Below are 55,002 nucleotides of genomic sequence, written 5' to 3'. Positions count from 1 at the left end.
CAATGCGGGCAGGCCGGCGCCATCCGGCACGCTCTCCGACGTCAACTGCGAACCGGTCAAAGACTTCCGGAAATCCCAGTGGATCCGGGCCCGCGCCGGCGAGGAAGATGCTCATGGACTTCAAGATACCCGCACCGGCAGGGCGACCTCGGCTGCTGTGGCCAAGGCCCGGATGGGCGCCGAACAAAACCCATTGACGCGCGGCCGTATTGCGGCTAACGTACAACCAAATGGTTGTAGATAAGCTGAGTGGCACAGAAGTGGACCGCCTCTTCCAGGCGTTTGCCGATTCCACCCGGCGGGACATCGTCCGCCGGGTCACAGCCCGCGAATACTCCGTCTCCGGCCTGGCAGCCCTCTACGCCATGAGTTTCGCGGCCGTCCAGAAGCATGTGGCCGTGCTGGAGCGCGCATCCTTGGTCACCAAGGAAAAACGCGGAAGGGAGCAGATCGTGCGGGGCAATCACGAAGGACTGGAAAAAGCCCGGCGGCTGCTTGACGAATATGAACACATCTGGCGGCAGCGCGCCGCCAGGATGGCAGACATTCTCGCTGAAGGTTAGGAAGGCATGGCCATGACAGTCATCAGTACGGATAAGAACCCCGAGGCCCTGAGCCTTACCCTGGTTGCCGAGTTCGACGCCGGCGTGGAACGCGTCTGGCAGCTCTTCGAGGACCCGCGGCAGCTGGAGCGCTGGTGGGGCCCGCCCACCTATCCCGCGACCTTCTACACCCATGACTTCGTGCCGGGCGGCAAGGCCAAGTACTACATGACAGGGCCGGCAGGGGATAAGGCGCACGGCTGGTGGGAGTTCACCAGCATCGAGGCACCCCGCCAGCTCGAGTTCAACGACGGTTTTGCGGACGACGACGGCAACCCCACGGGCGAGCTGGGCGTCTCCCACGCAACCGTGAGCCTCGAGCCACTGGGCGAGCGGACCCGCATGACCATCCTGTCCGCCTTCGAGTCTGAGGAACAGCTGGAGCAGGTCATGGCGATGGGCATGGAAGAGGGCCTCAAGGAGGCCGTCGGCCAGATCGACGGGATCCTGGCCGAGCACGCCAACGCCTGAGTGACCGTCACCAACCTTCGCTACGGCCCAAGGTGGGCGCACGACGGCGGGACCTCCCGCCGTCGTCCGCCCACCTTGGGCGTTGAACAGGCCAGCCCACCGCTGAAATACTGGAAGGCAGACAGCCAGAGGGAAGGCGGTGGCAGCGATGAGCGGCGGGGCAGGGGACTTCCGGAAGCGCCTGGAGCGGGCGGCGGAGGTCCGTTCATACCGCGGCGCCGGCATCAGTGCCGAGGAGGAAGCCGCCCTGGATGCCCTCGACGCCCAGGAGCGGGAGAAGCGCCGGAAAGTCAGCGACGCTGCCCGCGCCGAATACCTGGTCCGGGACGCCATGGCGCAGGGCAAGTTCGACAACCTCAAATATGCGGGCAAACCGATTCCCGGCCTCGGCGAATCCTACGACCCCGACTGGTGGGTCAAGGGGCTGATCCAGCGGGAAAACATCAGCGGCCTGGGCCCTGCTGCCATCCTGCTCCGCACCGAGGACGCTGAACTCGATGCCAAGCTGGACGACCAGTACACCGAGCAGCAGGTCCGGGACCTCCTGCAGGATTTCAACCGGCGCGTGATCGATGCCCGTCGCCAACTGCAGGGCGGCCCGCCGGTGATCACCAAGACCCGCGATGTGGAGGAGGAAGTGGAGAGCTGGCACCGCCGGCGCGCCGCGCGGGTTGCTGAGGATCCTGCCGCTGCCCAGCCGGAGCCCCCCCGTTCATGGTGGAAGCGCCTGTGGAAGGGGGCGGGCTAGCAGCAGCCGAAAGTTGCGTTCCACATAGGGCAGGTAACAGGGCTACGGTTTGTAATTGGGGTTGGGGCCAATCATCGAAGCGGGAGGCGGTGCGAACGGGGCAGCGGGATAAAGCGGCGCCACCTTGAGCATGTAGTTGGCCCACTGCGGCCCGGCGATCATGTACCCGTCAAGGCGTGGATAGAAGGTGCCGTTGATTGTCACGTTCTGTCCTGCCCGCTTTTGGCCTTCCAGCGCATCGCCAAAGAAGGACGCCGTAACCAGTCCGGTGGTGTAGCCCACCACCCAGGTGGAACCGTTGTTGTTCGAGGTACCGGTCTTGGCCGCGGTGGGAACCTTGTCATGCACTTTCGGGTTGATCCAGACGCCGGAGCCCTTCTTCAGGACATCCTGCAGCACCGAGTTGACGCCGCGGGCCACGTCCGGTTTGACGGCGTCGTGGCAATCGGGGGCCTGGGCAGGAAGTTTCGCCCCCGCGGCATCCTTGATCTCAACCAAAGCGATGGGTGCGCAGTAGCGGCCGTCCGTGGCGAAAGTGGCAAAGGCGTCGGCAAGGGTAAGGGGGGCAATGCCGGTTCCGCCCAGCAGGTTGCCGAGCTGGTGCATGTTGACAGGGCTGCTGTCGAGGCCGCTGTGCAGCCCGACGGCATCCACCATCTTTTGGATGCCGCAGAAATCCAACTGCGCGGCCGAGGCGAAGGTGGCGGTGTTGATCGAGTTATACAGGCCGTAGTTGACGGGCATGCGCCGGTAGAAGCCCTCTTCCGCGTTCTGCAGGTCGTCAGCAGCACCAAGGGCAGGGTTTGCCTGCGCTGTGCTGTAGGCCCCCAGCACCTTGCCGCAGCTGTCCTTCCAAGCAAAGCCCAGGGGATAGACCCGGCGCGAGGCGTCCACCTCGGCGGTGATCGACTTGCCCTCGTTCAGCCATTCGGCGAAAGTGAAGGGCTTCATGGTGGACCCGGGCTGGAACCCGCCGGCGCCGTTCAGGTCATTGCCCTGCGCGTCCTTCGCATCCACGTTGAAGTTCAGGTTGGTATCAAACTTGCCGGGTTGCGGAAGAAATACCGTGTTTTGGGCCATCGCCAGGATTTTGCCGCTGCCGGGCTGAATGGTCACCAGCGAAGCTGCCCACCGGTCGGGATTTGCGCCTGCTGTCCCGTCCACCTGGGCCTGCGCGGCGGCCTGCAACCTGCTGTCCAGGGTGGTGACGATAGTGAGGCCGCCCCTGTACAGCCTCCGCTCACGTTCAGCTTCCGTCGGGCCGTAGGCGGGATTGTTGAGGATGAGGTGGGAGATGTAATCGCAGAAGTAGGCTGCCATGGCCGCATTGGCGCAGCCCTGCTGCTGGGGCGTGACCTTCAATTCAATGGGCGTTGCCACGGCCTCATCGTGCTGGGCCTGGGTGATCTTGTGCAGGCGCAGCATTTCGGACAGGACCTGGTTGCGGCGCACGATCGACTTGTCCGGATTGGTGGCCGGGTTGTACAGGGTGGGGCTGTTGACCAGCCCGGCCAGCAAGGCTGCCTGGGGAAGGGTGAGGTCTTTCGCGCTGGTGCTGAAGAAGTAGCGGGCCGCGGCTTCAATTCCGTAGGCATTGCTGCTGAAAAACACGATGTTGAGGTAACCCTCGAGAATCTGGTCCTTGCTGTACTTCTTCTCCAGGGTGACGGCGAGCTTCATCTCCCGTAGTTTGTCGCCGAGGGTCTTCTGCCCGTTCAGGACCACCTCGTCGGGCCTGTCCTGCGAGAGCTGTGCCTCGTTCAGGACATTGGTGACGTACTGCTGGGTGATCGTCGATGCGCCCTGCTCGCCGCCCTTGGTCAGGTTGGACACCAGCGCCCGCAGTATCCCCTGCGGGTCCACGCCCGCGTGGTCGTAAAACCTGCTGTCCTCGATGGCAACAATGCCGTCCTTGATGTAGGGCGACATCTGGTCCAGCGGCACGCGCATACGGTTTTCCGCGTAAAACGTTGCGATCGGCTGCCCGTCGGAGGTCAGGACTTTCGTAGCCTGCGACGGCGGCTGCACCGTCAGCTCCGCGGGCAGGCTTTCGAAGAAGCCAATAGAGGAGCTGACACCCATCCCCGCGGCTGCCACCGCCGGGACTACCAGGCTGGCCGCCAGCACACCGCACATGACACTCGCAGCAAGGAACCCCAGGATCCTTCCCAGGGCCGCGCCAAAGCCGCGCCTGCGCTTACGCCTTTTCACCATTCCTCAGCCCTCGTCCTCGAAGGTGGGAACAGAATACGCTCCTGCCAATGTGCGAAACAGGGGTGAAAGGTCAGGATTTGGTCACGCGAAACCATTGACCGGGCGATAGTTAACGACATATCGTTAACTATCGCTGATGACACAGCGGCCACTCACGAATGAAAGGACGATGCCACCATGAAAGGCATTTTCGACGATAAACATCCCGGCCCCGAGTTTGGCAAAGGCCGCTTCGAGCGGGGGAGGGGCCGCAGGGGCCCGCACGGGCACAGGGGTCCCGGCTTCGGTCCCGGTTTCGGTCCGGGTTTTGGACCTGGTTTTGGGCCTGGATTTGGGCCCGGTTTTGGGCCCGGTTTCGGGCGGGGCGGCCGGCGTGCGAGCCGGGGGGATGTCCGCGCAGCCATCCTCTCGCTGCTGGCGGAGGCGCCATCCAATGGTTACGGACTGATCAAGACCATAGCCGCAAAGACCGACGGAATGTGGCGGCCCAGCCCCGGATCCATCTACCCCACGCTCCAGCAGTTGGTGGACGAGGGTCTCATCGAGGCGCTCAGTGAAGGGCGCGGGACCGAGTTCGCGCTCACGGACGCTGGCAAGGCCTACGTGGCGGAGCACGCTGAGGAGATGGAGAATGCCTGGAACGCCGAGCCGGACAGTGCGGACAGGGACTTCCACCAAAGCATCGGCAAGCTCCTGGGCGCCATCCACCAGTTCCGTACTGGTGTGACGCAGGAACAGCGTGCTGCTGCCGTTGAGAAGATGGACGAAACGCGCCGCGCGCTTTACAAGATCCTTGCGGACTAGAAACTACGCGAAGGAGTCTTCCCTGGTGTGCCGCTCCGCGGGAGCCGCAGCGGTGGGGATGTGGGCCGCCGCCTGGCGCAGTGGATTGAAGCCCGCTCCGATCTCACCGAAAGCGTAGGCGGTCTCGGCGTGCTCGGAAAGGTCCACCCCGGCGGTCTCGGCCTCGTGGCTGACGCGGAAACCCACCGCCTGGTTGATGGCCCGGGCAATGACCGCCGTACCAATTCCGGACAGCAGCAGGGTGATGACGACGGCGGCTGTCTGGGCGATGAGCTGCTGGACACCGCCGCCGTAGAGGAGGCCGCCGCCCTGGCCGTTCACGGGGAGGGCGATGAAGCCCAGCGACAGGGTGCCGATGAGGCCGGCGCCCAGGTGGACGCCCACCACGTCCAGGGAGTCGTCGAGGCCGAACCGGTACTTGAGGTCCACGAATACGCAGCATGCTGCTCCCGCCACCAGGCCCAGGCCGATTGCCGCCAACGGGCTGACGTTGGCGCAGGAAGGGGTGATGGCCACCAGGCCGGCGACGACACCGGAGGCGGCACCCAGGGAGGTGGGGTGCCCGTGGCGGATCTTTTCCGTAATGAGCCAGGTGAGCATGGCTGCGGCGGGGGCCACCAGGGTGTTGATCCAGATCAGGCCGGCCTGTTCAACGCTGGTTGCGGCGCCGCCATTGAAGCCAAACCAACCAAACCACAGGATGGCCGCACCCAGCATGATGAAGGGCAGGTTGTGGGGGCGGTGGTTGGGGTCCTTTGCGAAGCCGTGGCGCTGCCCCACGATAATGGCCAGCACCAGCGCCGCGGTTCCTGAACTGATTTCCACCACCGCGCCGCCGGCGAAGTCGATGACCTGGCCGAAGATTGCGGTGACGGCTCCGCCGGCACTCATCAGGCCGCCACCCCAGACCATGTAGGCGAGGGGGCAGTAGATCAGCGTGATCCACACGGGCACGAACACCGCCCATGCACTGAACTTGGCGCGGTCTGCGATGGCGCCGCTGATCAGGGCCACGGTGATGATGGCGAACGTGGCGCTGTAGCCGGCCTTAAGGAGGTCGGGCGAACCCATCAGGTTCTGCAGGCCGAAGCTGGTGAAGGGATTTCCGAAGAGCCCCAGGACGCCGTCTCCGGTGGTCATCGAGTATCCCCAGAGAACCCACACCACGCCCACGATCCCTGCCGAGATGAAGCTCATCATGATCATGTTCAGCGCGGCCTTGGCACGGGTCATGCCGCCGTAGAAGAGCCCAAGCCCGGGGGTCATCAGCAGTACCATGGCGGCCGAAATCATCAGCCAGACGTGTTGGGCAGTGATTTCCACCGGTGGGTCCCTTCGCAACGTGATCTTGGTCCAGGGCCCGTTTTGGCCCCGGGGCATTTCCCCCGGGATCCATTTTTGGCGTCGCGTGTTTCAGCCAATGCCGCTTAAAGTTGCGGCCACGTTACACAAATCGCTCCCGCGTGAAGTTCACGTATCCACCATGTTTCGGGAATGTAAACGGCTCCTCGGGCCGAGTCTGCCCGCGCCCGCTCTTTCCCCGGTTCTTCCCCGCCAGCCCAGGCCACCCGGCCCGTCCACGGTGAGGAACGCCGTCGTACGCTGCTATGCCCTGTGTTTCAGGGCCATGAACGGCGCCTCACCGGGTTAGAACCTGCGGGCGTTGGCCAGGACCGGCAGTTTGGCCCGAACCTCATCAACAGTGGCGGGATCGATATCGACGACGGCGAGTTCGGGTTTTCCGTCAAGGGTCACCACCGGTTTTCCCAGGGGCGACACAACAGCGCTGTGGCCGATGCCGGTGGGAGCTGCGCCCGCAGGCCCGGCTCCAGTGGTTTCGGGGTCACCCTGGCCGCAGGCCACCACGAACGTGGTGCTGTCCAGCGCCCGGGCGCGCACCAAAAGGTCCCACTGTTCCGCTTTGCCCTCGCCCGCGCCCCAGGAAGCGCACACAATGTTCACCTGCGCACCTGCATTGGCATTCGCCGTGAACAGGCCCGGAAAGCGCACGTCGTAGCAGGTGGCAAGGCCGAACTCTGTCCCGTCCAGCTCAAAGGTCACCGGCGCTTCCCCTGCATCCACCGTCTTGGATTCGGTGAAGCCGAAGGCGTCAAAAAGGTGCACCTTGTCATAGGAAGCCTCCACTCCGGGGCCGGTGACCAGCAGCGTATTGCGGACGCGGCCGTCCTTCCCGGGAGTGAACATGCCGGCCACGATCGTGATGTCCAGGTCCTTGGCAATCCTGCGGACCTCGCTGGCCCAGGGGCCGTCAGTCGGCTCGGCAACGTCCTTTAGCGAGTGGCCAAAGGCGCGCATCGTCGCCTCGGGAAAGACCACCAACCGGGCGCCGGCATCTTTGGCCTGGCCGGCGTAGTCCCGGACCAGTTCGAGGTTGGCTGCGGTGTCGGCGCCGCTGATGATTTGCGCTACTGCGATCCGCATTACTGCCGGTAGCCCTCAACCTCGCTGATGGGGCGGGGCTCGGCGTCATTCGGGTTTTCGCCCGAGTCCTGCTTGGCCCGGCGCTGCCGCAGCAGGTCCCAGCACTGGTCCAGGCTTTCTTCCACGTACCTAAGCCGCGCCTGGTCCGGCGCCTGCCCATCCCCGGACCCCTCGCGCAGCGAGTGCTCCTCCTCCACCAGGGCCTGGATGTTCTTCAAAATATCCTGATCATTCATTGCTTCCCCTTACTCCGGTCCGGTCTCCTTCAGCGTACGGATCAGGTGCTGAAGCCACCAGTCCCCGCGCTGTACCATCAACTTCATGCCCACTGCGCTCGATATGGCAGGTCCCATCCTGGAAGTGCTCACCTGGTTGTGCCTGCCCGCCGGACTGGGACTGCTCTTCTACACCGGCTTCCTCCGTCGCTTCGTGCATCCCTGGGAGGTGGCCGAGGCCGTCGTGTATTCCGATTCCACCGGGGTGGGTTTCCGTTGGTTCGACCGTAAGCACCAGGTGCACAACGCCCCGATGTCCCCTTACGACATCAGGGACATGGCCGCGGGGGACACCTTGCCCATCTACTACCACCCCAAGCGTCCAACGCAGTGGCAGACCACCACGCCGGAGGAAGCCGGCAGGACGGCCTCGGTCCTGGGCCGGTGCCTGACCGCAATCGGCTCGGTGGCGCTCCTTGCCGGCTTCGTCCTGCCGATGTTCTAGCTGACGAGCACCACCACAATGCCCAGGCCGCCAAGGACGACTCCGGCGGCAGCTGTCCAGAGCACGGCAGCCAGGTCGGCTTCGATGCTTTCGCCTGCCAGGCCGTGCGACCTGGCCTGGTACCGGCGGCGCTGCGTGAGGTAAATAGCGAGGGCGGCGCCGCCGGAAATCACTGGCAGCATCAGGATGGGTGCCCCGTAGGTGGGAAGCCAGCGGAGGAAGAAGGCGCTCGCCGTCACCAGTGCCAGCATGGTCCGGCCCCACGCGAGGGCTGTCCGTTCCGGCTGGAGCCCGGGGTCGCCGTGCGGGTGGTGTGCTCTGGATGCCAAAAAATCAGCGCCAAAGGATAAAGACCAGTACGACGGCGGCAGCCAGCGCGCCTGCCCCGGCCAACAGGGGCACGAAGAGCGGCAGGGGCAGCGGTGCCTTGGTCCGCATGCTCCGCTCCACCCGAAGCCACCGCACCGCGGCGCCACCACTGAGCATCATGCCCAGCAGAAGCAGGAGGACGGCCAGGCCTTTCCGGACAGGCTCGATGAAAAGGCCTGACGTGAACGCCTCGACGGCGATCCCACCTGCCAGCAGCGCGAGCGACGTACGGATCCAGGCCAGGAAGGTGCGCTCGTTGGCAAGCGTGAAGCGCGGGTCAGGTTCCTCGCCTCCGGGCAGCAGCCTTTCGGCAATTTTTCCGCGCGTTGGCCGGAACGCCGGCCCGGGCGGCTGCTCACTGTTGGTCACCGGGCCAGTTTAGCCGCGGCTTATCCGCCGCTCCGCGGGGATTAGCCGCGGCTTATCCGCCGCTCCGCGGGGCAAACATGATCACGGCAACTCCCAGCAGGCAGACCAGGGATCCCGCGACGTCCCACCGGTCCGGACGGAAACCGTCGAAGGCCATGCCCCATGCCAGGGAACCGGCCACAAACACTCCGCCGTACGCCGCCAGGATCCGGCCGAAGTGCGCGTCCGGCTGCAGCGTGGCCACGAAGCCGTAAGCGCCGAGCGCAATGACGCCAAGTCCGGCCCACCACCAGTCTTTGCCTTCGCGGACGGCTTGCCACACAAGCCAGGCACCACCGATTTCTGCGGCAGCGGCCAGCACGAACAGCACAATGGTCTTGAAAATACCGACGGTTTCTTCCGGAATGTCCACGCAGCCATCATCCCAGCCGGGAATGCGGCCGCTGACCGCACAGTTGGGGAAGGTATGGAGCGCATAGGATTCCTTTCATTCGGCCACTGGGGCCCCGGCCAGGGCTCCCAAACCAGGACAGCGGCGGACGCCCTGCTGCAGGGGATCGAACTGGCAGTTGCCGCCGAAGAACTCGGCGTGGACGGCGCATTCTTCCGGGTCCACCACTTCGCCAGGCAGCAGGCGTCACCCTTTCCCCTCCTGTCAGCCATCGCCGCCCGCACCAGCCGCATCGAAATAGGCACCGGCGTGATCGACATGCGCTACGAAAATCCCCTGTACATGGCGGAGGAGGCCGCGGCGGCAGACCTGATCAGCGGCGGGAGGCTGCAGTTGGGGATCAGCCGTGGTTCACCCGAACCTGCCAGGGAAGGCGCGTCAGCGTTCGGCTACCGGCCACAGCCGGGGGAGACGGACGCGGACATGGCCCGGCGCCACACGGCCGTCTTCCGCAAGGCCATCACGGGGGCCGGCACGGCCCAGGCCGATCCCAGGTACGCCGGTGGTGCCACCGGCCTGCTCCCCATCCAGCCCCAGTCCCCGGGCCTGTCGGAACGGATCTGGTGGGGTGCCGGCAGCAGGAAGACGGCCGTGTGGGCGGCGGAACTGGGCATGAACCTGATGAGCTCCACGCTGCTCACCGAGGACACCGGCGTTCCCTTCCATGAACTCCAGGCAGAACAGATCCAGCTGTTCAGGGACGCGTGGGCGGCAGCAGGACACCCCCACACCCCGCGAGTCTCGGTCAGCCGCAGCGTTCTTCCCATCGTGGATGAGGAGGACAACTACTACTTTGCCGGCAGCGCCCTCCGGGACAGCCGCGACCAGGTGGGGGTCATCGACGGCCTGACAGCGCGGTTCGGCAAGAGCTACGTGGGCGCGCCCGACCTCCTGGCGGAGCAGCTCGCAGCCGATACGGCGGTGCAGGCTGCCGACACCCTGCTGCTGACGGTTCCCAACCAGCTGGGTGTGGAGTTCAACGCAAAGCTGCTGGGCAACATCATGGAGCACGTCGCCCCAGCCCTGGGCTGGAGCCGCCGATAGGGTGCGGGAACTATTTGTGAGACCGAACCGTTACTCTTAGAGTACGGCGTGGGGGCTTCGCGCCCCTTACTAGTGTGTGACTGCGGAACGGTCATATGACGGAGAGAGAGATATATGGCTCACACCGCCTTAGGCTTAAACGCATGATCCGGCTACGTCAGCTGGCCCAGGCGGCCTCAGTGCTTACCACCCCTTTGGCGCCGGAAGACATTCTGGCCCTGTTCAACCCTGTCTACTCAGCGCGCCAGCTCCGCGGCGTGGTCACCCGCGTAGTGCAGGAGACGGCCCAATCGGCCACGATCTTCTTCCGCCCCGGCCGTGGCTGGAAGGCGCACATGGCAGGACAGTGGGCCCGCATCGGCGTGGAACTCGACGGCGTTCGCCACTGGCGTTCCTACTCGCTCAGTGCCCCCGCCGGCAAGGATCCCGCCATCACCGTCACTGACGTCGGCGCAGTCTCCGGCACCCTGGTGCGCACCACCAAACCCGGCGATGTCCTGTTCCTGGCACCCCCGCAGGGCGATTTCGTGCTCCCCGAGCACCCCCGCCCTCTCCTGATGGTCACCGCGGGCAGCGGCATCACTCCGGTGATGTCCATGATCCGTACGCTGGTGCCGCGGCGTCCGGATGCCGACGTCGTACTGGTCCACTCCGCCCGCACCCCGGGTGACAGCCTGTTCCGCGAAGAGCTGGCCGAACTCGCCGACCAGTTCCCCAACTTCCGGCTGGCGCATTGGTACACAGGCGAGCAAGGCCGCATGGACTTCTCCAGCACCAAGGAGCTGGACGAGATCTGCCCCGACTGGAAGGAACGGGCAGCCTACGCCTGCGGCCCCGACAGTTTCCTGGACGACGCCGAAGCCCTCTGGAAGCGCGCCGCGCTGACCACCCGGGCGCCGGGGACCGACGTCGCCGTTGCCGGAGAAGCCGGCAACCTCATGATCGAACGCTTCAACACCACCTTCAACGCCGGTGTTGGACACGACGGCGGCCTGGTCACCTTTGAGGCCTCCGACCGGGAGGTGGAAGCCGACGGCGACACCCCCATCCTGGATATCGGCGAGGACGCAGGGGTGCTGATGCCCAGCGGCTGCCGGATGGGCATCTGCCACAGCTGCCTCACACCGCTCCTGGCCGGGCAGGTCCGCGACCTGCGGACCGGGGAAATCCATGGCGAACCAGGCCAACTGATCCAAACGTGTGTCTCGGCAGCCGCCGGGCCCGTCAACCTCGAACTCTGAGGAGCAGCACCGTATGTCTGTCATCTCACCCACAAAGACCAATGCCGCCGGAGGAGCCAGCGCGGGCACCTCACGGACGCGCCCCGGCAAGCTTGCCGAATCCGGCAGCCCCACGGTCCGGCCGCCTGCCGCCGCGCACCTGAGCGATGAACAGGTGGCGGAGCTGGGCCGAGAACTCGACGCCATCCGGGACGAGGTCCTGGGCAAGCGCGGAGCCGAGGACGCCGCCTACATCCGGCGGATGATCAAGATCCAGCGCGGCCTGGAGCTCTCCGGCCGTGCGGCCCTCCTGGTCAGCAAGAACAAAGCCGCCTGGGTCACGGGCACCACGCTGCTGAGCCTGGCCAAGATCCTGGAAAACATGGAGCTGGGCCACAACATCCTGCACGGCCAGTGGGACTGGATGCGGGACCCGGATATCCACTCCACCACGTGGGAATGGGACTTCGTCACTCCCTCACGGTCCTGGCAGCACACGCATAACGACCTGCACCACCGCTGGACCAACGTGGTGGGCAAGGACAACGACGTTGGATACAACCTCCTCCGGATGGACGAGAACCAGCCGTGGAAGCCCATTAACCTGGCCAACCCGCTGTTCAACGCCATCCTCGCGCCCGTCTTCGAGTGGGGCATCGCCATCTATGACCTCGAGCTGACCGAGTACAAGGAAGGCACCAAGTCCAAGGAGGCCCTGCTCAAGGACCTCAAGGCGCTGGGCAAGAAGGTTGTCACGCAGTTCACCAAGGACTACGCGGCCACCCCCGCCGTCGCCATGCTGACCGGGTCCGGCAAGCAGGCCCTGTTCGGAACGATTACGGCCAACGCCATCCGCAATGTCTGGGCTCACGCGGTCATTTTCTGCGGCCACTTCCCGGAAGGAACCGACACCTTCACGGAAGAGATGGTTGATGGCGAAACCCGCGGGGACTGGTACGTGCGGCAGATGATCGGCTCGGCCAACATCTCGGGGTCCAAGTTCATGCACCTCATGACCGGCAACCTCTCGCACCAGATCGAGCACCACCTCTTCCCCGACCTGCCCTCCAACCGGTACGCCGAGGTGGCACCCAAGGTCCGCGAGATCTGCCAGCGCTACGGCCTGAAGTACACCACGGGCCCGCTGCTGAAGCAGGTGGGTTCGTCCTGGGCCAAGGTCTTCAAGCTGGCACTGCCCGGCAAGGCTGCCCGGGCCTAAAAGCCGGAAGGCAAAACTGCAGGAGTGACCCGGCCGGCGCTGCCCGGCCGGGTCACTTCGTGCATCCGCTCCCTTTAGGACTGGGGTGCGGGCGCCAGGAGCATGTGGTCCAGCTTGGGCAGCGCATGCCGGAGACGGTGTTCGGCGTTTTCGAGGATCTCTTCCGCCCGCGACAATTCCATGTCCGCCAGATCAATCCGTGCCGAACCCTGCAGGCGGTGCCCGGACCACCGCAGCTGCAGGTGCCGGACCGCAAGGACGCCCGGCGTCTCCGCCAGGGCGGCCTCGGCCCGTGCCACCAGTTCCGGTTCGATGCCGTCCATGAGCCGCCGCCCAATGCTGCGGACCGTCCCCCACAGCAGCACCATGATGGCCGCGGAGATGATCAACCCGACGATCGGGTCCGCCAGCGGAAACCCGAGCATGACGCCCACGGCGCCGATCACTACGGCGAGCGAGGTGAAGCCGTCCGTCCGGGCATGCACGCGGTCTGCCACGAGCGCCGCAGAACCGATCCTGCGGCCAACCCGGATCCGGTAGATTGCCACGGCTTCGTTTCCGGCGAAGCCGATCAGGCCCGCGGCCATGACCCAGCCCAGGTTCTGCAGCGGCTGAGGATGGATCAGCCGGTCCACGGACTGCCAGCCTGCGACCACCGCGGAGAGGGCCACCACCGCCACGATGAACAAGCCGGCCAAGTCCTCGGCCCGGCCGTAGCCATACGTGTAGCGCCGGGTGGCCGCCCTGCGTCCCAGGATGAAGGCAACCCACAGGGGCACTGCGGTCAGGGCGTCCGAAAAGTTGTGGATGGTGTCCGCCAGGAGGGCTACCGAACTGCTGAAGAGGACCACCAGGAACTGAAGCACTGTAGTGGCCAGCAGGACGAACATGCTGATCTTCAGCGCCCGGATGCCCTCGGCGCTGGCCTCCATGGCGTCGTCGATGGAATCAGCGGCGTCGTGCGTATGCGGGACGAAGAGCTCCATGAGCCAGCCCTTGAACCCGGAATGGTGATGGTGGCCGTGGCCATGCCCGTGTTCATGACTGTGCACATGCCCATGGTCATGACTGTGCGCGTCCCCGTGGGGATGGCTGTGCGTATGCGTTGATCCGTGGTGCGGCCCGGTCATGACGCGCTCCTCTGTGCCGGGCGGGCGGGGATGTGCTGGTGCGCTGCACGGTGGTGGGCCGGCTCCCCGCCGAGTGCGTGCTCCGCCTGGAAGATGGCGTCCGCCACCAACTGCCGGGCATGTTCGTTTTCGAGGCGGTAGAGCACCCGGGTACCGTCCTGCCGCGTGGACACCATCCGGGCAAGCCGCATCTTGGCCAAGTGCTGGGACACGGCGGCGGGGGACTTGCCCACCACGTCCGCCAGGGCGCCCACCGCCATTTCGCCGTCCCGGAGCGCCAAAATGATCCGCACCCTGGTGGCATCTGCCAGCATGGCAAAGACCTCCACGGCCAGCTCCACGTACTGGCTGTCAGCTCCCAGCGAGCAAGCATTACTATCTGCATTCATGCGCATATAATCTCATAAGAGAGGAAACGCCGAACTATGGCGACAGGGGCCAGTATCACATAATTGAACGAACAGCCGCCGCGGCCTTTGGAGGAATTATGCGGATCCTGGGAGCACTCATTGTCATCTGGCTGATCATCGGCGGTGTGGCTGCCTGGCAGCGCGGTTATTTTGGCGGGGCTCCGGGAAACTGTGCAGAGGCAGGGACGGTGGCCATCACCATCGCCGCCGGTCCCTTAAATTACATGGGAGTCAACCCGAAAGTCTCCTGCGAGCTCCCCCAGCCGTCCCAGTAACGGCCACGAACTGGACATCACTTCCAGAGGCAGCCGCACGAGCAGGAACGGCCCCTAGAGTAGGGAGTGCGCGGGCCGGCGCGTCGTCCGCCCGCTCCGATCAGCCTCGAAAGGAATTTGCCTCCATGGCTTTCATCACCGTAGGTACCGAGAACAGCACCGACATCGCGCTCTACTACGAGGACCACGGCTCCGGCCAGCCCGTCGTGCTGATCCATGGGTACCCGCTGGACGGATCATCCTGGGAAAAGCAGACCACCGCCCTCCTTGATGCCGGATACCGCGTCATCACTTATGACCGCCGGGGCTTCGGCAAATCCAGCAAACCCGCCGAGGGCTACGACTACGACACCTTCGCCGCAGACCTCAACACCCTGCTCACTACCCTGGACCTGAACGATGTGGTGCTGGTGGGCTTCTCCATGGGCACCGGCGAAGTGGGCCGCTACCTTGGCACCTACGGCTCAGCCCGGGTGGCCCGCGCCGCGTTCCTGGGTTCCCTGGAGCCGTTCCTGCTCAAGACCGATGACAACGCCGACGGCGTCCCGCAGGACGTGTTCGACGGGCTCAAGGAAGCCGTCACGACCGACCCCTACGCGTTCCTGAGCGACTTCTTCAAGAACTTCTATAACTCAGATACCTTCCTGGGCACCCCGCGCCTCAGCCAGCAGGCCGTCAACGCCAGCTGGAACGTGGCCGCCGGAGCGGGGGCCGCCGCCTTGGTTGCCGCCCAGCAGACCTGGCTTACGGACTTCCGCCAGGACATCCCCAAGATCGATGTTCCGGCCCTGATCCTGCACGGCACCGCTGACAACATCCTGCCCATCGATTCCACCGGCAGGCTGTTCGCCAAGGCCCTGCCGGCCGCTGAGTACGTGGAAATCGAGGGCGCCCCGCACGGCCTGCTGTGGACCCATGGCGCCGAGGTCAACGAAGCCCTGCTGGGTTTCCTTTCGAAGTAGGACCGGCACAACGTCCGACGGCGGCAGGAGGCCGCCGTCGGACGGCCGCACCAGTTTGTATGACTAGCCGTCGTAGTGTGTCCTGGCCGGCCCCTGGCCCAGGGCGTTGACGACGGCGGCGGCCACGTCATGCAGCTTGGTGTTGCGTGTGCTGGAAGCCGTCTTCAGGATCTCGAACGCGTCCTGCTGGCTGCACCGGTTCTGCGCCATGATGATGCCGACGGCCATGTCAATCACCGTGCGGGACTCCAGGGTGGCCCGAAGGTTCGCGGCCGTTTCGCTGTAGTGCGCAAACCGCACCGCAAGGCGGAGCGCCAGCGAGGTCTGGCTGACGAAATCTTCGGCGAACTTCAGCACCCGGCCTTCGAACCGGTGCGGGCGGCGGGAGTACAGCAGCAGCGACGCCTTTGTTTCCCCCTCAAGCCGGAACGGAACCGCCGCAACGGAGCAGATCCCTTCTGCAATCGCGGCGGCAGCGTACTCCGGCCAGCGGCCATCCGCGCTGAGGTCCGGAGCGTGGACAATCTCCTGGGCAGTGGAAGCCGTCAGCCCCGGGGTCTCGGCGAACAGGTGCTCAAGCCGTCCGATGAACTTTGCGTCATGGCTGCTGCTGGCCACCGTGGCGGCCTTCCGCTGCCGGAGGAGCGTGATGGCGCACAGTATTTCGTCGCCCGGTTCCGAGAGGTTGCGTGCGGAGACTTGTGCCAGTTCATTAAGGAAGTCCTCAACGTCGGAGCTGTTGAGGACTAGTTCATGCAGGTGCTCGGTAATCGATGTATCAGTTTTTGCTGTTGACTCGCTGGCCACGGTTTTCTGGTGCCATTCGTTCAGGTCAAAACGAGCCGGCAACACGCGAACGCCCCGCAACTGGGTGGGGGAGCCGGTGATGGTCGCTGGATCGACGAACTTTCCAACGGCCTGCTGCTAAACCGATAACCAGAAGTATATACATTCCCGGGCCGCCCACAGCGTCATATCCACCGCCGTGGAACGGGGTGAAGGCTGGCGCAGGGCAGGCATGACCGGCACAATGAAGCAGGCGCCGGTGCGGTGCGGGCCGGGCCTGGGACCAGTGGCTGCCCAGCGGCGGAGGGACAGGAACATGACCAGGCTGCTCATTATTGGCCCGCCGGGGTCAGGCAAGGGGACCCAGGCCGCACACCTGGCGCGGCATTTCCGGGTCCCGGCCGTTTCCACCGGGGACATATTCCGCAGCAACGTCAGCGAACGGACCGAACTGGGGAACCAGGCAGCCAGGTACCTCGATGGCGGCCATTTCGTACCCGACCACCTCACCAACGCGCTGGTCAAGGACCGCCTCCTCGAAGGGGATGCGATGAACGGGTTCCTGCTGGATGGCTATCCGCGGACAGCGCAGCAGGCAACGGAACTCGACCGGATGCTCGCGGCGCAGGGGCACGTCCTGGACGCCGTCATCGAGCTGCAGGCTCCCGATTCGGAACTGGAGCAGCGGATGCACCGCCGCGCCCTGGAACAGGGGCGCACGGATGACACCATTGATGTTTTTCGGCGCCGGCTGGAGCTCTACCACCGGCAGACGCATGAAGTAATCTCGGTGTACGCGGGCCGGGGCATTCTTGTGTCCGTCGACGGCAGCGGGGATCCGGGCGGGATTACCGCACTGGCGATCGCCGCCGTCGAAAAGTTCCTTGCAGCCCCGCGGCCCCGTCTTGACCGACACACCGCACGGTGAACGCACTCGAGCAGAAGGAAACAGTGATGAGAATTGCCGTTACAGGCGGAAGCGGAAAACTGGGGCGGCACGTGGTGCGCCGGTTGACCGACGACGGCCATCAGGTCCTCACCCTGGACCGGGCCGGCGCCCGCAGCCCGGAACTGCTGGTGGTGGACCTGCGCAACTACGGCCAGGTGGTGGACGCGCTGCTGGGCGTTGATGACCGGCACAACGGGTTCGACGCCGTGGTGCACCTGGGTGCCATTCCCGCCCCGGGCATCCTTCCGGACGCAGCCACCTTCGAGAACAACATGCTGTCCACCTACAACGTCTTCCAGGCGGCGCGGCGCGCCGGCATAAAGAAGGTGGTGTACGCCTCCAGCGAGACCGTGCTGGGACTGCCGTTCGACATCGACCCGCCCTACATTCCCGTGGACGAGGAATACCCGCCGCGGCCCGAAAGCACCTACTCCCTGGTGAAGCGCCTTGAGGAGCAGATGGCGGTGGAGATGACACGGTGGGACCCGGAACTGAGCATCACGGGCCTGCGGTTCTCCAACGTCATGGACGAGGCCGACTACGCAAAATTCCCGTCCTTCGACCCGGACGCGACGCTGCGGAAATGGAACCTGTGGGGCTACATCGACGGCAGGGACGGCGCACAGGCCGTGGTGCGGGCGCTGGAGAACGCCAAGCCCGGGTTCGAGGCCTTCATTATCGCCAACGCGGACACGGTCATGAGCCGGTCGAGCGCCAGCCTGGCGGCCGAGGTCTTTCCCGGTGTCAAGGTCACCAAGGAACTGGGTGAGCACGAAACGATGCTGTCCATCGACAAGGCGCGCCGCCTGCTCGGTTTCGAGCCCGAGCACAGTTGGCGGAACCACGTCACGGCCGCCTCCGGCACCGGAGCAAGCAAGGAATAGTTGCCGGTCCGCAGGAACCGCCAAAGGTTGGCGAAGGATCATCCAAGGAGCCGGAAGCCGTGCGCTTCCGGCTCCTATCCTGTTGGTACAGCCAACCCAAACCCGCCTCCTGAAGGACCCCAAAATCCGTACCCGATTCTTCGTGTTGCCCGCCCTCACGGCGCTGCTCTCCGCCGTCGTCCTCTCCACGGCGTCCCTGCCGGCGGCCGCTGCTCCTGCCCCCGTAGCCCCGGGCCCCGCCGGCGGAGCCGGCAACGCGGCCGGCCGGTACCTCGTCCAGTACGCCGCCACCGCCGACGTCGCAGCCGAGGTGTCCGGACTGCGTGGCCAGGGCCTCGCCGTCGGCCGCACCTTTGAGCACGCCATCCGCGGCGCCGTCGTCACCGCCAACCCGGCCCAGGCGGCAGCCCTCGCCAAGTCCGGCAAGGTGCTGTCCGTGGAGCCCGACGCCCCCGTCAGGATTTCCGGAACCGAACAGCCCGCCCCCTGGGGCCTGGACCGCGCCGACCAGCGATCCCTTCCCCTCTCCGGTTCCTACTCCTGGACCGCCGCCGGCGCCGGCGTGACCGCTTACGTGGTGGACACGGGCATCCTCGCCTCGCACACCGATTTCGGCGGCCGGGTGGGGGCAGGCTGGACCGCCGTCGCGGACGGCAACGGCACCACCGACTGCAACGGCCACGGCACCCATGTGGCCGGAACCGTGGCGGGCGCCACATACGGCGTGGCCAAGAGTGCCACCCTGGTGCCCGTCCGTGTGCTCGATTGCGCGGGGTCCGGCTATAACTCGGACGTGGTGGCCGGCCTTGACTGGATCGCGGCGAACCACGCCGCGGGAACGCCCGCCGTGGCCAACCTCAGCCTCGGCGGAGCGGCCAGCACCACGGTGGACGCCGCCATCCAGGCGGTCCTGAACGACGGCGTCACCGCCGTGGTTGCTGCCGGAAACTCCGCCGTGGACGCCTGCACCGCTTCGCCCGCCCGCGTCCCAGGGGCCGTCACGGTGGCAGCCAGCGACTCCGGCGACAAGCAGGCATCGTTCTCCAACTTCGGGACCTGCGTGGACCTTTATGCTCCCGGCGTGGGCATCACCTCGGACTACTACACCTCCACCACCGCCACGGCATCCATGTCCGGAACCTCCATGGCCGCGCCGCACACCGCCGGAGCAGCCGCGGTTCTGCTGTCGCAGAACCCTGCCCTCACGCCGGCCGACGTGGCTGCCGCACTGGTGTCCAACGCCACTCCTGGAGTAATTGCCGGGGCCTCCACGGGAACCCCGAACCGGCTGCTGTACACGGGTGCCCCTGCGCCCGCACCCGCTCCTGCTCCTGCACCCACTGTCACGTCCGTTTCGCCGGCCGCCAAGGCGACGGCAGTCGCATCAGGGGCGAACGTCACGGCCACCTTCAGTGCTTCGGTACAGGGCGTGTCCGCCGGAACCTTCATGCTCCGGAACGCGGCGGGCAGCAGCATCGCCGCCACCGTCACGTACAACACCGCCACCATGACCGCCACCCTCGACCCCGCAGCAAACCTTGCCGCCGACACCAGCTACACGGCCACCCTGACAGGCGGATCCTCGGCCATCCACGACACCGCGGGCACCCCGCTGGCCTCCACCAGCTGGACGTTCACAACGGGCCCCGTACCCACCGTCACCAGCTACTCGCCAGGCAGCAACGCCCTCCTGGTCCGCAGGAGCAGCAACATCAGCGCCACCTTCAGCGAGGCAGTCCAGGGCGTCGGCACCACCACGTTCACCCTGAAAAACTCCGCCACCGGCGCAGCGGTGGCAGCAACGGCCTACCGCAACGGCACTACCAACCAGTGGATCCTCGACCCCCAGGAGCCCCTGGCCGCCAAGACCCGCTACACCGTGACCATGACCGGCGGGGCCGGCGGCATCCGGGACCTGGCCGGCAACCCCCTCGCAGGCAGGAGCTGGCAGTTCACCACCGGCTCGCTTTGAGCGCATGATGGAGTCAATGGCCCGTCCCCGGGATAATCTTCACCCTAGGCATTCATCACGGCACGCGTCTTCCGCGGCGCAGGGACGGGCAGCACACATTGGCACAGAAATCAGCAGGTTCCGAAGTTTCTGAACGAAGCGCCGGCAGGTGGCACGCCTTCCACGAGAAGTTCGTGGTGGAGGAACGCTACCTGGACCCTGCCGACCGGCGCAGTCTTTACCGGGCGTCGATGATCCTGGCGGTGGTGGGGCTGGCACTCTTCATTGCCACCCTGATCAGCGTCGTGCAGGCCGACGGACTCTCCGCTGCCGACACTCCCGTCCATGACTGGCTGTTGACCACCCGTTCAGCCGCCGTCACTGCCATCATGATCTTCCTGGCGGTGTTCTTCGGCCCCATTGCACTGCCCATCATCGTGCTGGTGGTGATCGTTGTTTGGGGATTCGCGGCCAAGCACGCCTGGCGCCCCATCCTGCTCGCGTCCGCGATGCTGACCGGCGTGATCATTTCGCAGATCATCCTCCACATCGTCCAGCGCTCCCGGCCGCCTGTGGATCAGATGCTGTTCGGCGCGGACCAGACTTTCTCGTTCCCGTCCGGGCACGTCCTGGGAGCCTGCGACTTCCTGCTGGTGGGCACCTACCTGATCTTCTCCCGGCGCCGGAACCCGCGGGCAGCAGTGTTCGGATTCATCGGGGCCGGAATCGGGATCATCCTTGCTATCGTCAGCAGGTTGTACCTCGGCTATCACTGGACCACCGATGCACTCGCGTCGTTCTCCTTGTCGCTGCTGATCCTGGGTGGGGTCATCGCGCTTGATACCTGGCGGACGGCCAGGATCCCGGGGGAACCAATCACGGGAGAGCTGTCAAAAGCGGAATCCCCCCGGGAATAGGCCTTTCCGGGTGCGGGCCGGGAAGACCAGCTCGCCAAACTAAAAGGGCTGGCTCACTGCGGCCGCGACCTGGCCCGCTTGAGCGCCCGGTGCAGCTTCACATTGGCTGCCTCCAGCTCCAGGACCTTGGCAACACCTGCCAAGTTCAACCCCTCCTGGAGGAGCTCCCCGATCCGCAGCAGCACCGCGATATCGTCGTCGCTGTACTGGCGCGTGCCGCCCGCCGTCCGTGAGGGCGTCAGCAGCCCCTTGGTTTCGTACAGCCTGATGTTCTGCTGCCCGGTTCCGGTGAGTTCCGCCGCCACCGAGATGGCGTACCGGGCCCGTGAACCGGGGGTGCGGGCCGCCCGTCCTGCAACAGGATCTGCCATTACTTCTCCCAAAAATCGCTGTGCCGGGTGCCTTGCTTCAGTTTCCCACGAGTGCTATAAAAAATCTATATTCACCACCATAGATTATGTGGAATGGGTGGATAGTGGCAGATCAAACATCTGGAAGCTGAAGGAGTGGGAAATGATGTTGATGCGGACGGATCCGTTCCGCGAGTTGGACCGGCTCACGCAGCAGGTCTTTGGAACCGCTTCCCGCCCGGCGGCCATGCCCATGGACGCCTGGCAGGAAGACGGGGAATTCGTGGTGGCATTCGACCTCCCCGGTGTGAAGGTGGATTCCCTGGACCTGAATGTTGAACGCAACGTCCTTACCGTGCGGGCCGAGCGCCAGGACCCCACGCAGCCCAATGTGGAGCTCGTGGCCTCTGAGCGTCCCCGCGGTGTGTTCAGCCGCCAGTTGATCCTGGGCGACACCCTGGATACCGACAAGATCAAGGCAAGCTATGAGCAGGGCGTCCTAACCCTGCGGATTCCCGTTGCCGAGAAGGCCAAGCCGCGCAGGATCGAGATCCAGACCCCACAGGGCGAGATGCAGCAGATCAACAGCTAGGACCGTGCTTTCGCGCCGGCTCCCCTGCCCGCAGCGGCAGGGGAGCCGGCGAAACAGGAGGCAGGAATGACTGAGCTCCCCGACTACTACTCGATCCTGGGGATAGGCCGGGATGCCGGCCGGCAGGAAATCTCCCGCGCGTACCGCGCCCTCATGCGCAGCCACCATCCGGACATGGACGGCGGCCTGGCCTATGGGGACACGGGAACGACGGGGGATGCGCCTGCCGGGAAGGGCAATTCCGCGCGCGGGGACGAACTCCTCAGCATCATGCAGGCGTTCAACGTGCTGCATGATCCCGTGCGCCGCGCCGAGTACGACAGGAAGCTGGCGGCAGAGGCGCCCACCATCATTCCGGTCCGGAAAGTCCACAGCCATGGCGGGCCGTCCGGACCCCCCATCCGCGTGACCCCGGTGCGATGGGAAAGCGGGCCCTGGTCCTGAGCCGGGCGGGGCCCATTCATCCAAGGAGGCGAAAACTGCATGAGCGAATGGCGGCGCTACGATTCACACCTCATTCCTGCATTCCATGAGCGCTTTGAGCAGCGGTGGGGTGCTGGAACCGCGCCTTTCCTGGACCCGGAGGCGCACGAACAGCCGCTGCCGCGGGCGCAGTGGATCAACCCCGCCACGGGTGCTGCGCTGGCGGTGGTCCCGGTCTGGACCGCGGACGAGCGGCAGCAGCGTTCCTTCGGCGTCTTCTACCTCCCGCCGGCCGGGGACATCTGGGTCCTGCGGCCCGGCTTCACCGGCTACCTGGAGCCGTCCGACGGAGACACGGAACACCTGGTGACCCTGCGCAATGATGCCTTCCGCAAGGCAGTGGCCCACGCCAAGGAATTCCTTTTCGGTTCGCAGTAGTTACCGGCGCCGGGGCGGAGTTGCTGCTCGTCAGCCGACCTTCGCTGTGCAATCCTGAGACGTACCCTGACTCCCGTGACTCAAAGGCTGGCCCAATGCACATCTCCGCCAAGGACCTCGCAGCGCTCATCCCTCCGGGGTTCACGCTTGGCGTCGCAACCGCAGCATTCCAGATCGAAGGAGCGCTGGACGAGGACGGCAGGGGACCCGCGGGCTGGGACAGGTTCGCTGCCAGGCACGGTGCAATCGTTGAGGACCACAGCCCGGTGGTGGCCACCGACCATTACCACCGGATGCCGCAGGACGTGGCCCTCCTGAAGCAGCTTGGCGTGGACTCCTACCGGTTCTCCTTTTCCTGGCCGCGCATCCAGCCGGGCGGTACCGGCCCGGCCAACCGCGCGGGCATGGCGTTCTACGACCGGCTCCTGGATGAGCTCCTGGCCAACGGGATCTCGCCCATGGCCACCATTTACCACTGGGACACGCCCCTGGAACTGGACGAGGCGGGCGGCTGGATGAACCGGGACACCGCCTACCGGCTGGGAGAGTACGCCGCGCTCGTGGCGGACGCGTTCGGGGACCGGGTTGCCCGCTGGGTCACCATCAATGAACCGGCAACCGTGAGCGCCAACGGCTACGCATTTGGGCTGCACTCGCCTGGAAAGGAGCTGGCCCTCGGCGCGTTCCCCACCGTCCACCACCAGTTGCTGGGCCACGGGCTCGCCGTCCAGGCGCTCCGCGCCGCGCGGGTGCCCGGCGAAATCGGCATGACCAACGTCTACTCGCCCATGGTGCCGAATTCCATCAACCCCCTGGACAGGATCAGCGCGGGACTCATGGACTTGGGACAGAACCGGCTCTACGCTGATCCCGTCCTGACGGGCAAGTACCCGGACCTCATCCGCGCGGCCAAGTTCTTCAGCTCCTTCGAACATCCCGAAGAGGACATGGAGATCATTTCCCAGCCCTTGGATTTCTATGGGCTCAACTACTACATGCCCACCAAGGTGGCGGCGGGACCCGGCGGCGGTACCGTGCCGTCAAGCATGGCGGAGGCCATGGGCAGCGACCTCAGTGCAACGGGCAGCGGCGCAACGCCGTTCCACGTCGAAACCTGGCCGGAAGCGGACATCACCGCCTATGGCTGGCCGGTGAAGCCGGAGTACATGGCGGTGGCCTTGAAGGAGATGGCGGAGCGGTACCCCAACCTGCCCCCCGTGATCATCACCGAGGGCGGCGCCAGCTTCGAGGACATCATTGTCCGGGACAAGTCCACCAACACCCGGTTCATCCCGGACGAGCGCCGGCTGAAGTACATCTCCGATCACCTGGAAACCGCGCTGCGGGCCACGGCACCCGGCGGTGTTGCCGAGTCCGTGGACCTGCGCGGCTACTACGTGTGGTCCTTCCTGGACAACTTTGAGTGGTCCGCCGGCTACAACCAGCCGTTCGGCCTCCTGCACGTGGACTTCGAAACGCTCGAGCGCACGCCCAAGGCGTCCTACTTCTGGTTCCAGGAACTCATCGAGGAACGCGACCTCGCTGCCGTTGCTGAGGTGGCCATTGCGCAGGCAGCGGTTCCGGATCTGCTGGGCGGTGAAGACCTGCTGGACAGTGCCGGCCTGGTGGACAGCGCAGACCCCCTGGACAGCGCCGGCCTGGAGGACAGTGAATTGCCCGACGACGGCGCACCCCTGGGTGCCAACGCCCAGTAACCCTGGGGCTGGCTAGCCCCGCAGCAGGTCCAGCATGGCGAGCTGCTTTGCGATGCCGGCGCCGTCGGGCGAGTAGATCCATGGCACCCGGGAGGTTGTGTGGTCACCGTCCTCCGAGTGGCCGCCGGCGAACACGGACTCGCTGACGGACAGTTGCCGGATGGCGATGGCAGCAACCTTGTCCGGGTTTTCGGTGGCAAAGGCGGAGTAGATGGCCTCGTCATGCTGTCCGTTGTCGCCGATCAGGAGCCACCGCATATCCGGAAATTCCTGGGCCAGCCGCTCCAGGTTGCGGTGCTTGTGGTCCTGGCCGCTGCGGAACCACCGGTCCTGGGTCAGGCCCCAGTCCGTCAGCAGCAGCGCGCCCTTGGGGTACATGTTGCGGGTCAGGAACCGTGCCAGGGTGGGGGCGGCGTTCCAGGGTCCGGTGGACAGGTAGATGACCGGGGCTTCGGGGTGCTCGATGGTCAGCCGGTCCAGCAGGACTGCCATCCCCGGGGTGGCCATGCGCGCCCGTTCGCTGAGCACAAAGGTGTTCCACAACGCCAGGAAGGGCCGGGGCAGGGCGGTCACCATGACGGTGTCGTCGATATCAGAGACGATGCCGAACTCCGTGCCGGGGGCGATCACCTGGATCAGTGCCTCCGCCGGCTCGGTTTCCTCGGCCCGCAGCACCGCGGTGTGCCAGCCCGGGGAAAGCTGCACGTCCACCTCGGTGTCGATCAACCCGCCCCGGTCCGCCGTGACGTGGGTGACCACATCGCCGATGGTGATTTCGACGTCGGTAAACTGCAGCGGCACCCCGGTGAAGGCGCGCCAGCCGCGGATGTTCTGGTTGCCGTTCCTGGCTTCGTGCTCCGCTTTGCTTCCCGGCAGGGCCTTCTGCGTCAGCAGTACCCGGCCCAGTACGCGCACCCGGGTGGTGGAGCCGTAGCCTTGGTAAGCGATAGTTTGGGGCACGAACTTCCAGCGCTTCGCGAGCCTGATCCGGACGTCGTTGACCGTGTCCGACACATGGTGCGCCAGCCGGAAAAACTGGCTTCCGGTAAGGGGCGTGCCGCCCCGTGTGTTCCGCCGGGGTGGGCGCGCCGTGTCCTGGGCGGGGTTCTGCGGGGCCGTGTCCATGCCACCACTCTGCCACAGGGCGGCAGCCGGCATCAGCCCTTGCCGAGGATCGCGCGCAGGGTCCAGGCGTTCCGCACCGCATTACCGCCGCCGTCGTTGTTGAAGTACGCGAAGACATCGATGCCTGCGCCGTCCCACTCACGGATCCTGTCGGCCCACCAGTGGAGGTCGGCGTCGGAGTACGAGCCCCCGTACAAGTGCTGCTGGTCGGGTCCATGCAGCCGGACATAGGCAAACGGGGCAGTGGTCCGCAGGATGCAGGGCAGGTTGGCACCGCTCATGATGCAGTAGGCCGCCTGGTGCCGCTCCAGCAGCGCAAACACCTCAGGGCAGTCCCAGCTGGGGTGCCTGAACTCCACGGCAACCCTGATCCAGGGGGGAACCGCGGCGAGGAAGTAGCCCAGCCTCGCGTCGTCGCGCTCCAGCTGGGGCGGAAGCTGGGCCAGGAGCACCGCACGCTTGTCTCCCAACTCGTGCCAGCAGCGGGTGATGCGCTCCACCCAGACTTCCGGTGAATACAGCTTGCGCGCATGGGTGAGTCCCCGGGGAGCTTTGACGGACATGCCGAATCCCGGCGGCAGGCGACTGTTCCAGCCGGCGAAGGTGGTGTCCCTGGGCCACCGGTAATAGCTGGCGTTCAGTTCCACCGTACTGAATTCGGCAACGTAGTACTGGAGCCGGTCCCGGACGGGCAGTCCGGGCGGGTACAGGACGTTCTCCCAGTGGTCGTAGCTCCAGCCGGAGGTGCCGATATGGATCGCCATCTGCCTCAGGGTACACCGCGGCATTCCCCCTTCCCTTCGGCGCCTGGTGTGGCAGGGTAATGTCATGGCGCGAATCGAAGATTATGCGGTAGTTGGCGACCTTCAAACCGGTGCCCTGGTCAGCAAGGAAGGCTCGATCGACTGGCTTTGCCTTCCGCGGTTCGATTCCCCTGCCTGCTTCAATTCGCTGCTGGACACGCCGGACTCCGGGCGCTGGCTGCTGGCGCCGGAAAGCGGGGGTGCGTGCACGCGCCGGAGCTACCGCGACGGCACCCTGGTCCTGGACACTGAGTGGGAGACGCCGGACGGAACCGTACGCGTCACGGATTTCATGCCGCCGCGTGATTCCGTGGCTGACATCGTCCGGATTGTGGAAGGCATCAGCGGCAGCGTCAAAATGCACGGTGAGCTGGTCCTGAGGTTCGACTACGGGCACATCGTTCCGTGGGTGCGCAAGGACAAGCGCGGGCTGCACGCGATCGCCGGTCCGGACGCCGTCTACCTGGTCACTCCAGCGCCACTGCATGGCGAGAACATGCATACGGTCAGCGACTTCACCGTGAAAGCCGGCGAAAAAGTGCCGTTCGTGCTGACCTGGGCGCCCAGCCATGTGGGACGCCCGGTATCGGTGGAGGCGGAAGCAGTCCTTGACAGCACTTTTGCGTTTTGGCGGGGCTGGTCCTCGCAGTGCACGGTCAAGGGGAAATACCAGGATGCCGTGGTCCGCTCCCTGGTAACGCTCAAGGCGCTCACCTACGGTCCGACCGGGGGCATCGTCGCAGCGGTCACCACGTCCCTTCCGGAGCAGCCGGGCGGCCAGCGCAACTGGGACTACCGCTACTGTTGGCTGCGGGATGCCACCATGACCCTGCAGGCACTGCTGGCTGCCGGCTACACCGCGGAGGCTGCTGCCTGGCGGGACTGGCTGCTCCGGGCCGTGGCCGGCGACCCCGCCGACCTGCAGATCATGTACGGGATCCACGGCGAGCGGCGGCTGCCGGAGATGGAACTGCCGTGGCTGAAAGGCTACGAAAACTCTGTACCGGTGCGGATCGGGAACGCGGCGGCCGAGCAGTTCCAGTTGGATGTGTGGGGTGAGGTCCTTGACTGCCTGGCGCTGACGCGGAATTCGCTGCTGAAGCACACGGACGAGGCGTGGGACGTCCAGGTTGCGCTGATGGAACACCTTGAAACCATCTGGGACCAGCCGGACAACGGGCTCTGGGAGATGCGTGGACCGCGCCGGCACTTCACCCACTCCAAGGTCATGGCCTGGGTGGCGGCGGACCGGATGGTGAAGGGCGTGCGCGAGTCAGGACTTCCGGGTCCGGTTGAACGCTGGGAGGCGCTGCGGGACCAGATCCGCCAGGACATCATGGCCAATGGCTTCGACGCGGAGCGCAATACGTTTGTCCAGTCCTACGGGCGTCCGGAGCTGGACGCCAGCCTGCTGTTGATTCCCAGGGTTGGGTTCCTGCCTCCCGATGATCCCAAGGTGGTGGGGACCATCGAAGCGATCCAGCGGGAGTTGACCCAGGACGGGTTCGTGCTGCGGTACCGGCCGGAGCAGAGCGACGACGGCCTGCCGGGCGACGAGGGCGTCTTCCTGGCCTGCTCGTTCTGGCTGGTGGAGGCACTCCTGGGGGCGGGCCGCCGCGAGGAATCGCGCGAACTCTTTGAGCGGCTGCTGGAACTGCGTAACGATGTGGGGCTGCTCAGCGAGGAATGGGCGGTGAAAGCCAAACGGCAACTGGGCAATACACCGCAGGCCTTCAGCCACTTTGCGCTTGTGACTAGCGCCCTGGAGCTGCATCAGGATACTGTTCGGCGCAGTGACACCCCCATTCCGCCTGAAGGGGCGGAAGCGCGTTGAGGCGGCGCGGAACGGGGCAGTAACTTCTCCTTCGCAGGATAGATAAGTATACTTACTAACACCTCATGGAGTGCTCCCAAGCACAGCGCCGTGATTGATGGAGGAGTGATAGTTATGGCCGGATTTTTTGAGCTCGTTGACGCACCTGACGGTGGTTACCGGATCAGGATGATGGACGGAAGCGGGAACCTGATGGCCATCTCGGTGACCTTCCCCACCAAGAGGGCCGCTGTGGCAGGCGTCGCGATGGCCCGGGAGATAGCCGGCACGGGACTGATCCGGGACAAGAGCCTGGACGGGGCCGGATCAGTGATTCGCGACCGTGTGCGTCCGGTCAGCTCTCCCAAGGAGGAGGCGGCCCGGCGGAAGAAGGCGCCGGAGGCGCGGCGGGCAGCGGTAGGCTGATGACGGATTCAACCACACCCCCTGGCGGCCCGCGCCGGGGGGTCCTCTTTGACGTTGACGGGACGCTGATCGACTCGTCCTACATCCACACCATTGCCTGGTGGGGTGCGTTCCGCCAGTACGGCCATGATGTGCCCATGGCGGCCATTCACCAACTCGTCGGCATGGGTGGCGCCCGGCTGGTGGATAATCTCCTGCCGTCAGGCCGGGACCATGACGAGGATGAGGACATCATGGCCAGCCACGGCGCCCTTTATGCCTCGCACTGGCCCTCGCTTCGCGCCCTTGACGGCGCCAAGGAACTGCTGGCCCAGTGCCATGCCGGCGGCCTGGCGGTGGCGCTGGCCTCCTCGGCGCGGGAGAGGGACCTAGAGGTCATGCGCTCGGTGCTGGACGCCGACTCCTTCATTGATGCCGCCACCAGTGCCAACGACGCGGAGGAAAGCAAGCCTGCGCCGGACATCCTGGAGGCGGCCCTGGCTGCCGTTGGCGTCGACGCCGCAAACGCCGTCTATGTCGGTGACGCAGTGTGGGACATGAAGGCAGCGGCGGCGCTGGGAATCCCCTCCATTGGAGTCACCTGCGGGGGAATCCAGGCCGGCCAGCTTCGCGACGCCGGCGCCGTGGAGGTTTACGAGGGGCCCCGCCACCTGTTGGAGAACCTGGGTTCGAGTGCCATCGGCCGGCTGCTTGCGCTCCAGCCGAACCGCTGACGGCACCGAGGCCCGCGGCGGTCCGGCCCCAACGGCCGGCGGCGGTCACAGGGGCTGGCCGCCGGGAACAGATTCCTCATCGCCGGCGATTGCCGGCTTAATCCACGACACCACGACCTTCACCGAGCCGTCGTCGTTCCGCTCGATGTCCGTGGCCACCTCGGAGGCTGGTGCGCCCATTTCCGCAATCCGCGTGCGGTAGCTGCTGGCCAGTTCCGCCAGGCTTTCTTCCGTCCATTCTCCGGGACGCATGCGGGTGGAGATCTCGACCGGTTCCGGCTGGTACAGCGACATGGCGTTCCTCTTTCAGGTGGTCTTCTGCTCTGCCCTTCCTACGCTAGAAGCACTCGACGGCGGCCACAAGGTTTTCATCAGCATGCTTACTTTTTTCGGGTAAAACCGATAGCGTCGAAGAAAGGGTGCCTGCCGGCGCCCTGGCCAGCGCTCCGGAGAGACCCCGGGGGCAAGACAGAGCGAAAGGGAGACTGTGAAAGCACTGACGTGGCAAGGAAAACGATCGGTAAGCGTGGAAGAAGTACCCGATCCCGTCATCCAGGAACCGACGGATGCGATTGTCCGGATCACCTCCACCGCTATCTGCGGCTCCGACCTCCACCTCTATGAAGTCCTGGGGCCGTACATGCACAAGGGGGATGTCATCGGCCATGAACCCATGGGCATCGTGGAGGAAGTGGGAAGCGGCGTTACCAATCTCCGCAAGGGCGACCGCGTAGTGGTCCCCTTCAACATCGCGTGCGGCTCCTGCTACATGTGCAAGCAGGGCCTGCAGTCCCAGTGCGAAACCACCCAGGTCAAGGAGAAGGGGTCCGGCGCGGCACTCTTTGGCTACTCCGAGCTGTACGGGTCCGTTCCCGGCGGGCAGGCCGAATACCTGCGGGTTCCGCACGCCGACTATGGTCCCGTCAAGGTCGGCGCTGAGCTGCCGGATGAGAGGTACCTGTTCCTCTCCGATATCCTGCCCACGGCATGGCAGGCCGTGGAATACGCGGACGTCCCGGCAGGCGGCACCCTTGCCGTGTTCGGCCTGGGACCCGTTGGCCAGTTCACCGGCCGCATCGGCGTGCACCGCGGTTTCAGGGTGATCGGTATCGACCCCGTCCCCGAACGGCGCGCCATGGCGGCGCGGCACGGCGTGGAGACGCTGGACTACAGCAAGACCATCGGGGACGAACTCCGGGAGATGACCGGTGGCCGCGGCCCGGACGCAGTAGTGGACGCCGTCGGCATGGAAGCCCATGGTTCCCCGGTGGCAGGATTTGCCCACCAGGCACTGGGACTGCTGCCGGACAAGCTGGCGCAGAAGGCGATGGAGACCGGCGGAGTGGACCGGTTGGCGGCGCTGCATGCCTCCGTTGACGCGGTGCGCCGCGGCGGCACGCTGTCCCTGAGCGGAGTGTATGGCGGCACGGCCAGCCCCATGCCGATGCTGACCATGTTCGACAAGCAGCTGCAGGTGCGCATGGGGCAGTGCAACGTGCGGCGCTGGACGGATGCCATCCTTCCGCTCGTGGAGGACGACGCCGACCCGCTGGGCGTCATGGACCTGGTCACCCACCGCTCCGGCCTGGAGGGTGCGCCCGCCCTGTACGAGAAGTTCCAGAAGAAGGAAGACGGCTGCATCAAGGTGGTCCTCAACCCGGCGGCCTGAGCCCATGTAGGTAGCGGTAACTGTCGTTTTGGGCCTCCAAAACGACAGTTACTGCTACCCAGTTGGGCTAGGTGAGCTTCACCTGGCGGTTCATGTCCTTGTACAGCAGGTAGCGGAATTCGCCGGGGCCGCCGGCGTAGCAGGCCTGCGGGCAGAAGGCGCGCAGCCACATGAAGTCCCCGGCCTCCACCTCCACCCAGTCGTTGTTCAGCAGGTACATGGCCTTGCCCTCCAGGACATACAGGCCGTGTTCCATCACGTGGGTTTCCGGGAACGGGATCACGCCGCCGGGCTGGAACGTCACGATATTCACCTGCATGTCGTGGGCCAGGTCGCTGGATTCCGTGAAGCGGGTGGTCTTCCAGGCACCGTCGGTGTCCGGCATCGCCGTAGGTTCCACGTCCTTTTCATTCGTGACGAAGGACTTCGCCTCATACCCCTCAAGGCGTTCGTAGGCTTTGCGGATCCAGTGAAAGGACACAACGTCGCTGGAAACGTTCTCCACGCCCCACTCAGAACCGGCGGCCAGGTAGGCGTAGCCGCCTTCCTCCAGCTGGTGGAGTTCGCCGTCCAGGGTGAGGTTGACCTTGCCGCGGGTCACAAAAATGACGCCTTCAACGCCGGCTTCGAATTCGGCCTTGGGGGCGCCGCCGCCCGGGCCGATCTCCACGATCAGCTGTGAGAACGTGGTGGCGAAGCCCGAGATGGGGCGGGCGATGATCCAGGAGCGGGTGTTCGAAAAGCCCGGCAGGTTGGACGTGACGATGTCCGTCATCACGCCCTTCGGGATCACCGTGTACGCCTCGGTGACTATGGCCCGCTCGGTGGTCAGGTGGGTCTGCGGCGGCAGCCCGCCGGTGGGGGAGTAGTACTTGCCCATAAAAACGATCCTTAGCTAGGAGTTGGAAGTGGTGGCGAGCCGCGGGTGGGCCAGTCCGGTCAGTTGCGGAATCCCGACGCCGGCCAGCGCCTGGACTTCCTCGGCACCCACTGCGCCGCACTGGACGCCGCGCAGGACGAACGCTGCCAGGGCGCGGGCCGTGGCGGGCTCATCCATGACGCCGCCTTCGGTCTGCTCCACGTAGTTCCGCAAGCGGGCCGCGGCGGCGGGAAGGCCCTGCCGGTAGAAGGCGTAGGTGGCGGCGAAGCGGCTGGGCAGCTGGGCCGGGTGAAGGTCCCAGCCCTGGTAGTAGCCGCGCTCCAGCGACCGCCGGACCAGCCGGCCGTGCAGCTGCCAGGCGTTTTCCACGTTGTCGCCCACGGGGATGATGTTGGTGGATCCGTCGGAGAGCCGGATGCCCGTACCGGCCACGGCCAGCTGCATGACTTCCTTGGCGAAGTCCGCCACCGGGTGCTCCATGGACTGGTATTCGGCCGAGATCTGCAGTGACGCAGAGTAGTCGTACGTGCCGTAGTGCAGGCCGCTGATCCGGCCGGGGACGGCGTGCGGCAGCTGCGCCACCGGCGAGGTTCCTTCCGGCCCCAGGATCAGCTGCGGGGTTTCCACCTGCACCTCGAAGCGGAGCCTGCCGGCCGGGAGCGAGTGCACTTCCTCAAGCCGGGAAACGGCGTAGTCCATGGCCTTGACCTGGGCCACGGTGGTCACCTTGGGCAGCGTCAGGACCAGGCCCTCCGGCAGCTCGCCCGCCGCGGCCAGGCCCGAAACGAACAGGTCCAGCGTCCGCAGCCCGCGGGACCGCGTGGCCGCCTCGAAGCACTTGAAGCGGATCCCGATGAACGGGGGAGCGGACCCGGCCGCGACTGCGGCGGCCACAGCGGAAGCCGCAGCAACCGCGGCTGCGTCCTCGGCGTCGTCGCCCCTGTCCCCGAACCCGTCCTCAAAATCGAGCCGCAGGTCCTCGATCGGTTCGCTGGCCAGCTTGGCTTCCACCCGCGGGGCAACAGCCTCCGCCAGCGCGGCGTCCTGGCCCAGCAAGCCACCGAGCTTTTCCAGCCCGCCGTGGGCGTTGACCGTTGCCAGTGCCTCGGCGCCCCAGTCGGCAGCGAACGACGGCGTGAACCGGTCCGCGGGCACGTACACCGTATGAACGGGCTGGCGTGAGCCGTCGTCGCCCGGGTAGTTCTGCTCCAGCAGGCGGTCCGTGCCGGCCAGTTGCCCGTCGATGTTCGCCAGGTCCGCGGCGGTCAGGGACGGTTTGGGTGATGCTGCCATGGCTTAACCCACCAGTTCGTAGGCCGGGGTGGTGAGGAAGTCGGTGTAGTCCTCGGACAGGCAGATGTCAGCGATCAGTTCGCTGGCGGGCTGGTAGTAGCGGCGGAAGGCTTCGTCGCCGAACTCGGTGCAGAGCCGCTCGGTTTCCTCGCCCAGGATTCGTTCCACCAGTTCGCGGGTGACGGTGTTGCCGGTATCCGCGAGGACCGACTTGTTACGGATCTGCTGCCAGACCTGCGAGCGGGAGATTTCCGCGGTGGCGGCGTCCTCCATCAGGTTATGGATCGCCACGGCACCGTTGCCGGACAGCCAGACGGCCGTGTAGGCAATGGCCACGTACAGGTTCAGGCGCAGCCCGGCTTCGGTGACTTGGCCCTCGGCGGAGGTGACGTCCAGCAGCTGCTCCGCGGTCACGTTGACCTCGGGGCGCTGCTTGTCCAGCTGGTTCGGCTTGTCGCCGAGCACCGAGTCAAAGACCTCACGGCAGGTGGGGACCAGATCCGGGTGTGCCACCCAGGAGCCGTCGAAGCCGTCATTTGCCTCACGGGTCTTGTCGGCGCGGACCTTTTCGAAGGCCGCCTCGGTCACTTCGGGGTGGCGCCGGTTGGGGATCACGGCCGCCATGCCGCCCATGGCGAAGGCGCCGCGCTTGTGGCAGGTCTTGACCAGCAGTTCGGTGTAGGCGCGCATGAAGGGGGCGGTCATGGCCACCGAGGCGCGGTCCGGGAGGACGAACTCCTCGCCGGCGTCGCGGAAGTACTTGATGATGCTGAACAGGTAGTCCCAGCGGCCGGCGTTCAGGCCGGAGGCGTGGTCCCGCAGTTCGTACAGGATCTCGTCCATCTCGAACGCGGCCGGGATGGTCTCGATCAGCACGGTGGCGCGGATAGTGCCCTGGTGCAGGCCCAGGTAGTCCTGGGCAAAGACGAACACGTCGTTCCACAGCCGCGCCTCGAGGTGGCTCTCCATCTTGGGCAGGTAATAGTACGGTCCCTGCCCGTTGAGCACCAGCTGCTTGGCGATGTGGAAGAAGTGCAGGCCGAAGTCCACCAGTGCACCCACGGCGGGTTCGCCGTTGAGCAGCAGGTGCTTCTCCTGCATGTGCCAGCCTCGGGGGCGGGCCACCACGACGGCGAGCGGCGCGTCGGTGCGGAGCCTGTACTCCTTGCCTTCCGCCGAGGTGTAGCTGAGGGTGCCCTGGGCGGCGTCCCGGAGGTTCAGGATGGCGTCGATGACGTTGCCCCAGGTGGGGGTGCTGGCATCCTCCAGGTCCGCGAGCCACACTTTGGCGCCGGAGTTCAGTGCGTTGATGGCCATCTTTGCCGGGGAGGCGGGCCCGGTCATCTCCACCCGGCGGTCCTGCAAAGCCGCCGGTGCCGGCGCGACTTTCCAGTCGCCGTCGCGCACGTCCTGCGTCTCCGGCAGGAAATCCAGCTTGCCGGTCTCAGCCACGCGCTGCCGCTTGACGGCACGCGCTGCCAGGAGCTCGTTGCGGGTGCCGGCGAAGCGGGTGTGGAGCTCCTCGATGAAGGCCAGGGCCTTGGGGGTGAGGATTTCCTCCGCGCGCTCGATGGGCCGGGGGTCTGTGACAGTGATGGCCATTTCTGGTCCTTTCCTTGTACTGAAGTCAGGCGGTGAATCAGGCGCTGGCCAGGGCGGCTTCGAGTTCCTTGGCTGCGGCCGCGGTTGCCACGTTGGCGGCGTGGGCGGCCGCTGCCACGGCTGCGGCAACGTCGGCAGCCACGTGGGGATCGAAGACGCTGGGGATAATGTAGCTGGCATTGAGCTCATCGTCAGCCACGCGGTTGGCGATCGCCTCCGCGGCGGCCACCAGCATCTCCGGGGTGATGTCCGAGGCTCCGGCGTCGAGCAGGCCGCGGAAGAATCCCGGGAAAGCCAGCACGTTGTTGATCTGGTTGGGGAAGTCGCTGCGGCCGGTGGCCACCACGGCGGCGTGCCGGGAGGCGATGACCGGATCGATTTCCGGCGTCGGGTTGGCCATGGCGAACACAATGGCGTTCTCTGCCATCGAGGCCACCTGCTCCTCGCCGATCACGTGCGGGGCGCTGACGCCGATGAACACGTCGGCGCCGGCGAGGGCCTCGTGCAGCGTGCCCGCGAAGCCTTCCTCATTGGTGTTCGCGGCGATCCAGCTGCGGTGCTCGTCCCCGTAGGTCTCTCCTGCGTGGATGGCCCCGGAGCGGCCGGCGGCGATGATGTGCTGCGCCCCCTGGGCCTTCAGGAGCTGGATGATCGCGGAGCCGGCAGCGCCCACGCCCGACACCACGATCTTTACCTCGTCCAGCTTCTTGTCCACCACGCGCAATGCGTTGACCAGGGCTGCCAGGGTGACGATCGCGGTGCCGTGCTGGTCGTCGTGGAACACCGGGATATCCAGTTCCTCGCGGAGCCGGTTCTCGATCTCGAAGCAGCGCGGGGCGGCGATGTCCTCGAGGTTGATGCCGCCGTAGACGGGGGCCATGGCCTTGGCGATCATGATGATCTCCTCGGTGTCCTGGGTATCCAGGCACACGGGCCAGGCGTCAACGTTGGCGAACTGCTTGAACAGGGCCGCTTTGCCCTCCATGACCGGCAGCGCCGCTGCCGGGCCGATGTTGCCCAGGCCCAGGACAGCGGAACCGTCGGTGAGGACAGCGATGGTGTTGCGCTTTACGGTCAGGTTGCGGGCTGCCGCGGGGTCCTCGGCGATGGCCAGGCAGACGCGGGCGACGCCGGGAGTGTAGGCGCGGGAGAGATCGTCGCGGTTGCGCAGGGCTACCTTGGGGACCACCTCCAGCTTGCCGCCCAGGTGCATGAGGAAGGTGCGGTCCGAGACGTGCTGGACCGTGACGCCGTCGAGCGCGTTGAGGGCGTCCTTGACGCGGGCGGCGTGTTCGTCGTCGGTGGTGTTGCAGGTGACGTCCACAACCAGCGTCTCGTGGTGGGATTCGCTGACGTCCAGTGCGGTGATGGCGGCACCGGCCGCTCCCACGGCTGCGGCGAGCTCGCTGGTGGCACTGAAGCTGGACGGTGCTTCCACGCGCAAAGTAATCGAATTTCCGGGGCTGGGGTTCGCCATTGAATGTCCTCCTGTTAAGCCTTGACCGGCTGCTGCTTCGAATCCGAATGTTTTCGTATTATGGATATTATTATCTACTTTATGGAAAGACAACCCCTCCGATTGCGACCGAAGACCAACGTCGCCGCGGAAACCCCCGTGCTGTATCTTGGGTGTTCTAAGCAACTCTTTTCACGATGCGGATAAGAGTTGTCGGATTCCGAGCCGTAGGAGACAACGGAATGGCAGAAAAAGCCTCTGGTGGGGTGCAGTCGGTAGAGCGCGTTTTCGAACTGCTGGAGCTCATCACCGATGCCGGCGGCGACGTCACGCTCAGCGAGCTCTCGTCCTCCACTGACCTGCCGTTGCCCACCATCCACCGCCTGCTCCGCACCCTGGTATCGCTCGGCTACATCCGCCAGTTGCCCAACCGGCGCTACGCCCTGGGTCCCCGGCTCATCAGGCTGGGCGAGGGTGCCAACAAGCAGCTCGGCGCGCTGGCCCAGCCGCAGCTGAAGATCCTGGTGGACCGGCTCGGGGAGACCTCCAACATGGCCGTGCTTGATTCGGACATGGTGATCTACGTGGCCCAGGTGCCGTCCCTGCATTCCATGCGCATGTTCACCGAGGTGGGCCGGCGCGCCCACACCCATGCCACCGGCGTGGGCAAGGCCATCCTGGCCCAGCTCGACGACGACGCGGTCCGCGGCATCGTCGCCAGGGCGGGGATGCCCACCCCCACCGCCAAGAGCATCGGCGACGTGGACGAACTCCTGGCCGACCTCAAGCTCATCCGCGAGCGGGGCTACTCCATTGATGAGGAAGAGCAGGAACTGGGCGTCCGCTGTTTCGCCATGGCAGTGCCCAATGCCCCTACGCCCAGCGCGATTTCGGTATCCGGTCCGGTGTCCCGGGTGGACGGGGACTTCGCCGACAAGGCCGTGCCCGTGCTCCGCGAAGCGGCCGAGGCCATCTCCCGCGAGCTCAACCGCACCTGACGCACCAGCCCTGTACGGGCTGCGCCAACCACGCGCGACGGCGGCCCCTCCTTGTCGGAGCGGGCCGCCGTTATGGTTTCGGTGGAAGATCAGTGCTCCGGCGCCTTTTCGGCTGGCTGGACTGTCCCTGATTCCTGGACGGGGACTTCCTTGCCGTCGCAGTCGATGAGCCTGCCATTCTCGAAACGGTCGCCTTCGGCCAGGCAGCGGAGGTCCTCGGCCCGCACCAGCCGCTCCGTGCCGGCCACGAACACCGACTGGTTGTCTGAGTTTCCGGCCCGAAGGTGGTTGAACAGCAGGTTCAGCAGGATGGCCATCACGGCGGCGGAGCTGATGCCGGAGTGGAAGATGGTGCCGAACCAGGACGGGAACTTGTCGTAGAAGGCGGGGGCTGCGATGGGGATCATGCCGAAACCGATGGACGCTGCCACCACGATCAGGTTCATGTTGTTCTTGTAGTCCACCTTGGACAGGGTCCGGATGCCGCTGGCTGCCACCGTGCCGAAGAGTACGACGCCGGCGCCGCCCAGGACAGGTGTGGGTACCGCTGCGACTACCCGGCCCAGGACGGGCAGCAGGCCGAGGACCACCAGGATTACGCCGCCGGCGCTGACCACGAACCGGCTCTTGACGCCAGTGATGGCCACCAGGCCGACGTTCTGCGCGAAGGCGCTCTGGGTGAAGGAGTTGAAGAGCGGGGAGACGGCGCTGGAGAGCATGTCCGCCCGCAGGCCGTTGCCGATCCGCTTGGAGTCCACCTTGGTGCCCACGATCTCGCCCACCGCGATGATGTCCGCGGAGGTCTCGGTAAGGGTGACGAGGATGACGATCAGCATGGAGATGATGGCGGCCAATTCAAACGTGGGCGCTCCGAAGGCGAAGGGGGTGGGGAAGGCGACGATCTCGCCCTGGCCCACCTTGGAGAAGTCGGCCATGCCGAAGACGACAGCGATCAGTGTGCCCAGGACCATGGCCAGCAGGATTGAAAGCCTTGAGATGGCGGCGCTGCCGACCTTGCTCAGGAGCAGGACGATGCCCATGGTGGCTGCTGCCAGGCCGATGTTGGCGACGCTGCCGTAGTTGGGGGCCTTGTTGTTGCCGCCCATGGCCCAGTTGGCGGCGACCGGCATCAGTGTGAGGCCGATGGTGGTGATCACCGTGCCCGTAACGACGGGCGGAAAGAACCTGATGATCTTGGAGAACAGTGGCGTGATCAGCAGGCCGATCAGGGAGGCTGCGATGACTGAACCGAAGACAGCCTGGATTCCCCCGCCGCCATGGACGATGGCCACCATGGTGGAGACCCCGGCGAAGGAGACGCCCTGGACCAGCGGCAGCTGCGAGCCGAAGAAGGGGACGCCCACGGTCTGCAGGATGGTGGCGAGTCCACCAACGAAAAGGCAGGCCGCAATGAGCAGTCCGATGTCCTGGGAGTTCATTCCCGCGGCTGCGCCGATGATCAGGGGAGGGGCAATAATGCCTCCGTACATGGTGAGGACGTGCTGGAAGCCGTAGGCAAACATGCTTCCGATGGGGAGGCGCTGGTCCTCGGGGCGGGAAGGCCGTGCACCTTTTTCGGCGGCTGCAGGGGCCAGTTTCTTCTTGGTGTTCATGGCAGACTTTCTTGGTTCATGGCAGACGTCATCGTCTGGCTAACTGGTGTCTGGCTAACAAGGTGAAGCTGTGGGGTGGCCTCGACGGGCCCAGCCACCAGGTTGGTGGTTGAGCCCGTCGAAAACCCTGGGGTTGTGACTAGCAGAAGCCGGCGATGCCGGACCAGGCGGCCGGGGCTGCGGCAGCGTCCTCGCGCTGGACGGTGGCCTCGATCAGGCCGTAGGGGCGGTCGGCGGCGTAGAAGACCTCGTTGGGGTTGTCGAGGCCGAACGGCGAGAGGTCCACCAGGAAGTGGTGCTTGTTGGGCATCGAGAACTTGATCTCGTCGATCTCGCTGTGGGCTTCGAGCACCTTGGTGCCCATGTCGAACAGGGTCTGCTGCAGGGCGTGGGAGTACTTCTCCGTGAAGCCTTCAAGCAGGAGTCCCTTGACGTCGTCGTAGCTCTTGTTGAAGTCCAGGGTGCTGAAGTCGGTGCCGGTCTTGAAGCGCCAGCGGGCCGAGACATCGGTGGCCAGGATGCGGTCCGTGGTCTCGGGCAGGGTGGTGTATCGGTCCTTCGGGTAGCCGACGAAGCCGGACTGGGTGGACTTCAGGACGGTCAGGTCCTTGAGCCCGGAGATCAGGTGCGTGGTGGCGCCGTCGCGGACCAGGACTGCGGTCCTGACTTCCTGGCCGTTGCGCACGAAGGAGTGGTCGTGCCCGGAGCCGTGGGCCTGGATCCGGTCCCAGCTGTAGGACTCCGCTTCCCAGCGGCCGCCGGTGACCCAGTCGAAGCTGGAGGTGAAGTGCTCGCCGAGGCGCAGCAGGAATGCTTCCGGTGAGCCGATGCCCTCACGGGCGAAGGCGTAGACGGTGTTCTTCTGGGTGTCCGTGGCCACCACGTGGGCGTTGTCGCCCTCCAGGTGGGCCGCGGCAAAGTCGCCCCGCAGCTGCGAGGTGACGTTCAGGTCCTCAATCTCGTGGCGGTCGGTGTCGCGGGTGATTTTGACGACGCGCACTTCTGCCTTGCCGTACTGGTTGTCGCCGAGGATGATCTTGCTGCTCATGGTCTGTTCCCAATCTCCGGTAAGTGGAACCAAGGTTCCATCACTGAAATTAAGCGCGCGTTTCGAGCGCGTTTCCGGTGGCGCCGACCCAACAAAAAAGAGCCGGCATCCATTGATGCCAGCTCATTACGACCCTGCCTGCTGCTCCCAGGTTACGTGACCTGCGCCACGAGTTGCCTAACAGCGTACCTCTGCAAGCCGGTGGTGTACATCACAGGATCAAAATTCATTTTGTGACTGCGGCGTCGGGCATTCGGCCAAACGCGGCCATTGACGCACGTGGAGCAGCTCCTTACACTTTTCATATAGCAATAACTAATTTCCGAGATACGGAAAAGCTATGTGGAAGAGGAGGAGCAGATGAACCCCCAGGAACAGAACCAGGCAGTGGAATTTCCGGCGCCGGGACAGGAGTTGTACCTGCCCTTCGGAGCCAGTGACCCGGACTTCTACATTCCGGCCGACCACGAGCGGCGGCCCGGAGGATTTTCACGCTGGCTCCGCGCCCTTCCGGTTTTCGACCGGCGCTGACCCCAAGTCACCGGCCATCAGGAGCCGGGCGTTCCCGGCCACTGCTTGCCGGCCCAGGGGTCGTAGTCCGCGATGAGCTCCTCCTGGGGAGGGCGCTCAGCCTCGGGTACGTGCTGCAGGTTCACCCGCACCCGGTACCAGAGCGAGCTGGATCCGCGCATCCCGTCCACGAGGACATCGGCGGGTTGAAGGGCGGGCACGACGCCGGCGTGCCGGGACTTCCATTCATCGAGCGCCGCGAGTGCTTCGGGCTTGGTCCTGGTCCGGGCCACTTCGATGAGCGGCATCAGCGATTGACGGCGTCCGGACCCGTTGCCGCTGCGCGGGGCTTTCTCCGCCGGCCCGAGTTTTTCGGCAAGGGCCAGGAGGCCGTCCAGCCTGCCCATCGCGCCGTCAATGCCCGCATGCGGGTCGCCAATTTCCGCGAACCGCTCCATAACGGTGGGCACCGTGAACTGCCCGGGCCGGGCAGTGCGCACCTCTTCCCAGGTGAGCGGTGTTGAGACCCTGGCGTCCGGCAGCGGCCTGACGGAATAGGCAGAGGCCACCGTGCGGTCCTTGGCATTCTGGTTGAAGTCCACGAACACGCTCTCGCCGCGCTCTTCCTTCCACCACCGAGCCGTGGCCAGGCCGGGAGCACGGTGTTCGACCTCCCTGGCCAGGGTCTCGGCAGCGAGCCGGACATCGCGGTAGGACCACTCCGGGGCAATGCGCACCAGGATGTGAAGCCCCCGTGAACCGCTGGTCTTCGGCCACCCCACCAGGCCCACGTCGTCCAGGACCTCCTGGGCCACGTAGGCCACGTCCACGATCTGCGACCAGTCCACGCCCGGCATGGGGTCCAGGTCCACCCGGAGTTCGTCCGGATGTTCCAGGTCCTCCGCCCGGACCGGGTGCGGGTTCAGGTCCAGGCAGCCGAGGTTTATGACCCACGCCAGGCCGGCCGCATCGCGGATCACTGCTTCCTCGGCCGAGGTTCCGGACGCGTAATGCAGCGTGGTGGTGTCGATGAAGGGCGGGTGGTTTTCCGGTACGCGTTTCTGGAAGAACGGTTCCGCGTCGATCCCCTTGGGAAAACGCTTGAGCACCATTGGCCGCCCTCCCGCGCCCCGCAGCGCACCGTCCGCCACGGCAAGGTAGTACCGCACGAGGTCGAGCTTGGTCAGCCCCGGCCCGGGAAACACCACCTTGTCCGGGCTGGAGATCCGGACTTCAATTCCATCGACATCGAGAACCTCGGGCGGCGTCTTTGACGGAGTCATGGCGCCACGCTAGCAGTTGGCCCGGAAACCGTCAGCCGTTGACCAGGCGCCGGGCTGCGGCGGAATGTTCCGCGATCAGCCCTGCCACGTCCAGTCCCGGAATCCGGCCGTCCACCACCCTCCACTGTCCGGCCACCATCACCCGGTCTGCCCGGTCCGCGGCGCAGAGCAGCAGCGCCGCGATGGGATCGTGGCTGCCGGAGAAGCGCAGGTCATCGAGCCTGAACAGTGCCAGGTCCGACTGCATCCCGGGTGCGAGCTGGCCCAGCCCCGGCCGTCCCAGGACGGCTGCTGAACCGCGGGTCGCCCAGCCCAGTGCACGCTCCACCGGCACGTGGGCTCCGTAACGCAGCCGCTGGAGGTAGAGGGCCTGCCTCGCCTCCAGGATCATGTTGGAGGCATCGTTGGACGCCGAGCCGTCCACTCCCAGCCCCACAGGGACCCCGGCATCTTCCAGCTCCAGCACTCGGGCGGTGCCTGACGCCAGCCGCATGTTGGAGGTGGGGCAATGCGCGACGGCGGTGCCCGCGGCTCCCAGCCTGGCGATCTCGGCATCGCTGAAATGGATGCCGTGGCCCAGCCAGGTGCGGTCCGTCAGCCAGCCCACGCTGTCCAGGTAGTCCACCGTCCGCAGCCCGAACATCTCCCGGCAGAAGTCCTCCTCGTCGAGGGTCTCGGCAAGGTGGGTGTGCAGCCGGACGTCCAGCCGCCCTGCCAGCGCTGCGCTCTCGGCCATGATCTCCTTGGTCACCGAGAATGGCGAGCACGGGGCCAGTGCGATTTGGATCACCGCGTCATCGCCGCGCTCGTGGTACTGACCGACCAGGCGCTCGCTGTCCGCGAGCACCACTTCCGGAGCCTGCACGGTGGACTGCGGCGGCAGGCCGCCGTCGTCCGTTCCCAAGGTCATGGAACCCCGGGTGAGCGTGGCCCGCATGCCCAACCGGCGCACTGCCTCCACTTCAATGTCAATGGCGTCCTCAAGACCCGCGGGGAACAGGTAGTGGTGGTCGGCGGCGGTGGTGCAGCCCGAGAGCAGCAGTTCGGCGAGGGCCACCGTGGCAGCCAGTTCCAGGTCCCTTGGCGTGAGCCGGGCCCACACCGGATAAAGGTTCTGCAGCCAGGGGAACAGCGGGGCATTGGCCACCGGACCCCAGGCGCGGGTGAGGGTTTGGTAGAAGTGGTGGTGGGTGTTGATCAGGCCTGGCAACAGCACGTGGCTGCCGGCGTCGAACGTCTCCGTGCAGGGCGCGGACGGCTGCTGCCCCGCTGCCAGGACTTCGGTGATGAGGCCGCCGCTGATCACGAGGCCGCCTGAAGCATCAAGGTGGTTGGCGGTGAAGGCGGCCTGCGGGTTTTTGATCCACAGACGGGCGGGTGCGATGGATTGGGCCATGGTGTCCTTCTCTGAGCGCTGATGGTGTTCAATCCAGCTCAGTGAAGCCCTGTCTGCTGATCCAGGTGCCCGCGGCCTGCAGCGGCGGGTGGAATCAGACTAGGAAAACGTACCCACCTGCGTCAATGCGAATCTTTATGACTGCCCGGCCATATTCCCCGTGAAGAGGTGGAAACATCGATTTCACATAGCGAAATCAAATTTCCAGAAAACTATGGCGTGGCCCACAAAGCGGTGCTAATCTCGATTCTGCCAAAGGCGGGCGCCCGAACCCGGGAAGCTATCTACCAGGCGCAACTTAACCTTCACAGCACATGCTGAAGCCTGGTAACCGTTCGCACCTGGTTCTACTGGTCCTGCACGGCATCAGGCTTCCCGGCAAAAGGAAGTCGCATCATGAGTACCACCGTCACGGCCGAACAATTTTTGGCCCGCTCCATCCGGCTGGCAACGGCCAACGTCCTGAACAGTGGAGGCCCGTTCGGCGCCATGATCGTCACGGCGGACGGGCAAACGTTCGACGGCGTCAACCGCGTCACCGCGGACAACGATCCCACCGCCCACGCAGAAGTCACCGCCATCCGAAGCGCCTGCCGCGAACTGGGCACCTTCGACCTCAGCGGCGCCACCCTCTACACCAGCTGCGAGCCATGCCCCATGTGCCTGGCTTCCGCCCTCTGGGCGCGGGTAGGCCGTGTGGTCTACGCCGCGGACCGCCACGACGCCGCCTCCGTCGGCTTCGACGACGCCGTCTTCTACGAATACTTCGAAAACCAGGACAGGGACTCCCTGATGCCGGTATCCAAGCTGGAGCTGGGCGATCCCCAGGCCCCGGCCCCGCTGGAGCCGTTCAACACCTGGAACACGCTCGAATCCAGGATCGACTACTAGGCGGCTGGGATGACCATCCTGGACCATTCCCACGAGGAGCATCCGGCTCCAACCACCAGCACCTCCCGGCGGTCCCCACGCACTTCAGCGCCGGGACCACACCCCCACCCGCCGGCGTCGGGATCCTTCCTTGACCGCTTCTTCCAGGTCACCCGGCGCGGCTCAACCCTTGCCCGCGAATTCCGCGGCGGCCTGGTCACCTTCTTCACCATGGCGTATATCGTCATCCTTAACCCCCTTATCCTCGGCGGGTTCAGCGCGGACAATGCCCCCACCGACGTCGCCGGTGGCTGGCTCTCCGCCGCCCAAGTGGGCGCCGTCACGGGCCTCACCGCCGGCGTCATGACCATCCTCTTCGGCCTCATCGCCAACCTGCCGTTCGGGCTTGCCGCGGGTCTGGGTATCAACTCCTTCCTGGCCGTCTCCGTGATCCAGGAAGTCACCTGGGCCGAGGCCATGGGCCTGGTGGTGATCAACGGCATCCTGATCGTCCTCTTCGGCGTCACCGGAGCACGGACCGCCATCTTCCGGGCGGTACCCAAGGAACTGAAGGCCGCCATCACCGTGGGTATCGGCCTGTTCATCGCCTTCATCGGCTTCGTGGACTCCGGCTTCGTCCGGCCCACGGCAGGCGGCCCGCCTGTCCAGCTGGGCGACGGCGGTTCCATCACCTCGGTGCCCACGCTCGTGTTCGTCGTCGGACTCCTGGCCATGGGGATCCTGGTGGCGCGCAAGGTCCAGGGCGGCCTGCTCATCGGCATCGTCGGCACCACCGTGCTGGCCGCCGTCGTGGAAGCCTTCCTGAAGCTCGGCCCGGCCGGCGCCACCAACCCCGGCGGCTGGCACCTGAATACGCCGGTCCTCTCCGGCCAGCTGGTCTCGGCGCCGGACCTTGGCCTGGTGGGACAGTTCGACCTGTTCGGCTCGTTCGCCCGGATCGGCGGCCTGGCCGCTACCATGCTGGTGTTCACCCTGGTATTCACCAGCTTCTTCGACGCCATGGGCACCATGACCGGGCTGGCCCGGAGCGCCGGTGTCGCGCACAAGGACGGGACCTTCCCGCGGCTGAAAGCAGCCTTCATCGTGGAAGGCTTCGGGGCCGTGGCGGGCGGGGCCACCTCCGGTTCCTCCAACACGGTGTACATCGACTCCGCTGCCGGGATTGGCGAGGGCGCGCGGACCGGCCTGGCCTCGGTGGTCACCGGCGTGCTGTTCCTCGGTTCGATGTTCCTCACCCCGCTCACCAGCGTGGTGCCGCTCGAGGTCGCCGCCGCCGCGCTGGTGGTGGTGGGCGCCATGATGATGGCGCAAATCCGCGAGATCAAGTTCACCAAGTTCACCGTGGCCCTGCCGGCCTTCCTCACCATCGTCACCATGCCGTTGAGCTACTCGATCGCCAACGGCATCGGCGTCGGATTCGTGAGCTGGGCCGTTATCGGGGCTGCCTCCGGCAAGGCGAAGAAGATCCATCCGCTGATGTGGGTGGTGAGCCTCGGCTTCCTTGTGTATTTCGCCCGCGGACCGATCAACCACCTGCTCGGCGGCTGAGCTTGCCCCAACCACCCCGGGGGCCGGGCCAACGCTTGGCCCGGCCCCTTGCAGGACAGACAATGGACACCACCGCCGCGCGGAAGAAGGAGTGCCGCCATGCTTGACCTGATCCCTTCGCTGAGTGGCTGGGCCCCGGCCCTTGCCCGCCAGCGGTTTGCGGTGGCCACTATCGTGGCCGCCTCCGGCTCCGTGCCCCGCCCGGTGGGAACCTCCATGCTGGTCGCCGAATCCGGCGAGGTGCTGGGCGGCCTCTCCGGCGGCTGCGTGGAAGGCGCCGTGGTGGCACTCGCCCAGGAAGCCATGGACGACGGCGGCACGCGGCTTGAGAACTTCGGGTTCAGTGCCGCCGACGCCTTCGCCGCCGGCCTCACCTGCGGGGGAGGACTGGACATCCACATCCAGCCGGTGGCTTTGGCCCCGTCCGGCGGGGCAGCGCATCCGCTGCGGACCGCCCTGCTGCAACTCGCCGACCTCGGCCCGGACCAACCCGTGGCGCTGGTACGGCTGCTGGGCCTCGCAGGAGGCGGCGCCGTCGTACTGTCCGACCCCGCCACCTTCCGTCTGGCCGCCTCTCCGGAGCTGATGGCCCTGTTGCACGGGGAACAGGTGCTGCACGGGGAGGCCCTGCTGCAGGTGGAGTCCATTGTGTGCAGCGGCGGCACCGGGGTGGTCAGCATTCCACGGCCGGGGGATTGTCCTCCCGATCGAACAGGCCACGGCCAGCCTTCCGGCGGGCCCGCCATCCTGGTCGAGTCCCGGCTGGCCCCGCCGCGGATGCTGGTGTTCGGCGCCAACGACTTTGGCGCTGCCCTGGTCCCGGCCGCCAAGCTGCTCGGCTACCACGTGACCCTGGTGGACGCCCGCCCAGCCTTTGCCGGCCAGCCCCGTTTTGCCGCCGCCGACCAGGTGGTGGCGGACTGGCCGCACCGGTACCTGGCGGCCGAAGCGGCCGCGGGCCGGACGGACCACCGCACTGTGGCCGCCGTCCTGACCCACGATCCGAAGTTCGATATCCCGCTGCTGGAAACCGCGCTGGCCCTGGACCTCGCCTACGTGGGCGCCATGGGTTCCCGCCGCAGCCACCTCCAGCGGGTGGACGAGCTCCTCAGCGCAGGAGTCCCGCCGGAGCGGATTGCCCAGCTGCACTCGCCCATTGGACTGGACCTGGGTGCCGTCACCCCCGCCGAAGTGGCGGTGTCCGTCACCGCGGAAATCATTGCCGCCCGCAGCCGCGCGGCCAGCTGCCTGCCGCTGCGCGAGACGTCCGGCACCATCCACCCGCACCCCATCCAGCTCGACCCCGCGCCCGCCCCGGCGCCCACAGACGTAGACAAGCAGGAGATCGCATGGACATGAACACCATCGAGGCGGTGGTCCGCACCACCGACCCCGCACAATGGCGCGACGGCGACGCCTGGCTGGCGGGCGGCACCGTCCTTTTCTCCTACGGCAGCTACGCCTTCGGGCCGCAGCCGCTCAAACGGCTCCTGGACCTCGGCGCAGCCGGCTGGACGCCCATCACCGTCACCGACGACGGCATCGAGCTCGCCGCCACCTGCACCATCGCAGAGCTGTACACCCTTCCCGGCCTGCCGGATGCCGCGAACCGCCGCTGGCCGGCGCTGGACCTGGTCCGGCCGTGCTGCGACTCCTTCGTGGCCTCCTTCAAGGTATGGAACATGTCCACAGTGGGCGGCAACCTGTGCACCTCCCTGCCTGCCGGGCCCGTCATCTCGCTTTGCGCCGGGCTGGATGGCACGGCCACCATCCTGGTTCCCGGCGGCGGCAGCCGCACCCTCCCGGTGGCGGACTTCATCACCGGCGACGCGGCAAACTGCCTGGCACCGGGCGAACTTCTCCGCAGCGTCCACCTCCCGGCGTCGGCCCTTTCCGCCCGCGTTGCCTTCCGCCGGCTGTCGCTGAGCAACCTGGGCAGGTCCGGGGTGCTGCTCATTGGAAGGCTCGACGGCGGCACCTCCCTGGTGCTGACGGTCACCGCCGCCACCAAGCGGCCCGTGCAGCTGCGCTTCGAGGCGCAGCCGGACGCGGACCTGCTGGCGTCCGGGCTGGATGAGGCGATTCCCGCGGACCTGTACCACGACGATATCCACGGGCTTCCGGCCTGGCGCCGCGACATGACGTACCGGCTGGCCGAGGAAATCCGGGCCGAACTGGCAGCGCCGCATGGAACGCCGGGACTGGCTGTGTCCGGAGACTTCTGGCCGCCACGGACCGGCGGGATGCCGGGGTCCGGGCCCACCACTCTTCCGAAAGGCGCCTGAGCATGGCCATCGAGATCAACGGCATTTCCGCCGATTCCGCACCCCGTCCCGGGCAGTGCCTTCGGACCTTCCTGCGCGAACAGGGAAACCTGGGGGTGAAAAAGGGCTGCGACGGCGGCGACTGCGGCGCCTGCACGGTGCACGTGGACGGTACTCCGGTCCACAGCTGCATCTACCCGGCGGTCCGGGCCGAGGGCCATGCGGTCACCACCATCGAGGGGCTTGCTGCGGCCGACGGCGACCTGCACCCCGTGCAGCAGCAGTTCCTGGAGCGGCAGGGGTTCCAGTGCGGCTTCTGCACGGCCGGGATGGTGATGACGGCCGCCACCTTCGGCGACGAACAGAAGGAAAACCTGCCACGGAACCTCAAGGGCAACCTCTGCCGGTGCACCGGCTACCGCGCCATCGCAGATGCTGTGTGCGGGGACGCCGGGCACCCGGATCCCCAAGGGCTGGGCTCGGGTATTGCCGGGGAGGGGCAGCCGGATCCGGAACCGGGCCGGCTGGGAGACGACGTGCCGGCACCGGCCAGCCGGGCAGTGGTCACGGGCGCGGCCCGTTACACCCTGGACGTTCCGGCGGACCAGCTGCAGGGGCTGCTCCACCTCAAGTTCCTGCGCTCACCGCACGCGCATGCCCGGGTGCTGTCCATCGACAAGGCTGCGGCCCTGCAGGTTCCCGGCGTGGTGGCCGTCTTCACCGCCGAAGATGCCCCGGAGCAGCTGTTCTCCACGGCCCAGCACGAGCTGTTCACGGACGACCCGGACGATACCCGGGTGCTGGATGACGTGGTCCGGTTCGTCGGGCAGCGCGTGGCCGCCGTCGTGGCTGAGTCAGTGGGTGCGGCTGAAGCAGGCGTCCGTGCCCTGCAGGTGGACTATGAGGAACTCCCCGCGGTCTTTACGCCGCAGGACGCACTCCTGCCCGGAGCGCCGCTGGTCCACGGAGGCAAGGATGCTGCACGCTCCCGGATTGCCCGGCCCGACCGCAACGTGGTGGCGGAACTGCACTCCGAACTGGGGAGCGTGGCCGACGGCTTCGCCTCCGCCGACTTCATCCATCAACAGACCTACCAAACCCACCGGGTGCAGCACGTGGCACTGGAAACCCATGCGGCCATCGCGTCGGTGGACGCGGAGGGACGGTTGCAGGTGCGCACTTCCAGCCAGGTCCCGTTCCTGGTCCGCCGCACCCTCTGTCGGGTCTTCGGCCTGGAGGAGGACAAAGTGCATGTGGTGGCCGGGCGGGTCGGCGGCGGATTCGGCGGCAAGCAGGAAGTCCTCACCGAGGACCTCGTGGCGCTCGCGGCCCTGAAACTGAAGCGGCCAGTCCAGCTGGAACTGACCCGCTCCGAACAGTTCACGGCCACCACCACCCGGCACCCGTTCACCATCAAGCTGAAGGCGGGAGCCAGCAACGACGGGAAGCTGACGGCCCTGGAGCTGGACGTGGTGACCAATACCGGCGCGTACGGCAACCACGGCCCCGGCGTCATGTTCCACGGGTGCGGCGAATCGCTGGCGGTATACAACTGCGCCAACAAGAAGGTGGACGCGCATTCGGTGTACACCAATACGGTGCCGGCCGGTGCTTTCCGCGGGTACGGGCTGAGCCAGATGATCTTCGCCATCGAGTCCGCCATGGATGAGCTGGCCGCCGGGATCGGCATGGATCCACTGGAGTTCCGCCGGTTGAACATGGTCCGCGAGGGGGACCATATGCTGTCCACGCAGCCGGACCCGGAAGAGGACGTCCACTACGGCAGCTACGGGCTGGACCAGTGCCTGGGTCTGGTCCGGGATGCCCTGGACCGCGGCCGCGAACGCTACCGGCAGGCTGGCCTTGAAGACCTGGGGCCGGACTGGATGGTCGGCGAAGGTGCTGCCCTGTCCATGATCGACACCGTGCCGCCGCGCGGCCACTTTGCGCATTCCCGCCTCCGGCTCCTGCCGGACGGGACGTACCAGGCCGACGTCGGGACCGCCGAGTTCGGCAACGGCACTACCACCGTGCACGCCCAGCTCGCCGCCACCGCCCTCTCCACGCAGGCGGCAAGGGTGGCGGTGCGGCAGTCGGACACGGACCTGGTGGAGCACGACACCGGCGCGTTCGGCTCAGCCGGCACCGTGGTGGCCGGCAAGGCCACCCTGGCCGCAGCCGAGGAGCTGGCAGTCCGGATCAGGGCCTTCGCCGCCGGCATCCGGCAGACCCAGGCCTCCGCCTGCGTCCTCGACGGGGACTCCCTGGTGGTCGACGGGACTCCCGTGGCACTTTCTGAACTGGCGCAGGCTGCCGCGGAAGCCGGCGTCGAACTCGCCGCCGAAGGGCGCTGGGGCGGGACTCCGCGCTCCGTCGCGTTCAACGTTCACGGCTTCCGGGTGGCGGTAAACCGGTGCACGGGTGAGCTGAAAATCCTGCAAAGCGTGCAGGCAGCCGACGCCGGCGTGGTGGTCAACCCGCGCCAGTGCCGCGGCCAGATCGAAGGCGGGATCGCGCAGGCCCTTGGTGCCACGCTGTATGAGGAAGTGGTGGTGGACGACGCCGGGAAGGTCACCACTGACATCCTCCGGCAGTACCACATTCCTACTTTTGCCGACGTTCCGCGCAGCGAGGTCTACTTCGCAGACACCAATGACAAGATGGGGCCGCTGGGGGCCAAATCGATGAGCGAAAGCCCGTTCAACCCGGTGGCGCCGGCGCTCGCCAACGCCATCCGCAACGCCACCGGGGTGCGCTTCGCGTCCCTGCCGATCGCCCGGGACCGGATCTACCTGGGGTTGAAGGAGGCAGGGCTGGTCCCCAAGCTGGAGCAGGTTCCGTCCCCGGGCGCAGCGGGGTCACATCCAGTCCCAGAGGCGTCGGCAGCGGGGCGGATCTGACCCCGGCTTGCATCGTTGCATATAGTCGGGGGATGGAACAGCGGATTTTAGGCAAGACCGGACGGAACGTCTCCATTGTGGGGCTGGGTACCTGGCAGCTTGGGGCGGACTGGGGCAACGTCGACCCGGCACAGGCGCAGGCCATCCTCGCAGCCTCGGTGGAGGCCGGCGTGACCCTCTTTGACACCGCCGATGTCTACGGCGACGGCAAGAGCGAGCAGGCCATTGGAAAGTTCCTGGCCGAGAATAAGGGCCTGGACGTCACGGTGGCCACCAAGATGGGCCGCCGAATGGAACAGCAGCCGGAAAACTACAACCTGGCCAACTTCCGCCAGTGGGTGGACCGCTCGCGGAAGAACCTGGGCACGGACACCCTGGACCTGGTCCAGCTGCACTGCCCGCCCACCCCGGTGTACAGCAACAACGAGGTGTACGACGCCCTGGACACCCTCGTAGCCGAAGGCGCCATCCGCAACTATGGCGTCAGCGTGGAACGGACGGACGAGGCCCTCGAAGCCATCCGCCACGAGGGGACCGCTTCGGTCCAGATCATCCTGAACGCCTTCCGGCTCAAACCGCTGGATGAAGTCCTTCCCGCTGCCAAGGCTGCCGGCGTGGGCATCATCGCCCGCGTGCCGCTTGCCTCCGGGCTGCTGTCCGGGAAGTACTCGAAAGAGACCACCTTCGCGGAGAACGACCACCGCAACTACAACCGCAAGGGCGAGGCCTTCGACGTCGGCGAGACCTTCTCCGGCGTGGACTACGAACTTGGCCTGAAGGCCGTGGCCGAGTTCGAGCAGCTGGTGCCGGAGGGTGCCACCACGGCCCAGGCTGCCATCGCCTGGATCGCCGCGCAGGATGGCGTCACCACCGTCATCCCCGGTGCCCGCAACGTGGAGCAGGCCAGGGCCAATGCCGCCGCAGCCACGGTCAGCATCGGCAAGGACTTCGACGACGGCGTCCGCTGGATCTACGACCACTACTTCCGCGAGGCCATCCACCCCCGCTGGTAGCCGATCGCCGCCTGCACTGTGCCTCGGAGCGCGCCGGTGACTGCCTCCATCCGCGATTTTGTGGAGCGGCTTGCGGCCGTGGAGACGGGGCCCGCCTGCAACAACTTTTTCAGTCATTCCCTGCCGGCAAATGAGCTGCGCCGCCGAAACCTGGAAATCTACCTGCAGGAAATGCTGGATCGGCATCCCAAAGTGCTGCTGGTAGGGGAGGCTCCGGGGTTCAGGGGCATGCGGATTACCGGGGTGCCCTTCACCAACCGGACCATCCTTGAGGGTCCGGCCAACAGTTTCGGGCTTTTTGGCCCCGGGAAGGGCTACGTGCTGCCGTCGGAAGCTCTGGGAGTTGCCGCAGAGCCAACGGCCACCGTGATGTGGCAGGTCCTGGAGGAGGTGGGTTGTTTCCTACCCCTGCTGTGGAGCGCCTTTCCCTGGCATCCCCATCAGCCAGGGAAGCCGTTGTCCAACCGCACGCCCAGGCCCTCTGAGACGAAGCTGGGGACACCTTTCTGGCAGGACCTCGCGGAGCTTTTCGCGGTCAGCTCCATCGTGGCGGTGGGCAACGTGGCGCAGCACAGCCTGCAGCGCAGCGGCCTGGTCGTCCCCAAAATCCGGCATCCCGCCCACGGCGGCCGGTCGGGCTTCAAGCACGGGCTCGAGCAGTTGCTGGAGGGAAAGGTGCAGGACTGACCTGAACCCTTCGCAGGGCTCCAATGTCGGACCCCCTTGTCATGATGGGCTTATGGGGATAGCGGCGGTGGCGAAGGCGTTCGGGGATATCCGTGCTGCCCTCGCTGTGCTTGATGCGGAGGTGGATGGGGCGGGGTCGTTGCCGTTCTCTGAGGCTGATCCGTTGGCGGGCTTGGCGGATGGGTGCCTGGACGTTCTGGCCGGTGCCCGCGAGGTGGAGGCCGGGATTGCGGGGCTGAAAGCGAAGGCCGCGGTGAAGTATTCGGACACTGCCTGGGCTGTTGCGGGGCCGGATGCGCCGGTGGTGGCACAGGAGATGGCGGTCGCGGCGGAGATCGGGTGCGTGCTGGCTCTGGGCCCGCGGGCAGCGTCGTCGTTCCTGGCCACCGCCCATGCCCTGACGACGAGCTTGCCGCGGACCCTGGCAGCCCTGCGGGCCGGGGTGATCTCCTGGCAGCACGCGGTGGTGATGGCCGACGAGACGGCCAGTCTTGATCCTGCGGGGGCGGCGGCGTTGGAAGCGCATTTCCTGGACCCTGACGTGTTGGACCCGGCCAGGGGGTGTCCGGTGGGGGAGATGCCTGCCCACCGGTTCAGGGTCAAGGCCCGTATGTGGCGGGAACGGCATCATGCCGAGTCGATCGAGAAGCGTCATGCCAGGTCTGTGGCGGACCGGCGGGTGGAGTTGCGGCCGGACCAGGATGGGATGGCCTGGCTCAGCGCGTGTCTGCCCGCGGACCAGGCGTTGGCCGGGTGGAACCGGCTCACCGCTGCCGCCCGCGGCTCGCAGGGGCCGGATGAACCGCGGAGCATGGCCCAGCTCCGGGCGGACATCTTTGCCGACGCGGTTCTTGGCAGCGGAACTCCGACCAGCATGGACGCCCGCGGAACTGCCGCCGGGACCGGTGAAGGAGCCGATGTCCCGTCCTGGCCGATCAGGGCGCAGGTGCTGGTCACTGTTCCCGTGTTCTCGTTGATGGGCCGGACCGATGAGCCGGCGGTCCTGGACGGGTACGGGCCGATCCCGGCGTCGATGGCACGGCGGCTCGTCGCGGACGGCGCCGGGTCCTTCCACCGGGTCCTGGTGGACCCGCGGGACGGAGCGCCGCTGGAGATCGGCAGGACCAGCTACCGGCTCACGAAAGCGATGCGGGCCTGGTTGCGGATGCGGGACGGCAAATGCCCGTTCCCCGGTTGCAGCAACAACTCCCTGGACAACGAAGCGGACCACATCCTCGCCTGGCACAACGGTGGGACAACGGGGATCTCGAACCTGGGACAGCCCTGCCCGAAACATCACAGGCTCCGGCACACCACGGGCTGGAAACCCACCCCGGCCACCAAAAATGAACCGCCGGGCTGGATCTCACCCACCGGCAGGCACTACAAGAGCGAACACCAGGACTGGGAATCACCACACTGGCCTGGGGGATTAAGGCCGGGCAGTGCCGACTTCTTTCGCCATGGAACGTCTCCCGGAGAGGAAGCCATCGAGCGGTTCCTGCGTTCCCGCGCCTGACCACGTTTCGCCTGCTAGCTGAGAAGGCCCAACTGATCGGGTGTATCCACGTCCTCACCGGTTGACTGATCGCTGCAATCCACCTCATCCACGAGCTCTGGATGTGCCTGCAGGAAGCGGCGTGCCCCGGCGTCACCGCTCACCGTTGCGCACACCGCGTCCCGCAGCGAGGCGTCGATGAGCAACGGGTGACCCCTCCGGAGTTCGGCGTTCGAGCCTTCGCCGAGGCTGTCCGGGCGGCGGTACGCGGCGGCGGTGATCCGTCGGGGGCGGTGCCGGGCCAGCAGCCGTTGAACCGTTGCCGGGGTCAGCCCCGGCTGGTCCACCAGGGCGACCAGCAGGTGGTCTCCGGGATCCGCGGCCTGGTGGCCGAGCAGGAACGAACCGCCCATTCCCGTGCGCCAGTCCTGGTTGACGATGACCCGGTAGCGGTCCAGTCCGGCCGTGGCTGCCACGTCCGGTGCACCCGCTCCCAGGACAACCACAACTTCCCGGCAGCCGCCGTCGAGCATCCTGGCCGCGATGGCTTCCACAAGGGGCCGGCCGCGGTAGGGGAGCAACGCCTTGGGTCCCAAGCCCAGCCGGGTGCCTGCACCGGCGGCCAGGACGATGCCCGTCGCCTGGCGTTCCTGCGCGTTGTCCGCCCCCGTGTTGCCCATAACTGAACCCTAATCAAACAGAGGCAGCCAGGTCAGGCTCCCCATGGAATTGACCCGGCTGCCGGATGGTGCCGAGGTCAGGCATCCCCGCCGGCACCGCCCGTGGTGCCGGCCGTGACGTCCAGGAGTTTGTAGCGGTCCAGCGCGTATTGCGGTGCGCCGGCCTCCACCTCTCCCCTCGCCGCGAGCAGCTGCAGTACTTTCACCACGATGGAGTGGGTGTCGTTCTTGAAGTAGCGGCGGGCTGCGGCGCGGGTGTCGGAGAAGCCGAAGCCGTCGGCGCCGAGGGTGGCGAATTCGTTGGGGACGAATTGGCGGATCTGGTCGGGGACGGCCTTCATGTAGTCGGACACGGCGACGATGGGGCCGGTGGCGCCTTCGAGTTGCTGGGTGACGAACGGGGTGCGGGCGGGCTGGCCGGGGTTGAGGAAGGCTTCC

Annotated in this window: 57 protein-coding genes (1 of these 57 only partly in view); 32 read left to right on the top strand and 25 right to left on the bottom strand. The window is 66.3% G+C overall.

Annotated features, from left to right (window positions below; genetic code table 11):
* Positions 1-115, bottom strand: the beginning of a protein-coding gene (locus tag Q9R31_RS17700; protein ID WP_311264017.1) for a Type 1 glutamine amidotransferase-like domain-containing protein. The gene continues 431 nt to the left of window position 1, outside the view; the window shows 115 of its 546 coding nt (coding positions 1-115); the start codon lies at positions 113-115; its stop codon lies off the left edge, out of view.
* A gap of 115 nt (positions 116-230) precedes the next feature.
* Here Q9R31_RS17700 and Q9R31_RS17695 point away from each other — a divergent pair, with 115 nt between their 5' ends.
* The 3 genes from Q9R31_RS17695 to Q9R31_RS17685 all read left to right on the top strand — a co-directional run bounded on the left by Q9R31_RS17695 (position 231) and on the right by Q9R31_RS17685 (position 1,821).
* Positions 231-563 carry a metalloregulator ArsR/SmtB family transcription factor gene (locus Q9R31_RS17695; protein WP_311264016.1) on the top strand — a complete coding sequence of 111 codons (333 nt, stop codon included), beginning with the start codon at positions 231-233 and terminating at the stop codon, positions 561-563.
* Positions 564-575: 12 nt separating this feature from the next.
* Positions 576-1,073 (top strand): SRPBCC domain-containing protein, encoded by a 498-nt coding sequence (locus Q9R31_RS17690; protein WP_311264015.1) that lies wholly within the window; start codon positions 576-578, stop codon positions 1,071-1,073.
* Between the two features lie 148 nt (positions 1,074-1,221).
* A complete protein-coding gene (locus Q9R31_RS17685) occupies positions 1,222-1,821 on the top strand; it encodes a DUF1992 domain-containing protein (protein WP_311264108.1) in 600 nt (199 codons plus the stop codon).
* Positions 1,822-1,863: 42 nt separating this feature from the next.
* On the opposite strand, the gene Q9R31_RS17680 is transcribed toward Q9R31_RS17685, so the two are convergent.
* Entirely contained in the window at positions 1,864-4,035 is a 2,172-nt protein-coding gene (locus tag Q9R31_RS17680) for a transglycosylase domain-containing protein (protein WP_311264014.1), read from the bottom strand.
* A 177-nt stretch (positions 4,036-4,212) separates the two neighbouring features.
* Between Q9R31_RS17680 and Q9R31_RS17675 the strand changes: the two genes are divergently transcribed.
* A complete protein-coding gene (locus Q9R31_RS17675) occupies positions 4,213-4,839 on the top strand; it encodes a PadR family transcriptional regulator (RefSeq protein WP_311264013.1) in 627 nt (208 codons plus the stop codon).
* A 3-nt stretch (positions 4,840-4,842) separates the two neighbouring features.
* On the opposite strand, the gene Q9R31_RS17670 is transcribed toward Q9R31_RS17675, so the two are convergent.
* From Q9R31_RS17670 to Q9R31_RS17660, 3 genes are all read right to left on the bottom strand, one after another.
* Positions 4,843-6,162 carry an ammonium transporter gene (locus tag Q9R31_RS17670; RefSeq protein WP_311264012.1) on the bottom strand — a complete coding sequence of 440 codons (1,320 nt, stop codon included), beginning with the start codon at positions 6,160-6,162 and terminating at the stop codon, positions 4,843-4,845.
* A 324-nt stretch (positions 6,163-6,486) separates the two neighbouring features.
* Positions 6,487-7,281, bottom strand: coding sequence for a carbon-nitrogen hydrolase family protein (locus Q9R31_RS17665; RefSeq protein WP_311264011.1), 795 nt, complete (start codon positions 7,279-7,281; stop codon positions 6,487-6,489).
* The gene (locus tag Q9R31_RS17660; protein ID WP_311264010.1) at positions 7,281-7,517 is read right to left on the bottom strand and encodes a DUF2630 family protein; all 237 of its coding nucleotides are present in this window, start codon (positions 7,515-7,517) and stop codon (positions 7,281-7,283) included. Before Q9R31_RS17660 ends, Q9R31_RS17665 begins: the two co-directional genes overlap by 1 nt.
* A gap of 85 nt (positions 7,518-7,602) precedes the next feature.
* Here Q9R31_RS17660 and Q9R31_RS17655 point away from each other — a divergent pair, with 85 nt between their 5' ends.
* Entirely contained in the window at positions 7,603-8,001 is a 399-nt protein-coding gene (locus tag Q9R31_RS17655) for a hypothetical protein (RefSeq protein WP_311264009.1), read from the top strand.
* Here the strand turns inward: Q9R31_RS17655 and Q9R31_RS17650 are convergent.
* Genes Q9R31_RS17650 through Q9R31_RS17640 form a run of 3 tightly spaced genes read right to left on the bottom strand, consistent with a single transcriptional unit; the run spans position 7,998 to position 9,151 of the window.
* Complete coding sequence (locus tag Q9R31_RS17650; RefSeq protein ID WP_311264008.1) at positions 7,998-8,330, bottom strand: DUF202 domain-containing protein; 333 nt, start codon at positions 8,328-8,330, stop codon at positions 7,998-8,000. The genes Q9R31_RS17655 and Q9R31_RS17650 overlap by 4 nt on opposite strands.
* A 4-nt stretch (positions 8,331-8,334) precedes the next feature.
* Positions 8,335-8,739 carry a DUF202 domain-containing protein gene (locus tag Q9R31_RS17645; RefSeq protein WP_311264007.1) on the bottom strand — a complete coding sequence of 135 codons (405 nt, stop codon included), beginning with the start codon at positions 8,737-8,739 and terminating at the stop codon, positions 8,335-8,337.
* A 52-nt stretch (positions 8,740-8,791) separates the two neighbouring features.
* Positions 8,792-9,151 (bottom strand): YnfA family protein, encoded by a 360-nt coding sequence (locus tag Q9R31_RS17640; RefSeq protein WP_311264006.1) that lies wholly within the window; start codon positions 9,149-9,151, stop codon positions 8,792-8,794.
* Between the two features lie 54 nt (positions 9,152-9,205).
* On the opposite strand from Q9R31_RS17640, the gene Q9R31_RS17635 reads away from it, so the two are divergent.
* The 3 genes from Q9R31_RS17635 to Q9R31_RS17625 all read left to right on the top strand — a co-directional run bounded on the left by Q9R31_RS17635 (position 9,206) and on the right by Q9R31_RS17625 (position 12,673).
* Positions 9,206-10,234, top strand: a complete 1,029-nt coding sequence (locus tag Q9R31_RS17635) for an LLM class flavin-dependent oxidoreductase (RefSeq protein ID WP_311264005.1) — start codon at positions 9,206-9,208, stop codon at positions 10,232-10,234.
* A gap of 143 nt (positions 10,235-10,377) precedes the next feature.
* Entirely contained in the window at positions 10,378-11,475 is a 1,098-nt protein-coding gene (locus tag Q9R31_RS17630; RefSeq protein WP_311264004.1) for a ferredoxin reductase, read from the top strand.
* Positions 11,476-11,488: 13 nt separating this feature from the next.
* Entirely contained in the window at positions 11,489-12,673 is a 1,185-nt protein-coding gene (locus Q9R31_RS17625) for an acyl-CoA desaturase (protein WP_311264003.1), read from the top strand.
* Positions 12,674-12,747: 74 nt separating this feature from the next.
* Here the strand turns inward: Q9R31_RS17625 and Q9R31_RS17620 are convergent, their stop codons facing one another.
* Entirely contained in the window at positions 12,748-13,659 is a 912-nt protein-coding gene (locus tag Q9R31_RS17620; RefSeq protein ID WP_311264107.1) for a cation diffusion facilitator family transporter, read from the bottom strand.
* Positions 13,660-13,799: 140 nt separating this feature from the next.
* A complete protein-coding gene (locus Q9R31_RS17615; protein ID WP_311264002.1) occupies positions 13,800-14,192 on the bottom strand; it encodes a metalloregulator ArsR/SmtB family transcription factor in 393 nt (130 codons plus the stop codon).
* A 98-nt stretch (positions 14,193-14,290) separates the two neighbouring features.
* Here Q9R31_RS17615 and Q9R31_RS17610 point away from each other — a divergent pair, with 98 nt between their 5' ends.
* Positions 14,291-14,488, top strand: a complete 198-nt coding sequence (locus Q9R31_RS17610; protein WP_311264001.1) for a hypothetical protein — start codon at positions 14,291-14,293, stop codon at positions 14,486-14,488.
* A 125-nt stretch (positions 14,489-14,613) separates the two neighbouring features.
* Entirely contained in the window at positions 14,614-15,450 is an 837-nt protein-coding gene (locus tag Q9R31_RS17605) for an alpha/beta hydrolase (protein ID WP_311264000.1), read from the top strand.
* Between the two features lie 63 nt (positions 15,451-15,513).
* Here the strand turns inward: Q9R31_RS17605 and Q9R31_RS17600 are convergent, their stop codons facing one another.
* A complete protein-coding gene (locus Q9R31_RS17600; RefSeq protein WP_311263999.1) occupies positions 15,514-16,257 on the bottom strand; it encodes a GAF and ANTAR domain-containing protein in 744 nt (247 codons plus the stop codon).
* 295 nt (positions 16,258-16,552) lie between these two features.
* Here Q9R31_RS17600 and Q9R31_RS17595 point away from each other — a divergent pair, with 295 nt between their 5' ends.
* From Q9R31_RS17595 to Q9R31_RS17580, 4 genes are all read left to right on the top strand, one after another.
* Entirely contained in the window at positions 16,553-17,164 is a 612-nt protein-coding gene (locus Q9R31_RS17595) for an adenylate kinase (RefSeq protein ID WP_311263998.1), read from the top strand.
* Positions 17,165-17,190: 26 nt separating this feature from the next.
* The gene (locus Q9R31_RS17590; RefSeq protein ID WP_311263997.1) at positions 17,191-18,069 is read left to right on the top strand and encodes an NAD(P)-dependent oxidoreductase; all 879 of its coding nucleotides are present in this window, start codon (positions 17,191-17,193) and stop codon (positions 18,067-18,069) included.
* An 82-nt stretch (positions 18,070-18,151) separates the two neighbouring features.
* Positions 18,152-20,041, top strand: a complete 1,890-nt coding sequence (locus Q9R31_RS17585) for a S8 family serine peptidase (protein ID WP_311263996.1) — start codon at positions 18,152-18,154, stop codon at positions 20,039-20,041.
* Between the two features lie 98 nt (positions 20,042-20,139).
* Positions 20,140-20,937: a phosphatase PAP2 family protein gene (locus Q9R31_RS17580; RefSeq protein ID WP_311263995.1), complete on the top strand. Its 798-nt coding sequence runs from the start codon at positions 20,140-20,142 to the stop codon at positions 20,935-20,937.
* A gap of 53 nt (positions 20,938-20,990) precedes the next feature.
* Here Q9R31_RS17580 and Q9R31_RS17575 read toward each other — a convergent pair whose 3' ends face one another.
* The gene (locus Q9R31_RS17575; RefSeq protein WP_311263994.1) at positions 20,991-21,308 is read right to left on the bottom strand and encodes a MerR family transcriptional regulator; all 318 of its coding nucleotides are present in this window, start codon (positions 21,306-21,308) and stop codon (positions 20,991-20,993) included.
* Between the two features lie 145 nt (positions 21,309-21,453).
* Here Q9R31_RS17575 and Q9R31_RS17570 point away from each other — a divergent pair, with 145 nt between their 5' ends.
* The 4 genes from Q9R31_RS17570 (at position 21,454) to Q9R31_RS17555 (ending at position 24,455) form a co-directional block, all read left to right on the top strand.
* Positions 21,454-21,879, top strand: coding sequence for an HSP20 family small heat-shock protein (locus Q9R31_RS17570; protein WP_311264106.1), 426 nt, complete (start codon positions 21,454-21,456; stop codon positions 21,877-21,879).
* 66 nt (positions 21,880-21,945) lie between these two features.
* Positions 21,946-22,323: a J domain-containing protein gene (locus Q9R31_RS17565; protein ID WP_311263993.1), complete on the top strand. Its 378-nt coding sequence runs from the start codon at positions 21,946-21,948 to the stop codon at positions 22,321-22,323.
* A 39-nt stretch (positions 22,324-22,362) separates the two neighbouring features.
* A complete protein-coding gene (locus Q9R31_RS17560) occupies positions 22,363-22,740 on the top strand; it encodes a hypothetical protein (RefSeq protein WP_311263992.1) in 378 nt (125 codons plus the stop codon).
* 95 nt (positions 22,741-22,835) lie between these two features.
* Complete coding sequence (locus Q9R31_RS17555; RefSeq protein ID WP_311263991.1) at positions 22,836-24,455, top strand: family 1 glycosylhydrolase; 1,620 nt, start codon at positions 22,836-22,838, stop codon at positions 24,453-24,455.
* Between the two features lie 12 nt (positions 24,456-24,467).
* Here the strand turns inward: Q9R31_RS17555 and Q9R31_RS17550 are convergent, their stop codons facing one another.
* Both Q9R31_RS17550 and Q9R31_RS17545 read right to left on the bottom strand, forming a co-directional pair.
* Positions 24,468-25,580: a phosphatase domain-containing protein gene (locus Q9R31_RS17550; protein WP_311263990.1), complete on the bottom strand. Its 1,113-nt coding sequence runs from the start codon at positions 25,578-25,580 to the stop codon at positions 24,468-24,470.
* Between the two features lie 32 nt (positions 25,581-25,612).
* The gene (locus tag Q9R31_RS17545) at positions 25,613-26,344 is read right to left on the bottom strand and encodes a DUF72 domain-containing protein (RefSeq protein ID WP_311263989.1); all 732 of its coding nucleotides are present in this window, start codon (positions 26,342-26,344) and stop codon (positions 25,613-25,615) included.
* Between the two features lie 46 nt (positions 26,345-26,390).
* Here Q9R31_RS17545 and Q9R31_RS17540 point away from each other — a divergent pair, with 46 nt between their 5' ends.
* The 3 genes from Q9R31_RS17540 to Q9R31_RS17530 all read left to right on the top strand — a co-directional run bounded on the left by Q9R31_RS17540 (position 26,391) and on the right by Q9R31_RS17530 (position 29,335).
* A complete protein-coding gene (locus tag Q9R31_RS17540) occupies positions 26,391-28,217 on the top strand; it encodes a glycoside hydrolase family 15 protein (protein WP_311263988.1) in 1,827 nt (608 codons plus the stop codon).
* 114 nt (positions 28,218-28,331) lie between these two features.
* A complete protein-coding gene (locus Q9R31_RS17535; protein ID WP_311263987.1) occupies positions 28,332-28,622 on the top strand; it encodes a hypothetical protein in 291 nt (96 codons plus the stop codon).
* A complete protein-coding gene (locus Q9R31_RS17530) occupies positions 28,622-29,335 on the top strand; it encodes an HAD family hydrolase (RefSeq protein WP_311263986.1) in 714 nt (237 codons plus the stop codon). Before Q9R31_RS17535 ends, Q9R31_RS17530 begins: the two co-directional genes overlap by 1 nt.
* 45 nt (positions 29,336-29,380) lie before the next feature.
* Here the strand turns inward: Q9R31_RS17530 and Q9R31_RS17525 are convergent, their stop codons facing one another.
* Positions 29,381-29,629 (bottom strand): hypothetical protein, encoded by a 249-nt coding sequence (locus tag Q9R31_RS17525; RefSeq protein ID WP_311263985.1) that lies wholly within the window; start codon positions 29,627-29,629, stop codon positions 29,381-29,383.
* A 193-nt stretch (positions 29,630-29,822) separates the two neighbouring features.
* Between Q9R31_RS17525 and Q9R31_RS17520 the strand changes: the two genes are divergently transcribed.
* Positions 29,823-31,004, top strand: coding sequence for a zinc-dependent alcohol dehydrogenase (locus tag Q9R31_RS17520; protein WP_311263984.1), 1,182 nt, complete (start codon positions 29,823-29,825; stop codon positions 31,002-31,004).
* A 67-nt stretch (positions 31,005-31,071) separates the two neighbouring features.
* Here Q9R31_RS17520 and Q9R31_RS17515 read toward each other — a convergent pair whose 3' ends face one another.
* Genes Q9R31_RS17515 through Q9R31_RS17500 form a run of 4 tightly spaced genes read right to left on the bottom strand, consistent with a single transcriptional unit; the run spans position 31,072 to position 36,256 of the window.
* Complete coding sequence (locus tag Q9R31_RS17515) at positions 31,072-31,884, bottom strand: bifunctional allantoicase/(S)-ureidoglycine aminohydrolase (RefSeq protein ID WP_311263983.1); 813 nt, start codon at positions 31,882-31,884, stop codon at positions 31,072-31,074.
* 15 nt (positions 31,885-31,899) lie between these two features.
* Positions 31,900-33,177 (bottom strand): DUF6986 family protein, encoded by a 1,278-nt coding sequence (locus Q9R31_RS17510; protein WP_311263982.1) that lies wholly within the window; start codon positions 33,175-33,177, stop codon positions 31,900-31,902.
* Between the two features lie 3 nt (positions 33,178-33,180).
* Entirely contained in the window at positions 33,181-34,779 is a 1,599-nt protein-coding gene (gene aceB, locus Q9R31_RS17505) for a malate synthase A (RefSeq protein WP_311263981.1), read from the bottom strand.
* Between the two features lie 37 nt (positions 34,780-34,816).
* Entirely contained in the window at positions 34,817-36,256 is a 1,440-nt protein-coding gene (locus tag Q9R31_RS17500; protein ID WP_311263980.1) for an NAD-dependent malic enzyme, read from the bottom strand.
* A 221-nt stretch (positions 36,257-36,477) separates the two neighbouring features.
* Here Q9R31_RS17500 and Q9R31_RS17495 point away from each other — a divergent pair, with 221 nt between their 5' ends.
* Complete coding sequence (locus tag Q9R31_RS17495; RefSeq protein ID WP_311263979.1) at positions 36,478-37,233, top strand: IclR family transcriptional regulator; 756 nt, start codon at positions 36,478-36,480, stop codon at positions 37,231-37,233.
* 89 nt (positions 37,234-37,322) lie between these two features.
* On the opposite strand, the gene Q9R31_RS17490 is transcribed toward Q9R31_RS17495, so the two are convergent.
* Together Q9R31_RS17490 and pucL are read right to left on the bottom strand one after the other, a co-directional pair.
* Positions 37,323-38,846, bottom strand: coding sequence for a nucleobase:cation symporter-2 family protein (locus Q9R31_RS17490; RefSeq protein ID WP_311263978.1), 1,524 nt, complete (start codon positions 38,844-38,846; stop codon positions 37,323-37,325).
* Positions 38,847-38,985: 139 nt separating this feature from the next.
* Positions 38,986-39,894: a factor-independent urate hydroxylase gene (pucL, locus tag Q9R31_RS17485; protein WP_311263977.1), complete on the bottom strand. Its 909-nt coding sequence runs from the start codon at positions 39,892-39,894 to the stop codon at positions 38,986-38,988.
* Between the two features lie 360 nt (positions 39,895-40,254).
* On the opposite strand from pucL, the gene Q9R31_RS17480 reads away from it, so the two are divergent.
* Positions 40,255-40,425, top strand: a complete 171-nt coding sequence (locus tag Q9R31_RS17480; RefSeq protein ID WP_311263976.1) for a hypothetical protein — start codon at positions 40,255-40,257, stop codon at positions 40,423-40,425.
* 17 nt (positions 40,426-40,442) lie between these two features.
* Here the strand turns inward: Q9R31_RS17480 and ligD are convergent, their stop codons facing one another.
* Positions 40,443-41,687 carry a non-homologous end-joining DNA ligase gene (gene ligD, locus Q9R31_RS17475; protein ID WP_311263975.1) on the bottom strand — a complete coding sequence of 415 codons (1,245 nt, stop codon included), beginning with the start codon at positions 41,685-41,687 and terminating at the stop codon, positions 40,443-40,445.
* A gap of 31 nt (positions 41,688-41,718) precedes the next feature.
* Positions 41,719-43,083 (bottom strand): 8-oxoguanine deaminase, encoded by a 1,365-nt coding sequence (locus Q9R31_RS17470; protein WP_311263974.1) that lies wholly within the window; start codon positions 43,081-43,083, stop codon positions 41,719-41,721.
* A 396-nt stretch (positions 43,084-43,479) separates the two neighbouring features.
* Here Q9R31_RS17470 and Q9R31_RS17465 point away from each other — a divergent pair, with 396 nt between their 5' ends.
* From Q9R31_RS17465 to Q9R31_RS17430, 8 genes are all read left to right on the top strand, one after another.
* Complete coding sequence (locus tag Q9R31_RS17465; RefSeq protein WP_311263973.1) at positions 43,480-43,974, top strand: nucleoside deaminase; 495 nt, start codon at positions 43,480-43,482, stop codon at positions 43,972-43,974.
* Positions 43,975-43,983: 9 nt separating this feature from the next.
* Complete coding sequence (locus Q9R31_RS17460) at positions 43,984-45,522, top strand: NCS2 family permease (RefSeq protein ID WP_311263972.1); 1,539 nt, start codon at positions 43,984-43,986, stop codon at positions 45,520-45,522.
* A gap of 99 nt (positions 45,523-45,621) precedes the next feature.
* The gene (locus tag Q9R31_RS17455) at positions 45,622-46,881 is read left to right on the top strand and encodes an XdhC family protein (RefSeq protein ID WP_311263971.1); all 1,260 of its coding nucleotides are present in this window, start codon (positions 45,622-45,624) and stop codon (positions 46,879-46,881) included.
* A complete protein-coding gene (locus Q9R31_RS17450; RefSeq protein WP_311263970.1) occupies positions 46,872-47,807 on the top strand; it encodes an FAD binding domain-containing protein in 936 nt (311 codons plus the stop codon). The genes Q9R31_RS17455 and Q9R31_RS17450 overlap by 10 nt, the downstream gene beginning before the upstream one ends.
* Before the next feature lie 2 nt (positions 47,808-47,809).
* Entirely contained in the window at positions 47,810-50,686 is a 2,877-nt protein-coding gene (locus tag Q9R31_RS17445; protein ID WP_311263969.1) for a molybdopterin cofactor-binding domain-containing protein, read from the top strand.
* A gap of 32 nt (positions 50,687-50,718) precedes the next feature.
* Positions 50,719-51,699 (top strand): aldo/keto reductase, encoded by a 981-nt coding sequence (locus Q9R31_RS17440; protein ID WP_311263968.1) that lies wholly within the window; start codon positions 50,719-50,721, stop codon positions 51,697-51,699.
* Positions 51,700-51,735: 36 nt separating this feature from the next.
* A complete protein-coding gene (locus tag Q9R31_RS17435) occupies positions 51,736-52,386 on the top strand; it encodes a uracil-DNA glycosylase (protein WP_311263967.1) in 651 nt (216 codons plus the stop codon).
* A gap of 52 nt (positions 52,387-52,438) precedes the next feature.
* On the top strand, positions 52,439-53,905 hold the full coding sequence (locus Q9R31_RS17430; protein ID WP_311263966.1) for a DUF222 domain-containing protein: 1,467 nt from the start codon (positions 52,439-52,441) through the stop codon (positions 53,903-53,905).
* Positions 53,906-53,919: 14 nt separating this feature from the next.
* Here the strand turns inward: Q9R31_RS17430 and nboR are convergent, their stop codons facing one another.
* On the bottom strand, positions 53,920-54,564 hold the full coding sequence (nboR, locus tag Q9R31_RS17425; protein ID WP_311263965.1) for a nicotine blue oxidoreductase: 645 nt from the start codon (positions 54,562-54,564) through the stop codon (positions 53,920-53,922).
* A 77-nt stretch (positions 54,565-54,641) separates the two neighbouring features.
* Positions 54,642-55,002 (bottom strand): transketolase-like TK C-terminal-containing protein (locus tag Q9R31_RS17420; protein WP_397428269.1); only part of this gene is annotated, 361 nt, incomplete at its 5' end.

This window comes from Pseudarthrobacter sp. BRE9 (genome assembly GCF_031844305.1).
Taxonomy (GTDB): Bacteria; Actinomycetota; Actinomycetes; order Actinomycetales; family Micrococcaceae; genus Arthrobacter.
The sequence above is the reverse complement of the archived record's forward strand: the minus strand, read 5'-3'. Positions and strand labels throughout refer to the sequence as shown.

Coding starts and splice junctions, on each gene's coding strand:
- ligD (WP_311263975.1), bottom strand. CDS start 41,687: ATGACTCCGTCAAAGACGCCGCCCGAGGTTCTCGATGTCGATGGAATT.
- Q9R31_RS17450 (WP_311263970.1), top strand. CDS start 46,872: ATGGACATGAACACCATCGAGGCGGTGGTCCGCACCACCGACCCCGCA.
- Q9R31_RS17515 (WP_311263983.1), bottom strand. CDS start 31,884: ATGGGCAAGTACTACTCCCCCACCGGCGGGCTGCCGCCGCAGACCCAC.
- Q9R31_RS17480 (WP_311263976.1), top strand. CDS start 40,255: ATGAACCCCCAGGAACAGAACCAGGCAGTGGAATTTCCGGCGCCGGGA.
- Q9R31_RS17615 (WP_311264002.1), bottom strand. CDS start 14,192: ATGAATGCAGATAGTAATGCTTGCTCGCTGGGAGCTGACAGCCAGTAC.
- Q9R31_RS17555 (WP_311263991.1), top strand. CDS start 22,836: ATGCACATCTCCGCCAAGGACCTCGCAGCGCTCATCCCTCCGGGGTTC.
- Q9R31_RS17690 (WP_311264015.1), top strand. CDS start 576: ATGACAGTCATCAGTACGGATAAGAACCCCGAGGCCCTGAGCCTTACC.
- pucL (WP_311263977.1), bottom strand. CDS start 39,894: ATGAGCAGCAAGATCATCCTCGGCGACAACCAGTACGGCAAGGCAGAA.
- Q9R31_RS17565 (WP_311263993.1), top strand. CDS start 21,946: ATGACTGAGCTCCCCGACTACTACTCGATCCTGGGGATAGGCCGGGAT.
- Q9R31_RS17445 (WP_311263969.1), top strand. CDS start 47,810: ATGGCCATCGAGATCAACGGCATTTCCGCCGATTCCGCACCCCGTCCC.
- Q9R31_RS17620 (WP_311264107.1), bottom strand. CDS start 13,659: ATGGAGCTCTTCGTCCCGCATACGCACGACGCCGCTGATTCCATCGAC.
- Q9R31_RS17685 (WP_311264108.1), top strand. CDS start 1,222: ATGAGCGGCGGGGCAGGGGACTTCCGGAAGCGCCTGGAGCGGGCGGCG.
- Q9R31_RS17550 (WP_311263990.1), bottom strand. CDS start 25,580: ATGGACACGGCCCCGCAGAACCCCGCCCAGGACACGGCGCGCCCACCC.
- Q9R31_RS17470 (WP_311263974.1), bottom strand. CDS start 43,083: ATGGCCCAATCCATCGCACCCGCCCGTCTGTGGATCAAAAACCCGCAG.
- Q9R31_RS17455 (WP_311263971.1), top strand. CDS start 45,622: ATGCTTGACCTGATCCCTTCGCTGAGTGGCTGGGCCCCGGCCCTTGCC.
- Q9R31_RS17630 (WP_311264004.1), top strand. CDS start 10,378: ATGATCCGGCTACGTCAGCTGGCCCAGGCGGCCTCAGTGCTTACCACC.
- Q9R31_RS17490 (WP_311263978.1), bottom strand. CDS start 38,846: ATGAACACCAAGAAGAAACTGGCCCCTGCAGCCGCCGAAAAAGGTGCA.
- Q9R31_RS17605 (WP_311264000.1), top strand. CDS start 14,614: ATGGCTTTCATCACCGTAGGTACCGAGAACAGCACCGACATCGCGCTC.
- Q9R31_RS17665 (WP_311264011.1), bottom strand. CDS start 7,281: ATGCGGATCGCAGTAGCGCAAATCATCAGCGGCGCCGACACCGCAGCC.
- Q9R31_RS17545 (WP_311263989.1), bottom strand. CDS start 26,344: ATGGCGATCCATATCGGCACCTCCGGCTGGAGCTACGACCACTGGGAG.
- nboR (WP_311263965.1), bottom strand. CDS start 54,564: ATGGGCAACACGGGGGCGGACAACGCGCAGGAACGCCAGGCGACGGGC.
- Q9R31_RS17510 (WP_311263982.1), bottom strand. CDS start 33,177: ATGGCAGCATCACCCAAACCGTCCCTGACCGCCGCGGACCTGGCGAAC.
- Q9R31_RS17460 (WP_311263972.1), top strand. CDS start 43,984: ATGACCATCCTGGACCATTCCCACGAGGAGCATCCGGCTCCAACCACC.
- Q9R31_RS17675 (WP_311264013.1), top strand. CDS start 4,213: ATGAAAGGCATTTTCGACGATAAACATCCCGGCCCCGAGTTTGGCAAA.
- Q9R31_RS17530 (WP_311263986.1), top strand. CDS start 28,622: ATGACGGATTCAACCACACCCCCTGGCGGCCCGCGCCGGGGGGTCCTC.
- Q9R31_RS17465 (WP_311263973.1), top strand. CDS start 43,480: ATGAGTACCACCGTCACGGCCGAACAATTTTTGGCCCGCTCCATCCGG.
- Q9R31_RS17495 (WP_311263979.1), top strand. CDS start 36,478: ATGGCAGAAAAAGCCTCTGGTGGGGTGCAGTCGGTAGAGCGCGTTTTC.
- Q9R31_RS17635 (WP_311264005.1), top strand. CDS start 9,206: ATGGAGCGCATAGGATTCCTTTCATTCGGCCACTGGGGCCCCGGCCAG.
- Q9R31_RS17610 (WP_311264001.1), top strand. CDS start 14,291: ATGCGGATCCTGGGAGCACTCATTGTCATCTGGCTGATCATCGGCGGT.
- Q9R31_RS17525 (WP_311263985.1), bottom strand. CDS start 29,629: ATGTCGCTGTACCAGCCGGAACCGGTCGAGATCTCCACCCGCATGCGT.
- Q9R31_RS17575 (WP_311263994.1), bottom strand. CDS start 21,308: ATGGCAGATCCTGTTGCAGGACGGGCGGCCCGCACCCCCGGTTCACGG.
- Q9R31_RS17570 (WP_311264106.1), top strand. CDS start 21,454: ATGTTGATGCGGACGGATCCGTTCCGCGAGTTGGACCGGCTCACGCAG.
- Q9R31_RS17560 (WP_311263992.1), top strand. CDS start 22,363: ATGAGCGAATGGCGGCGCTACGATTCACACCTCATTCCTGCATTCCAT.
- Q9R31_RS17430 (WP_311263966.1), top strand. CDS start 52,439: ATGGGGATAGCGGCGGTGGCGAAGGCGTTCGGGGATATCCGTGCTGCC.
- Q9R31_RS17440 (WP_311263968.1), top strand. CDS start 50,719: ATGGAACAGCGGATTTTAGGCAAGACCGGACGGAACGTCTCCATTGTG.
- Q9R31_RS17655 (WP_311264009.1), top strand. CDS start 7,603: ATGCCCACTGCGCTCGATATGGCAGGTCCCATCCTGGAAGTGCTCACC.
- Q9R31_RS17590 (WP_311263997.1), top strand. CDS start 17,191: ATGAGAATTGCCGTTACAGGCGGAAGCGGAAAACTGGGGCGGCACGTG.
- Q9R31_RS17660 (WP_311264010.1), bottom strand. CDS start 7,517: ATGAATGATCAGGATATTTTGAAGAACATCCAGGCCCTGGTGGAGGAG.
- Q9R31_RS17625 (WP_311264003.1), top strand. CDS start 11,489: ATGTCTGTCATCTCACCCACAAAGACCAATGCCGCCGGAGGAGCCAGC.
- Q9R31_RS17695 (WP_311264016.1), top strand. CDS start 231: ATGGTTGTAGATAAGCTGAGTGGCACAGAAGTGGACCGCCTCTTCCAG.
- Q9R31_RS17680 (WP_311264014.1), bottom strand. CDS start 4,035: ATGGTGAAAAGGCGTAAGCGCAGGCGCGGCTTTGGCGCGGCCCTGGGA.
- Q9R31_RS17595 (WP_311263998.1), top strand. CDS start 16,553: ATGACCAGGCTGCTCATTATTGGCCCGCCGGGGTCAGGCAAGGGGACC.
- Q9R31_RS17500 (WP_311263980.1), bottom strand. CDS start 36,256: ATGGCGAACCCCAGCCCCGGAAATTCGATTACTTTGCGCGTGGAAGCA.
- aceB (WP_311263981.1), bottom strand. CDS start 34,779: ATGGCCATCACTGTCACAGACCCCCGGCCCATCGAGCGCGCGGAGGAA.
- Q9R31_RS17535 (WP_311263987.1), top strand. CDS start 28,332: ATGGCCGGATTTTTTGAGCTCGTTGACGCACCTGACGGTGGTTACCGG.